We start from the raw sequence: 56,242 nt of genomic DNA on the forward strand, positions 1-56,242 counted from the left end.
GTTCGGGCTCGCGCTGTCCACCGGCACGAAGTACGGCGAGGTCCTCGGCGAGTAGACACTGCCTGCCGGACGTACGTCCAGTGAAATAGCCGCCTCCGTAGGCGACTTGGCGTGACTGTGCGCGGAAGGACTTTCTCGGTGGTGGCCCTGTGCGCCGCCACCGTCTCCCCCGGCCCGCGAACCGGACGCCGCTGGGGGTGTATCAGCGTTGTGGTGTGTCCGCCAGTGTTTCCACGTGGTTGCAGAGCGCGCGCACGCTACGGGAAAGCAGTTGAGCCGCTTTGATCTCGGCCTGAAGCGTCTGCCCCGGCGCCAGGCCCAGGCGCCGTCTTGCCTCGCCGATTCCAGCGAGTGCCGCAACTCGTTGGGGCGCCTTCTCCGGCAAGATCGAGGGAGTAGCGCGCGGGCCCGCGCCGCCCCATGGCCGAGCGCAGGGCCTCGAGCAGCGACGCGGCCGGGGTGAGGCCTGCGCTCAGAGGGATCAGCCAGTAAGGGCCGGTTCGGCTGCGGCGGGGTCGACGGAAACGGCTCCTCAGTCGACCGTGACCACGACCGAGTGCCGGCCGGAGGCTCCGTCGGGGACGGTCGGGGTGCGCTTGGCTGTCTGGCCGCGGCCGCAGCGGTGGCGGCCAGGATGAAGCCGCGCCGGTCCCAGTCGGACGGCTCGGACACCGCACCCGAGGTTCCGGCAGGGCGCCCGAGCCGTCCGACCAGCCAGTACAGCAGTGCGGCCCCGGCCACCCCACCGGCCGCGGAGGGCAGTGCGTCGGCCACACCCGTCGAGTCGGGCCGGCCGGTGGCGGCCAGCGCGCCCACGGCGCCGAAGGCCAGGACGCCGAGCGACCCGGCAAGGCGCCATCGGGTCGCGAGCATGCCCAGGGCCAGCGCCAGGAGCGACAGCACGGCGAGGATGCCGAGTTGCAGCACCAGTTTGTCGTTCGTGCCGAACTGGCGGATCGCCCAGTCCTTCACTGCGGGCGGGGTGCGGTCGATGGCCGCCGCGCCGACCGCGACGACCGGCCCTGATTCGGGCCGCACGGCCACGGAGACCAGTTCGGCGATCGCGAGGGCCGCGTATCCGGCGAGCAGGCCGCTCAGCGCGCCGAGGGACAGCCGTTTGATGCCTCGGGGCCGGGTGTGTGTCACGTCGTCGTCCATGCCCCGGAATACGTCCTGGAGCGGGGGCGGATTGGTCGGTGCCGCCATCGTGGGTGGATCTTCACTCGTTCGGGGAATCGACCAATCCGCATTCCCGTCCACCCCGGATTACAGGTGCCGGGAGCAAAGGTGCTCCCACTGATCCGATTGTGGAGGGATTGCCATGCGCACTCGAACCCGCCGTGCCGCCGTCGCCGTCGCTGCTGCGGCGATGCTGCCGATGGTGCTGTCCGCCTGTTCCGACAGCGGCTCCAAGGACTCCGGCTCCGACAGCTCTTCCGCCTCCGCGTCGAAGGGCACCGAAAAGGACAGTCCGTCGGACGGCGCGAAGACGATGAGCGAGCCGTTCGGTCCCGGCTGTGCGTCGGTGCCCAAGGACGGTGCCGGCTCGTTCGCGGGTATGGCGAAGGACCCGGTCGCCACCGCGGCGTCGAACAATCCGGACCTGTCCACCCTGGTGACCGCGGTAAAGAAGGCCGGCCTTGTCGACACGCTCAACAACGCCAAGGACGTCACCGTGTTCGCGCCGACCAACGACGCCTTCGCGAAGATCCCGAAGGCGGACCTGGACAAGGTCCTCAACGACAAGGCGCAGCTCACCAAGATCCTCACCTACCACGTGGTGGGCCAGAAGCTCGCGCCGAAGGACCTGGAGAAGGGGTCGTTCGAGACGCTGGAGAAGTCGAAGCTGACGACCTCCGGCTCGGGCGAGTCCTACAAGGTCAACGACACGGCGAACGTGGTCTGCGGCAACGTCAAGACCGCCAACGCCAACGTCTACATCATCGACAACGTCCTGATGCCGAAGGGCTGACCGGACATTCGGCGCCGACCACATGTCCCCCTCTCCAATCCGCTGCGTAGTCGGCGCCGGATTACCCGTGAGAAAGCTTTCGCAGGACTGAGAGGAGAGGCGATGTCGATGGCGCCAGGTGGCAGCTCGGGGGCTGCCACCGCGGGGACGGTGAGTCGGCGGCGCACTGCCGTGATCGGCAGTGGCATCGCCGGGCTCACCGCCGCGCACGTGCTCGCCCGGACACATCACGTCACGCTGTACGAGGCCGACGAACGGCTCGGCGGGCACGCGCACACCCACGAAGTGGCCTCTCCCGACGGGGCGAGACACCATGTCGACTCCGGCTTCATCGTGCACAACCGTCACACCTATCCGAATCTGCTGCGACTGTTCGCCGAACTCGGCGTCGCCACGCAGGAGTCGGAGATGAGCATGTCGGTGCGGTGCGACGGCTGCGGCCTGGAGTACGCCGGTGCGCGCGGTCCCGGCGGACTGTTCGCGCGGCCCCGCAATGCCCTGCGCGCGGACTATCTGCGTCTGCTGAGGCAGGTGCCCGCGTTCCACCGAGCCGCGCTGCACCTGCTGGAACAGGAGCCCGACCAGGCCCTCACGTTGGGCGAGTTCCTGGACCGCGAGGGCCTCTCCGGCTATTTCCGTACGCACTTCGTGACCCCGCTGGTGTCGGCCGTGTGGTCCTGTGACGCGGCGACGGCGCAGCGCTACCCGGCCACGTACCTGTTCCGGTTCCTGAAACACCACGGGATGCTGTCGGTGAGCGGTTCGCCGACCTGGCGCACCGTGACCGGCGGCTCCCGCAGCTACGTCGACCAGGTCGCCAAGGGGCTGGACGCAATACGTACCCGGGCTCCGGTCCGTGCTGTGCAGCGGCATCCGGACGGCGTCACCCTCACCGCAGCCGACGGCTTCACGCGCGCGTACGACTCGGTGGTCGTCGCCACCCACCCCGACCAGGCATTGAAGCTGCTGGCCGACGCGACGCCACAGGAGAAGGAGGTTCTTGGGGCGTTCCGGTACTCCCGCAACGTCACGCTTCTGCACACCGACACCCGCCTGCTGCCGCGCGCCCGGGGTGCCCGGGCGTCCTGGAACTATCTGATGCCGTCCTGCGCGGCCGACGCCGACCGGGTGCGGGTCAGCTACGACATGAACCGGCTCCAGCGCCTGGACGCACCGGAGACGTACGTCGTCACGCTCGGCGGCGAGGACCGCGTCGATCCGGCCCTGGTCCGTGCGCGCATGGTGTACGAACACCCGGTCTACACACCGGAGTCGGTGGCTGCTCAGCGACAGCTTCCCGAACTGAGCACCGCTGCCACGGCGTTCGCCGGGGCGTATCACGGGTGGGGCTTCCACGAGGACGGCTGCGCCTCCGGTGTCGCGGCCGCCGCGGCCCTGGGGGTGCGATGGTGAGCACCACCGCCCCGGCCCTGTACCGCGTAACGGTCGCCCACGTACGGACCGCGCCGCGACGGTACGCGTTGCGCCATCGCACGTACATGTGGCTCATCGACCCCGACCGTCCGCCGGAACTGCGGGCCGCACTACGGCCGTTGGCGGGCTTCGACGCCCGTGATCACTTCGACGGCGATCGGCCGTCCATCCGCGCCGGCCTCGACGCCTTCCTGGCCGAGCGCGGAGTGGACCTCCGGGGTGGCCCGGTCGTGATGCTCACTCACGCGCGCGTGCTCGGGTACGTGTTCAACCCGCTCACCCTGTACTGGTGTCACGGGCCCGACGGCGCGCTGCGGTGTGTCGTCGCCGAGGTGCACAACACGTACGGGGGACGCCACAGCTATCTGCTGCATCCCGACTCCTCGGGTCTGGCGGTGACCGACAAGGAGTTCTACGTCTCGCCGTTCTTCCCCGTCGACGGCCGCTACCGCATGCGGCTGCCCGCCCCCGGGGACCGGGTCGACCTCACCGTGCACCTGGAGCGGGACGGCGGCAGGCCGTTCACCGCGACCGTGCGCGGCACCCGGCACGAAGTACGTACACGCACCCTGCTGGGACTGGCCCTGCGCAGGCCGTGGTCCACGCTCGCCGTGTCCGTGGCCATCCGCCTGCACGGCATCCGGCTGTATCTGCGGGGCCTGCCCGTCCAGCCCCGCCCCGACCCGCACGAACACACCACTCCGGAGCACACCTCATGAGAACCGGCGCCACCCATCCCACCACGGCGCCCCCGGCCGGGTCCTCGCACTTCCCGGTGGACCCGGTCCGGTGGCCCGATGTCGCCGCGCCACCGGCCGCCTCGCCGCCCCGGACCGCTGTCGCCGCGGCCGTCGTCCGCCGCGCCCTGCGTCAACTGCCGCTGCGCGTGCGGCTCGCTGACGGAACCGAGCTGGGCAAGGGCGGACCGGTCCTGGACATCCACCGGCCGGACGCGTTTCACCGCCGCATAGGCAAGCAGGGACTGATCGGGTTCGGTGAGGCGTACATGGCCGGTGAGTGGGACGCCCCCGATCTCGTGGCGACCCTCACCGTCCTCGCCTCCCACGCCGCCGAGCTGGTGCCCGCGTCCCTCCAGCGGCTGCGCGGTCTGTGGGCGCTGCGTCAGCCTTCGTCCCGGCGCAACACCCCGCTCGGCTCCCGGAGCAACATCAGCCACCACTACGACCTGTCCAACGACTTGTTCGCGCTCTTCCTCGACGAGACCCTCAGTTACTCCTCGGCCGTCTTCCGTGGCCTGCCCGCCGACTGGGGTCTGCTCGCCGACGCCCAGCGCCGCAAGACCGACCGGCTGCTCGACCTCGCCGAGGTGCGCGCGGACAGCCGGGTGCTGGAGATCGGCACCGGCTGGGGCGAACTCGCCATCCGCGCCGCTGCGCGCGGCGCCCGGGTCACCTCGCTCACACTCTCCAGAGAACAGCGCGACCTCGCGCTCGAACGCGTCGCGGCAGCCGGGCTCGCCGACCGTGTCACCGTCGAACTGTGCGACTACCGCGAGGCACGCGGCACCTACGACGCCGTCGTCAGCGTCGAGATGATCGAGGCGGTCGGCGCCGAGTTCTGGCCCACCTACTTCCGTACCCTCGACGAACGCCTGGCGCCGGGCGGCCGGGTCGCACTACAGGCCATCACCATGCCGCACGAGCGGATGCTGGCCAGCCGGTCCACGTACACCTGGATCCAGAAGTACATCTTCCCCGGTGGGCTGCTGCCCTCCGTCGAGGCGATCGCCGGGACCGTACGCGACCACACGCGCCTCGCGATCGCCCGCCGCGACAGTTACGGCGCGCACTACGCCGAGACGCTACGGCTGTGGCGGGAACGGTTCACCGAGCGGGCCGACGAGGTCGCCGCACTCGGCTTCGACGAGACGTTCCGCCGCATGTGGACGTTCTATCTCGCCTACTCCGAGGCCGGATTCCGCTCCGGATACCTCGACGTCCAGCAGTACTCGCTCACCAAGGAGGAGATCCCCCGATGACCGGCGCCGCCCACCGCCTCGCCGCACTCGCCGAGACCACGCTCGGCGGATCGCTTCCGGTCCGCCTGCGCACCTGGGACGGCGCCGAGACGGGCCCGGCCGACGGGCCCGTGGCCGTCGTACGGTCCCGTCGGGCGCTGCGCCGACTGCTGTGGCAGCCCGGCGAGTTGGGGCTCGCGCAGGCGTACGTGACCGGCGAGATCGACGTGGAAGGGGATCTCGCGGCCGGGCTGCGCGCCATGTGGTCGGCGACCCGCGAACGGAACCTGCACGCACCCCGCCTCTCCCTCGCCGGCCGCGCCCGTGCCGCGGGAACGGCCGCCCGGCTCGGCGCGGTGGGCCCTCCCCCGGCACCGCCCGCGTCCCAGGCACGGCTGCGCGGCGCCCTGCACACCAAGTCCCGCGACCGCGCCGCGATCAGCCACCACTACGACCTGTCCAACGACTTCTACCGGCTGCTCCTCGACGAGACGATGGCGTACTCGTGCGGCTACTGGGCGGGCGGCGGACCGGAGTTCACCGCGGCCGACGCGCAGCGCGCCAAGCTGGAGCTGATCTGCCGCAAGCTCGGCCTGGCACCCGGGGCCCGGCTGCTCGACATCGGCTGCGGCTGGGGTTCCCTGACGCTGTACGCGGCGGAGCGGTACCAGGCACGGGTCACCGCGGTGACGTTGGCGCGCGAGCAGGCGGCGTACGTGGATGAGCAGGTGCGCGAACGCGGCCTGACGGACCGGGTGAACGTGGTGTGCCAGGACTACCGGGACATCACCGGCGGCGACTTCGACGCGGTCGCCACGGTCGAGATGGGTGAGCACGTCGGGGATGCCGAGTACCCGGCGTTCGCCTCGGCGCTGCACCGGATGGTCCGGCCGTCGGGGCGGGTTCTGGTGCAGCAGATGTCACGCGGTTCGGTGGCTCCGGGCGGCGGCGCGTTCATCGAGGCGTACATCGCCCCGGACATGCACATGCGTCCGCTGGGCGAGACGGTCGGCCTGCTGGAGACGGCTGGTCTTGAGGTGCGGTCGGTGGAGTCGATGCGCGAGCACTACGTGCGTACGGTCGCGGCGTGGCATCGCACGCTGGAGGAACGCTGGTCCGACTTCGTGGCGCTCGTCGGTGAGGAGACGGCACGCGTGTGGCGCCTGTACCTGGTGGGCGGCGCCCTTGCCTTCGAGGAGCGGCGCATGGGCGTCGACCAGATCCTCGCCGTCCGCCCGACGGCCACCGGGCACAGCGGTGCGCCCGCGACGCCGCGGGACTGGTATCCCGGTCTGGACCGGCTGTGAACGGCTTCGCCTGGGGCGACTTCGCGGTGGGCCTTGCGTGGTCGGCCGCCGCCTCGCTCGCCGTCATGCTCGGCACCTTCGCCGTGGCCGTGCGCAAGGGCGTGCACCGGATCGTCGACGTGGCATGGGGGTTGGGGTTCGCCGCGGTCGCCGGGGTGAGCCTCCTGGCGTCCACGGGCGCCGGCGATCCGGGACGGCGGGCCCTGGTGACCGTACTGACGGCCGTGTGGGGGCTGCGGCTTGCCGGGCACATCGCGCGGCGCGGACGCGGGCACGGCGAGGACCCGCGCTACGAGCGGATGCTGGCCAAGGCTCGCGGGGACCGGAACCTGTACGCGCTGCGCATGGTGTACCTGCTCCAGGGTGCGCTCGTCTGGCTCGTTTCGCTGCCCGTGCAGGCGGCGCAGTACGTGCCGGGCCCGATGTCCGGCCTCGCCTGGGCCGGTACCGCACTGTGGGCCGTCGGCATGTTCTTCGAAGCCGTGGGTGACGCCCAACTGGCCCGGTTCAAGGGGGACCCGGCGAGCAAGGGCCGGATCATGGACCGGGGGCTGTGGCGCTATACCCGCCATCCCAATTACTTCGGGGACTTCTGTGTCTGGTGGGGCCTGTTCCTGATCGTGTGCGAATCGCCGGCCGCGGCGGCCGTCAGCGTCCTCTCACCACTCGTCATGAGCTTGCTGCTCACGAAGGGCAGCGGCAAACGGCTGCTGGAGCAGCACATGGCCGAGCGTGCGGGCTACGCCGAATACGCGAGCCGTACCAGCGGATTCTTCCCGCTTCCGCCCCGCCGTTGAAGCGTGTGGAGACCCCGTATGCCACCCGTACGCAGATGCGGGGCCTCCACACTCACCAAGTCCGGGCCCGCTCAGGCCGGGAAGGGCATCAACGCCACGGGCTCAGTGGTCGGCTGGTCCGAGCCGCCGCCCGGCTCGACGGTGATGCCCATGCCCGACGCCCCGTCCACGGCACCGCTCAGCAGTACGGCCTGGTCGCTGCGGGCGGTGTCCATGAGACCTGCCGAGCGCATGGTTCCGCCGTCGTCGTACCAGAGTTGGTAGACCTTGCCCTGCGGTGGGTGAGCCATCCCCGAGGCGATGAACACGGCCCGGTCCTCGCTCTTGGAGACGACGACGGTGCCGCTGGCGCCGTCCCCCAGTTTCGCCGAACCGGTCTTGGCGTCCGGTGCGGCGAGCACCGCGGCGATCCGGTCGTTGCCCTGTTCCAGCTGCCGGGCCTGTTCCTGGGCGTCCTCGGCTCGCTGGTGCTGCCACACCGCGGTGCCCCCGAGCGCGGCGGCGGCCGCGAAGCAGGCGGCGAGTGCCCACCGCGACAGCAGTCGCCGCCTGGCGCCCGCCGCGCGTCCGGCCCGGGACTGGACCGGCTCACGGGGCGCGTCCTGGCGGACCGTGGTGATCCGGCGCAGGACCGGCTCGCGCAGCTCGGGGCGGGGTGTGACGGTGGCGGCCAGGCCCAGCCGGGCCGCGGTCGCGGTCAGTTCGGCACTCTCCTGGGCGCAGGCCTCGCAGTCCGCGAGGTGCCGTTCGAAGTCGGCCCGCTCCTCGTCGGAAAGCGCGTGCAGCACATAGGCACCGGTCAGGGTATGCAGATCGGCGGCGGTCATGCGGTCACCCCCAGGCAGTCACGAAGCCGGATGAGACCGTCCCGCAGCCGGGTCTTGACCGTGCCCAGGGGCAGGGTCAGTGCCTCTGCCACCTGGCGATAGGTCAGTCCGCGGTAGTAGGCGAGTGTGACGGCCTGGCGCTGGATCTCGGTCAGGGTGCGCAGACAGCGCCGCACCTGCTCGCGTTCCAGACGCGCCTCCACCTGCTCGGTCACCTCGTCGAATTCCGGCGTGTGGTCGAGGAGTGCGGCCTTGTGGTCACGCGCCGAGGCGGCCTCAACGGAGCGGACCCGGTCGATGGCGCGCCGGTGGGCGAGGGTGAGGATCCAGTTGATCGCCGTTCCGCGGTCGGTGCGGTAGCGGGGAGCGGTACGCCACACCTCCACCATGATCTCCTGCGCGACCTCCTCCGACTGCGCCAGATCGCGCAGGACGGCACGCACGGTGCCGAGGACAGGGCCCATCACCGTGTCGTACACCGACGCGAACGCATCCTCGTCGCCGAGGGCCACGCGCCCCACCAGCGTCTCCAGGTCCGGACCGGCTGATGGATTTCTGCCGATGTGTACGGCTTCTTGCACGGGACCCTCCGTGGTCGGGAACTGTCACAGGTAATCCGGACTCCGCGAGCCCGTGGATTGGCCTGATCGACCAAACCGTGACACGTAGCGTGTCGAATGATCAGTAACGGGTGTTCCCCGTCGCGTCATGGAGCAGAGGGGGAAGGATGACCGGTCCTGAGCAGCACGCCACCGGGGCAGACACGGGTGGTGCGCTGATCGCGCGCCGCGTTCCGCCCGGAGCGCGTTCCGCGGTGCTGTTCCTGCACGGCGGGCGCGCGGACGGCCGTTCCCCGTCACGGCCCTGGCATCTCGCGGCACTGCGCATGCGGCCCTTCGTGCGCGCGGTCTCCTCGGCCCTGGCGGACGACCCGGTCCTCCTGGCGCAGGTGCGATACCGCGTGCGCGGCTGGAACGGGCCCGATGCCGACGCCCTGCACGACACCGAGCAGGCGCTCCAGGAACTGACGCGACTCGTCGGCGACGTACCGGTGGTGCTCGTGGGCCACTCGATGGGCGGCCGCGCCGCCCTGCGCGCCGCCCGAGCGCCCCAGGTCAAGGCCGTCGTGGCGCTGGCCCCCTGGTGCCCGGAGGATGAACCCGTCGCGCACCTGCGAGGCAAGGACGTCATGGTGCTCCACGGCGACCACGACCGGGTCACCGATCCGCAGGCCTCGGTGGCATTCGTCCGACGGGCGCGTGCGGCCGGCGCCAGGGCGGACGTGTCCCTCGTGCCCGGTGGCGACCATGCGATGCTGCGCCGCAGTGCGCGCTGGCATCGCACCACAGCCTCGAAGGTGGCGAACTGGGCTCTCCGCACGTACTCGCCGTAGTGGTGTATTAACGGCCACACAGTGACCTCGTCCTGAGGCTATGGCCTTCTCTCCCGGCGCCGGTGGTTCACGTTTCGCCCTCACGCTGGGCAGCGCGGACGTGTTCTCGGGTGCGCTGTCGCAGGACACCGACCTCCCTCCGGGCTCCTACCGCTTCACCACCGTCGTGCGCACGCAGGGCGGGCTGGAGTACGCCCGGGTCCGCATCACCGGCGCGGGCCGGGAGTCGTACGTCCTCGACCTCAACAACCCCACTCAGGGCTGGGAAGAGCTGTCCCTCGGCCGCCTGCGGCTGGCCTCCGGACACGCCGCTGTCAGCATCGAGGTACGCGGCCGTGGCGGCCAGTCGGTCTCGATCGACTCACTGTCCCTCATTCGCGAGACCGTCTGAGCGTTTCCCGAATGCCGCAGCGGCTCGGCCCGCAGTCTCCGCTCAAGCCTCGCGCTCCCGGCCGTACGCACCGCCACAGGTACCGCACCGGGCGCCCCGGCCCGTGCCGGCGATTCGCATGGCACCCTGCACGAACGCTGGCCGGGGTTCGACGCTGTCTCGGGGGAGCGTGGCCCGCCGGGTCTCGGCCTCGACTGATGTGCTGCCTGCCGCGGCGCCGCCCAGCAGTGCGGTGACGGTAGGTGCCGGGGGGGGACACGTGGGCCGACCACCCACGATTCCCGCGCCCCCGGACCATCGCCCGCCGCCACACATCTCGCCCCTGGAGAGCCATGGCACTGGACCCCTTTCTCGCAGCGAAGCTGCACCTGCTCGACGGCCTCGACCTGGCCGATCGGGCGACCAGCCCCGAGACGGCGCTCCGGTTCGCGGAGTTCGAGCGGGACCCCGCCGACTGGAAGATGCCCGACATCGACACCGAGGACCGCTCGATCCCCGGCCCGCACGGCCGAATCCCGCTCCGGGTGTACACGCCCAAGGTGCAGCCTCGGGGAGCAGTGATGTGGCTCCACGGGGGTGGCTTCGCCGCCGGGGATCTCGACATGCCCGAGGCGCACACCGTGGCCGCCGAACTGTGCGTACGTGCACAGCGGTTGGTGGTCTCCGTCGACTACCGCCTGGCGGCCCACGGGACCCGCTACCCCGTTCCCGTCGACGACGCCCACGCCGCCTGGCAGTGGCTCGTCCGGCAGAGCTCCGGCCCTATCGCCCTTGGTGGCGCGAGCGCCGGAGCTGCCATCGCCCTGTCCACCGCGCTCAGGCTCCGCGACCGGAAGGGCCCTCTACCGACCGCGCTGCTCCTGGCCTACCCGCTGGGACGACGAGAGCGCAGCCGCGATGCGTGAGCTGCCGCCCGCTCTGCGCTGCCGTCCCGATGCCATCGAGGCCATGGTCCGCACCTACACGGGCCGCGTGTCGCATGTGCCGCAGCAGGCCCTGCCGGGCGCCGCAGATCTCACCGACCTTCCCCCGGCCGGCATCGTGCTCTCCGAGTTCGACGACCTGCGCCCCTCTGGCGAACTACTCGCCAGGCAACTCCAGGAATCCAACGTAACGGTGAGCATCCACCTGGCCGCCGGCATGCCGCACGGACACCTCAACCGAACTCCCACACTGAAGGCGGTCGACGCCTCCCTCAGCTTTCTCGCCGGACGGGTCTGACCGACCGCGCTCGGGACGGAGGCCTCCGCGATGATCGCTCCGGCGTTCAGGCCTGGCCCTCCGGCGGAGGCTGCACAGCGCCGCCCCCCCTTGGCATACCTCAATAATTAATATTTAATGTCTATGTCGTTGCTGCCACTGGTCCCAGGAGCCCCTCATGCATCCGCACGGCCCCTCCCGCACGGGTCGCCTCAGCGGCCGGTGCGCGCTCGTCACCGGCGCCGCCTCCGGTATCGGCGCCGCTACGGCCCACCGGCTCGCCGCCGAGGGAGCACACGTCGTGCTCGCCGACATCGACGAGGAAGCCGGCGCCACCGTGGTGGCCGCCATCCGGGATGCCGGGGGCAAGGCCCTCTTCCAGTATTGCGACGTGGCCGACGAATCGTCCTGGGACCAGGCCGTGGCAGTGGCACGCGACGCCTTCGGCCCCGTGAACGTACTGGTCAGCAACGCCTACACGGTTCGTGTCGCCGCGGCCCACGAGACCAGTGCCGCCCAGTGGAACCAGCAGCTGGCCGTGAGCCTGAGCGGATCGTTCCTCGGCGTACGTGCCTGCCTGGACGATCTTGTCGCCACGCAGGGGAGCGTGGTCCTGGTCTCCTCCGTGCATGCGCTGGTGGGACTGCCGGGGCGGCCCGCCTATGCCGCGGCCAAGGCGGGGCTGACCGGCCTGGCGCGACAGTTGGCCGTCGAATACGGCGGGCAGGTCCGTGTGAACAGTGTGCTGCCCGGGCCCGTTCTGACCCGCGCGTGGGAGGACATCGACGAGGACGACCGGCGGGCCAGTGCCGCCGAGACCGCCGCCGGGCGCCTGGGCCGCCCCGAAGAAGTCGCTTCCGTCATCGCCTTCCTCGCCGGTGACGACGCCTCGTTCGTCACCGGCGCGACCCTCGTGGTCGACGGCGGGTGGAGCGTGATGAAGAACTCCTCATGACCGACACGCCGAGCCCCTCTCCGTCTCCGCAGCTTCCCTGGAGCGACACCCTTGAAAATCACCCGCGTTGAAACGTTCGCCGTCCCGCCCCGCTGGCTGTTCTGCCGCATCGAAACCGACGAAGGCGTGGTCGGCTGGGGCGAGCCTGTCGTCGAAGGACGCGCCGCCACCGTGCGCACCGCGGTGCACGAACTGGCCGAGTACCTCGTCGGCCAGGACCCCCTGCGCATCGAGGACCACTGGCAGGTGATGACGAAGGGCACCTTCTACCGAGGTGGTCCGATTCTCTCCAGCGCCGTCGCCGGCATCGACCAAGCCCTGTGGGACATCGCCGGCAAGACCCTCGGCGCTCCGGTCCACGTCCTGCTGGGCGGCCCGGTGCGGGAGCAGGTACGCGCCTACAGCTGGGTCGGGGGCGACGACCCCACCGAAATAGCCGAGGCCGTCCAGGCCCAGGTGGAAGCCGGGTTCACCGCCGTCAAGATGAACGCCAGCGGCCGGATGAACAAGATGGCCACCGCCGCCGACGTCGCCGCGGTCGTCGAGCGGGCGGCCACCGCCCGCGAGGTCCTGGGCCCCGACCGCGATTTCGCGGTCGACTTCCACGGCCGGTTCAGCGCCGCGAACGCCCGTCGGGTCCTGCCCGAACTGGCCCCGCTGCACCCGCTGTTCATCGAAGAGCCCGTGCTGCCCGAGTACGCCCACCGCCTCGACGAGATCGTCGCGGCCTCGCCGGTTCCGATCGCCACCGGCGAGCGCATCTACAACCGCACCCAGGCTCTCCCCGCACTGCAAGCCGGCATCGCCGTACTGCAGCCCGACCTCTCCCATGCGGGCGGCATCTCCGAGGTGCGACGCCTGGGCTCACTGGCCGAGACCTTCGATGTGCTGCTCGCACCGCACTGCCCGCTGGGCCCGATCTCGCTGGCCGCCAGCCTTCAAGTCGCCTTCAGCACACCGAACTTCCTCATCCAGGAACAGAGCATCGGGATCCACTACAACAAGGGCGCCGAGGTCCTGGACTACCTGGTCGATCCGACCGTGTTCCGCTTCGATCAGGGTCACATCTCTCGCCCTCTCGGCCCCGGCCTGGGCATCGAGGTCGACGAGCAGGCCGTCCGGCGCGCCGACAACAGCGCCCCGGACTGGCGCGGCCCCATTTGGCGGCACAACGACGGCTCGTTCGCCGAATGGTGACACGCCACCCATCGCCCACTTCGACGGAGAACACTCCCGTGCCGACTCACCCCGAATTCACCCAAGACCTGCACCGTCAGCGCCTGGTGGCCATCGTGCGGGGCTCCGACCCCGAGGCCGCGCTGCGCAGCGTCCTCACCCTGGCCGAAGAGGGGGTGCGGCTCATCGAGATCTCCCTGAACACTCCTGGAGCCGAAACCGTCATCGCCCGGGCAGTCGAAGAGGCGGGCGCCGACGCGGTCATCGGGGCCGGCACCGTCATCACCCGCGAGGACGCCCTGCGCGCCCGGGATGCGGGAGCCCAGTGGATGGTGACTCCGGCGTTGGACAAGGGGTTCGACCATGCCATCGCCCTCGGTGTGCCGGTCCTGGCAGGAGCGCTGACCCCGACCGAGGCCGTGGCCGCCATGCGGGCGGGCGCAGTGGCAGTGAAGCTGTTCCCCGCGTCACTGGGTGGCCCGGCATACCTGCGAGCCCTGCGTGACCCCATGCCCGATGTACCGTTCGTGCCCGTCGGCGGCGTGGACGCCGAGGCGGCGGACGCCTACTTCCGCGCCGGCGCGATCGCCGTCGGCGTGGGCTCGCCACTGCTCGGCGACGCCCCCAGCGGTGGGGACCTCGCACAGCTGCGCCGGCGGGCCAAGGCCTTCCAGACCGTGTGCGCCGTGGGAGCCGACGTATGAGCACTCCTGTGGACGCCCTGACCTTCGGTGAAGCCATGCTCTCCGTGCAGGTCGACGGCCCTCTGACGGCAGGCGGCCAGGCCCGCACCGCGGTGGCCGGAGCCGAATCCAACGTGGCCGTGGGGCTGGCCCGGCTGGGCCACCACGTGGCCTGGGCCGGCCGCGTCGGCACCGATGAACCCGGGCGCATGGTGCTGCGGGCGCTGCGCGGTGAAGGTGTGCGCGTGGACTGCGCCACGAGCGACGACCAGGCGCCCACCGGAGCGATGCTGCGCGAGCGCCGCGTCGCCGATCTGGCCCGCGTCCACTACTGGCGCACCGGGTCGGCGGCGTCCCGCCTGCGGCCCCAGCACGTGAAATCCGCCCTGGACGCCGGAGCCCGCGTCCTGCATCTGACCGGCATCACCTGCGCCCTGGGCGAAGGCCCGCTGGCCACTGTGCGGGCGGCAGCCGAGCACGCCGCCCACAACGGCTGGACCGTCTCGCTCGATGTCAACCACCGCAACCGGCTGTGGGACGCGACGGCAGCCACCACGGCGCTACGACCACTTCTGGAACTCGTCGACATCCTCATCGCCTCCGACGACGAACTGCCCCTGGTCGCCGCGAATCCTGCGGCCACCCCTGCCGAGCAGGCCGCCCAGCTACTCGCCGACGGGGCACGCGAAGTCGTGGTCAAACGGGGCAGTGACGGCGCCGACCTCTACCTCCCGGGCCGCGCTCCGCTGCACGCCGATGCCCACACCGTGCCGCTCGTCGACACCGTCGGCGCCGGGGACGCGTTCAGCGCGGGCTACCTCTCCGCCGTGCTCGACGGCCTGGCCGCCCCCGAGCGGCTCCATCGCGCCACCCGCACCGCCGCGTTCTCCGTGGCCGGCGCCGGTGACTGGGAGGGCCTGCCGCACCGGGACGAACTCCCGCTCCTCGACACGGCGCCCGGCGGCGCACTGCGCTGACGGACCACGCCCGCACAGCACCGCTTTGGACCTCGACGAAAGGCTCTGCCTGATGGCCTCGTACGCCCCACTGGAGTACGCCCCACTGGAGATCGGCTCCTTCACCGCCGTCACGGCCGACCGCCTGGAACTCGGCGAGGGCCCCCGTCTGCTGGCCGACGGCACGGTGGTGTGCGTGGACATCCTCACCGGCAGGCTGCTGCGCGTGCCCGACACCGACGGCGGCACACTGAGCGAACTGGCGCGCCTGCACGACCCGTTGGGAGCCGTCGCACCTGTGTCGCCCGTGGAAGGCAGCCGCTCTCGGTGGGCCGCGGCCACCGGCATGGCCTTCGCCGCCCTCGACTCGGACGGGCAGGTCGTCCACACGGCCGACCTGCTGGCCCGGCCAGGTGGCGCCCAGCGCACGAACGATGCGGCCTGCGATGCGACGGGCCGCATGTGGGCGGGCACCATGGCCTACGACGCCACCCCCGGCGAGGGCGCATTGCACCGGTGGGACACCGACGGATCGGTGACGTGTGTGCTCGACGGCCTCACCATCCCCAACGGCCCCGTCTTCAGCCCGGACGGTCGCACCCTCTACCTCGCCGACAGCGCCCAGGGCGTCGTCGAGGCCTTCACCGTCGACACGTCCAGTGGTGAACTGTCCGAACGGCGAGTGGTGTTCCGTGTCGACGCGGCCGAAGGCAGCCCGGACGGCATGACCGTGGACAGCGAAGGCTGCATCTGGTCAGCGATCTGGGGTGGCGGTCACATCCGCCGCTACACACCCGATGGCGAGCTGTTGCAGCGCATCGACGTGCCTGCTCGGCAGCCGTCCGCAGTGTGTCTGACCGGTCGCCACCTCATCGTGACGACCGCTGCGCACGGGATGACGACGCCTGGGCCATGGGACGGGGCCGTACTGCGGGCCACTTGCCGCACCGCGGCTCCCTCCGCAGCCCCCTACTCGCCCACGGCCTCCGAACTGCGGCACTGACCCACGTAGCCGGCATCAGCGCACCCGGAAGCCGCAGTCGTCGAACAAGGCACCCACATACGGGAGTTACTCGGCCGCGTTGAGCCGAATCGGCGGATGAGGCATGCCTGCGGTGGAGTCATTGGAGCGCTCAGAAGCCGCGATCCGGGGAGCCGCACGCTCCAGGAGAATTCCCGGCAGGTTGTCCTCGGTGGCGACGACGACCGCGGCGGAGATGGCCCCGACGAGCCGCAGCGCCTCGGGGGTGGAGAGCGGCATCCAGCATCGTCGTCGGGTGCGTCATCGGCGTGGTGATCGCCGGACGGCTCAGCGACGTGGTGGGCCGCAAGAAGGTCATGCTCGGCACGGCCCTCGTGTTCGTCGTCGGCGCCTGCGGCGAGGCCCTCGCCCCGTCCCCCGGCTGGCTGGTGTTCTTCCGCATCCTGGTCGGCATCGGGATCGGCACCGAGACCACGGTGGCCCCGCTCTACATCGCCGAGGTCGCCCCGGCCGCCGTCCGTGGACGCCTCGTCTCGTTCAACCAGCTCTTCAACACCATCGGCAACCTGGTGGTCTTCGCCGTCAGCGCGGTCATCGCGCACGTCAACAGCGAGGCGTGGAACATCGATCAGGGCTGGCGCTGGATCTTCGCCCTCGGTGTGATCCCCGCCGTCGCCTTCTTCCTCCTGCTCTTCCTGGTGCCCGAAAGCCCGCGGTGGCTGGTCCGCAAGGGCCGCAGTGACGAGGCACTGACAGTCCTGAAGCATGTCAACGCCACACCGGAGGCGGCCCGTCGCGAACTGACGGCCATCGAGGGCGTGTTGGGGCAGGAACACGGCGGGCTGCGCGAGCTGCTGGCGCCGGCGCTGCGCCGCATGCTCGTCGTCGGCGTCGGAGTGGCACTCTTCCAGCAGATCACCGGCATCAACGCGATCTTCTACTACGCCCCAGAGGTGTTCCGCACCGCCGGCTTCGGCTCCGACGGCGCCATGACCAGCACCGTGCTCATCGGTGTCGTTCTCGTCGTGGCGACCCTCGTGTCCATGCGCCTCATCGACCGCGTGGGCCGCCGCGCCCTGCTCCTGGTCGGCTCCACCGCGATGACCGTGCTCCTGGCCGGAATCGGGCTGGTCTTCCGTGCCTCCCACCCGAACGCGGCCCTCCTTCTCGTACTGATCCTCGCCTACGTCGGGTTCTTCGCCGTCTCCTTCGGCACCGTGGCCTACGTGATCATCTCGGAGATCTTCCCCACGCGGGTTCGCGGCGTCGCCGCATCCGTGGCGACCTTCGCGCTCTGGGGCGGCAACTACCTGGTCTCACAGTTCTTTCCCGTCCTCGTCGACGGCATTGGCTCCTCCGGTACCTTCTTCCTCTTCTCCGGGATCTGCCTGATCGCCCTGGTCTTCACGGCGACCCTCGTCCCCGAAACCCGGGGCCGGAGCCTGGAGGACCTGGCGCAGGCCGGGTGACTGCCTGCGGATAGGGAACCGACATCAATTCGCGCCCCGTGCCCCGACCTTGGTCGGGGCACGGGGCGCGAGTTCTCCGTGTGGGGCGTGGTCCGCGAGTTCAGGAGCAGCGCACGGATCCCACGACTGGGGCGTCGGCTCCCTCGCCGATCAGCACATCCATCTGTGTCCCCGCTTCCACTCCGGGGAGCGGTGGCAACTCGCCAAGGTCGAGGGCGGCCCCCGCGAGGACGGCCAAGTCAGTACGGTGCAGACGTTCCGGGCGGCTGCCATCCTCCGATCCGATCCGAAGGGTGAGCGTGCCGCCGCTGTCGAGGCAGGGCACGAACCGGCCACTGAGCCGAGCGCCGCCGCCGGAGCGCGGTACCTCGGCGGCCAGCGCTTGGTTCCACCACCCCCACGGGCCGACGTCGGTCACGGCTCCGCCGTGCGGGCCCAGGAGTACGGAGGTGTCCAGGTGCATGGTCTCGCCCGGGGCCACCTCGACGTAGGGGCCCAGGACTTCGCATTCCACGATGCGCTGGGTCGGCCGCAGTCCGCCCAGATGGGCGAGTGGCTCGTCCAGTGGGTACTCCAGCCAGACCTCGGCGCGTGCGCCCTCGTCGGGATAACCGGCACCCGGCGTCACGGGGAAGCGGTGTGCCCAGGTGCCGGCCGGACCTACGTGCGCGATCCAACCGGAGGCGGCGGGGAAGCCCGCCTTGCCGACCACGTCCTGGGCCGGCACATGAGCCAGGTGCGGCCCGAACTGCTCAACACCTGGGTTGCCGGTGCCTGCCACCAGGTGTGTCGCCGCCGGCCCGGAACCGTCGAGGCCGACCCACACACCGTCGCCCTCCTCGCGTGCGGGGTGTCCCGGCAGCTGCGTAACGTTCCACAACGCCCAACGCACCGGCCGGTCGCTGGTGTTGACGCCCGTCAAGCGCAGCTCGAAGTCGGTGCGCCCGGCCCCCAGGCGGATCTCCCGGCCGAGCCTCAGCCCGGTGCGCGGGTCGTCGGCACTGGTGAGCGTGACGACGGCCCACTGCCCGTCGGGGTCCGCTTCGATGTGCGGGGTGTAGGGGCCGGAGTCGAGGACAGGGTCGGGCGGCCCGGCCCACTCGTCGGGGCCCGACCAGCCCTGCGGGGCGGGCCAGGTCTTGTCGCCGCCCCAGTTGCGCCAGTTCGCCATCTCACCGTCGTGCGGGCCGACCAGCGAGGGGTCCCGGGCGCCGCACTCCTCGTCGAGGAGCGCGGCGGAGCGGTAGAGGAACTCGCGGCCGTCGAGTGTCAGGGACAGGATGCGTCCGCCGAGTTCGGGGGCGAGCACGAGGGCGAGGCGGTCGTTCGAGAGGTCGACGACAGTGTGGCCGCTGACCCTTCTGCTGTGCGCGTGGACCCGCGTTTCGTCCAGCGACGGGTTGTCGTTCATTGCGGGCGCCATCAGTTGTCGAAGACCAGGCAGACCTTGCCGGCGGCGCGGCCGGCGGCGGCCTTGTACGCGTCCTCGGCCTCGGCCTGCGGGTAGCGGTCGCTGACCAGCCGCTCGGGGTGGAGTTCCTGGCGGGCGAGCAGTTCGGCGAGCCGGGTCATGCCGGGAACGGAGGTGACCCAGGAGCCCGAGATGGTGACCTGCTTGTGCAGGACGTCGTCGGAGACATCGAGGGTCATCTGCCCGCCCTCGCCGACGAGCGCGAGGCGTCCGCGGACGCGCAGCGCCTTCAGAGCGAGGGAGCGGGCGGCCGGGTGTCCGGAGCAGTCCACGGCCGCCTCCACCCCGGTGCCGCCGGTCAGCGCGTGGATCTCCTCCAGCGGCTGGGCCGAGGAGTCGAGGACCTCGTCGAAGAGACCGAGGCCGCGGGCCCACTCCATACGCTCGGGGACCACCTCGGCGCCATACACGGTCCGCACGCCCAGCGCACGGGCCACCATGGCCGCTGCGGCGCCCACCGGGCCCAGACCAGTGACCAGGAGCCGGTCGGCGCCGCTCAGCGCGATCCGGGTCAGGGCCTCGTACACGGTGCCGATGCCGCAGGCGATGAACGCGCCGTCGACGTAGGTGAGCGGCTCGGGCAGCGGGATGCAGGTGTTCTCGTCGGCGACGAGGTAGGGCGCATGACCGCCGTCGCGTTGCCAGCCGTAGGCGGCGCGCAGCTCGGAGGTGCAGCCGATGAAGTAGCCGCGCGAGCACTCGTCGCACTGGCCGCAGCCGGAGATGTGGTAGATCGCGACGCGGTCGCCGGGGCGCAGGCGCTTGCAGCCGGGCCCGGTCGCGATGACCTCGCCGGCGGGTTCATGACCGGCCACGACGTTGCGGTAGGCGGCACCGCCCTCGCCGATGTGGCCGTTGTAGATGTAGTGGATGTCGCTGCCGCAGATGCCGGACGCCCGGGTGCGGATGAGGACTTGGCCTTCGCCGGGCTGTCCGACCGGGGTCTCGCGCAGGTCGACGGTGCCGTCGCCAGGGAGGAACGCGCCGGTCATGGTGGCGGGTACGGAGGCTGAGGTGGTGCTGGACATGGGCTTCCTTGCGCGGTTGTGCCGATGAGACGGGAGGCTGTTGAGGGGTCAGGCGACGGAGTGGGGAGCCGTGCCGGTGACTGCCGTGGTGTGTGGTGTGGCCCGGCGCTGCTCGCCGGGGTCCTCGTCGACGCGGAGGTACTTCCAGGTGAGCACGGCGCCGGCGGCGTACATGGCGGCGTAGATCAGGACCACGCCGGTGTGGCCGACCAGGGGGTCCATCACGGCGTAGGTGAGTGGGCCGACGAACGTGGACAGGCCCGCGGCGAGGCTGTAGATGCCCATGGCGTTGCCCTTGTCCTCTTCCGGGACGAGGGAGGGCAGCAGTGCGGACAGCGGGATGTAACCGGCCAGCATGATCCCGTAGAGCACGGTGGCCCCGAGCGCCACCACGTAGTTGCCGGGCGCGAGTTGGGGCAGCCAGTACAGGACGAGCACGCCGAGCGCACAGCCGATGCCTCCGGCCCAGGCGATGATGTGCCGCCAGCCGAACCGGTCGCTGAGCCGGCCGAAGACCGGGTCGGCGAGGATCCCGATGACACCCATGAAGGTCACGAGCGCCAGGTACTTCGACGTGCTGATGCCGATCTCGTCGTGGAAGAACGAGGGCAGGAAGACGAAGAAGCCGAAGTACGGCGTCGTATTGATCATGCGAACCAGGGCGGCGACACCAATGCGCGGATAGCGGCGCAGCACGCTGACGCCGCGCAGGAGTTCGGTGCGGGCGCTGCGCCCGGGGGCGCTGGTGTCCACCATCGGCTGGGCGCCGCGTGCCTCGCGCACGGCGAACGAGCCGATCAGGGCGCCGACGGCGACCAGGGCGAAGGAGAGCCAGAAGGTGGCGTACGACCCCATCAGCGGGATGCTGACGGCGGCGATCGCCGAACCGATGGTGGGAAGTCCGGCGCTGTAGGCGAACCAGAACCAGCCGGCGGCGGAGCCGCGCAGCTCCTTGCGGGTGGTCAACTGCACCCACAGCAGGAACGCGTAGGCGAACAGCGGGTAGGCGATGCCGCGCAGCCCGTAGAACACGTACACCAGAGTCTGGTTGCCGCTGGGAAGTGCGACACCGAGGAAGAGGATCTCGAAGGCCAGCCAGAGCACGGCGCCGAGGCGCATCACGCGTCGGGGGCCCCAGAGGTTGGACAGGGACCCGGAGAGCCATGAGCCGAGTGCGACGAAGGCGCCGTAGACGCTGATGACCAGGCCGGCGGAGTGCGAGCTGAAGCCCCAGTCGGTGAGGTACGGCTCGAGGTAGTTCGACTCGACACCGTCGCCAATCATGAAGATCAGGACGGCGACGTAGCCCCACATCAGAGGCCTGGGGATGCCCATGCGCTCCATCCAGGGCAGCGGGGTGCTTGTGCTCATCCGAGATCCTTCCGACCAGGACGTGTTTCACCATTGAACGCGGCTATTAAATATGAATTAACGAATGGCATCAATGGGGATGTGACTCACGCCACTGCGATCCGACCCGTGCGCAACCCACCCGACCCCCGCCATGTATTCATATTTAATCTCCGCGGCTAAGGTGGGGGCACGTGATCACCAGACCGAAGGAGTACCGCATGGCGTCCTACGCCGGCAGAGGTGTGCACGGGCAAATCGTGCACACCCTTGGCGTCCGCATCATCAGCGGCGCCCTGCCCCAGGGCGCCACCATCGACCCGCGGGCCCTCGGTGAGGAGTTGGACGTCAGCATGACCGTCGTGCGCGAGTCCTTGAAGGTCCTGGCCGGCAAAGGGCTCATCGACGCGCGGCAGAAGCGCGGCACGTTCGTGCGGGAACGCAAGTTCTGGAACCTGCTCGACGCGGACCTCATTCACTGGCAGGCCGAAGGCGGCGACGGCCGGCGACTCATGCGCGACCTGGCCGACGTGCGCTCCATCGTGGAGCCGGCGGCCGCCCATCGCGCAGCGATCCACCGCACCGATGACGACCTGCTGGCCATGCAGGCAGCTCTAGAGGCGATGGCGAACGACACGCAGTTCCCGGCTGCCGCCGCCGAGGCCGACGCGGCTTTTCACCGAGCCCTGCTCAACGCCACAGGCAACGAGATGCTGGCCCGCATGGACATGCTTTTGGAGCCGGGACTGCGCGAACGCGATCGTGTCGTGCACGCGCACGATCAGGCGGCCGACCCCGTACCGAGCCACAAGGCGGTACTCGATGCGGTCCGCGACCAGGACCCTGCCCGCGCCGAGCTGGCCATGCTCGAACTCCTCGCCCAGGCTGTGCACGACCTCGACCAGGCAACCGGCACCGTTCAACAGCAGGCGTAGCCGCGCTGACGCCGCGGCCCTTGGTGTGGAGCCCTGCTGTCCGCACATCCCTACTTCCCGTCGGGGATCAGCAGACGTCCTTCGTGGTGTTCACCAGCTCGACATTCTTGATGACGGTGTTCTCGGCGCACGGACTCTCCTTGATGGACGAGTCGGTCACGGCCGATGACCGCGCCCCACTCTCGAAGACGCAGAAGATTCCACGGCCGCCTCCCCGAGCGATGACCTTCTTCACGTGGATGTTGGTCTCGTAGCTGTCGCCGATCCGGCCCCTCCGATTGGCCATTCGGAAGGCTGCGTAGCCGGTTCCGGCGCCGACGTTCTCGGCGTCCACGGTGCCCACCTCGGCATTCGTGGTGGTGTTGACCAGCGGTCTCGACAGCATGCGAACTGGCGCCCGAGACATAGACGTTGTCGATCCGGGTGTTGGTCGCCGGGACGGAACTGCTGCCGTTGTCGATCCTTCGACGTCATGCGTGCCGGGAGTAGATGGGCCCGGAGCCGCGGACGACTAGGCACTCCTTGGCTGTGCGGCCTGGAGTCAGGCTGCTCAGGCCGGCGTTCATGGCGGCGAACATGTCGTCGCCCGTGTAGACGACGGTGTCGCCGTCGCGGGCTGTCCAGGTGTCTTCCGACTTGGCGACCTCCGCACGTCGTGCCATCGCCGAACGTCACACCGCCGGCGATGCCCGTCGAAGTCGACAGTGATGTGGCGGGTCCGGCACCTGGACAGAACGAAGTGCGTATTAATTACGAATACATCTTGACGGGCTGAGTGGCGGCGCCGACTATGAACACATTCGCTGAGCCGCCTACGCAGGAGCCACCTGCCATGTTGCCGTTGGATACCTGGACGTCCACCGCCCCTCGGGCCCTGTTCGCCATGAGTGCCGCGGCACTGCAACACGCCTTCCCGGCCGGCGTGACATACGGGAGGCCCTGGGTGTTCGACGACGTGAACTGCACGGCCAGGACGGCCTGTTCGCCACCAGTGATCTCGCCACCGCGCATGCCCCGGCGATCCGCTCTACGACCTGCCGAACGTGTATCTCACCCCACACCTCACCGTGGTCGTCGAGGAGTTGAAACGTCTGCGCACAGGAGCGCCGTTGGCCCACGCGGTGGACCGCGCGACCTTGCGGCGAGCCACATAGAGACCTCGTCCCGTTGCGGCGCAGCACCACTACTTGGACGGATGCGATGAACGAACGAGCACACGCCGAAGCACCCCGGCCGGGCCACGACAAGTTCGACTACACGCCCTGGAACTACTGGACCGAGGCCGACGACGACGATCGCGACCGACAACGCCAGGTCCAACAGGCTCTGAAGAAGGACAACGAGTCCTACCGGTTCGGCGAGAACAGCTTCGTGTCCCCGTTGGCCGCGGTGCAGAACGAGCACTTGGTTCTCGGAGCGCACAGTTACATCGCTGCCGGCGCCTATGTCACCGGAACTCTGAACACCGGTCGGGACTGCACGATCAATCCGTACACAACAGTGCGGGGAGACATCGAACTCGGCAACGCGGTCCGCATCGGCGCACACACCTCGCTCCTCGCCTTCAATCACGGATTCGAGGACCTGCACACCGAGGTGTTCCGTCAGCCGATCACTTCGCAGGGCATCCGGATCGGCAACGACGTGTGGATCGGCTCGCACGTGGTCGTCCTGGACGGGATCGCCATCGGTGACGGAGCCGTGATCGGCGCCGGCAGTGTCGTGACCAAGGACGTGCCGCCTGCTGCCATCGTCGGAGGCAACCCCGCGCGGATCCTGCGCCGGCGTGGCACGAGCCCCGCTGCGCCGACGGCAGGGCGGGCCGACCTCGCCGAGGCACTGGCCTCGTTCGCCGACACGGCCCGCGCGCAGGCTGGAGACATCCTCGACCGGTGCTTCGTACCTGACGTGGAGGGTGGACTCTTCGTCGACGCACCAGGCGCCGACCCCACGGTGCGCGCCCAGTGTGACGCGATCGAGATCGCGGACCTCCTGCTGGGACGCGCGCCCGACCCGATGCCCGCCGAGAGCCAACTCGAACGTCTACGGTCGTGGCAGGACCCGGACACCGGCCTGGTCGCCGCGTTGGGACCCGACGGTCGTCAGGTCACGCTCCCCGTCACGGACGGGCCCTTCAGCGGTGACACGGAGTACCACATCTTGTGCGTGGGCTACGCTCTGGACATCCTCGGCAGCCGCTTCCCGCACCCGATTCGCGGCGTCGACACGATGGACGCCGCGGACGTCATCGCCGCGCTCGACACACTCCCCTGGCGCGAAGACCCCTGGCACTGCGGCGCTTGGATCGATTCGCTCGGCACCGCCTTCCTGTGGAACCGCGGCCACGGCCGGTCAGGACAGAGCGGGGCCCTTGAGGCGCTCCTCGGCCGAATCCTCACACTGACCGACCCCCGCACCGGCCTGTGGGCTCAGCCGAACGCGGTCGACGGTCTCCTCCTGCCGGTCAACGGCTTCTACCGCGGAAGCCGGGGCACCCTCGCCCAGTTCGGCCTCCCCGTGCCCTACGCGGAGCGTGTCATCGACTCCGTTCTGGCACACGCGCGCGATGTGCGCTACACGCGCCCGGATCGCCAGACGGCCTGCAACATCCTCGACATCGCCCACCCGCTGTGGCTGACACGCACCACCGGCTACCGCACCGACGAAACCGTCGCTCTGGCCAGGCGCCTGCTGACCGACGCCCTCGGCAACTGGGTCGACGGCCGGGGGTTCGCCTTCAAGGCGCCGCACCCTACGACCAAGAGCGCCCGGGAATCCCAACCGGGCCTGCAAGGCACCGAGATGTGGTTGTCCATCGTCTGGTATCTGTCCGATCTCGCGGGCATCTCCGAGACGCTGGGGTATCGCCCCCGCGGTGTGCACCGGCCCGAGCCGGCCACATCACTGCATTGATGCGTCCACCCCTGCTTGCACGGTTCACAGGCCGTGCGCGGCCCGGAAGAACTGGTCGACCTCGCGGCGGCCGGGCGCCGGCTCCGTCAGTGGTTCACGGCCGGGGGCCCGCAGGCCGTCGAGGAGTACGCCGATGTGCCGGTCGGCCAGGTCCGCGACGGCTTCGCCGCTGTCGGGGTCGGGCAGGTGGCGAGGGGGGATGGAGTTCAGCATCAGTACGACGTCGTAGGCGTTGATGTCACCGCGCAGCACCCCCGCCTGCTGCGCTCCGGCCACCAAGTCCTCCAGCGCGCGCAGCAGTTCGGTGCGGATCGCGGCGAGTTCGGCGCCCGGCTCCTTGGCCCGTCCGCGGCTCACGGGGAAGAGCTGGCTGCTGCGCAGGCCCGTCATGTGGCGGACCACGTTCGCGAACGCGGGCCAGGAGAGGGGCTGTCCGGCCAGCGCATCGCGCACTTCGGTCAGGCTCTCCCGCATCACTTTGATCGCGATGCGCTCGACCAGGGCGGTCTTGTTGGGGAAGTGCCGGTAGATCGTGCCCATGCCCAGCCCTGAACGGCGGGCGACCTCCGCGATGGACGCCTGGTAGCCCAGGTCCGCGAAGACGGCCTGGGCGACATCGAGGATCTGCTCGACGTTCTGACGGGCGTCGGCGCGCAACGGACGGTCACCAGCGGGTCGCGGCTGGTCACTGGGGGGCATTGATGGGCTCATTTGGCTCCGATGCTAGCCTCCCCGTCACATAACCGGAAATTGAATTTCCGGTTAGCTTCACACCCCTCGACCAGGAGCCCTCATGACCGACTCGGCGGACACCCGTCCCCACCCCGACTTCCCTGCCGACTTCCGTGGCGTCGCGCTGCGGCCCGGCGACGACCGGTACGACGCGGCCCGCGTGCTGTACCAGGGCCGCGCCGCCGACGAAGGGCCTGCCCTCATCGCGCGGTGCACCGACCAGGGCGACGTGGCGGCCGCCCTGCGCTACGCCAGTGAGCAGCGCATTCCCGTCGCCGTGCGCGGCGGCGGCCACGGCTCCGACGGGCACGCCATGCCCGGCGGCGCGCTCGTCCTCGACCTGTCACCGATGAAGGCGATCACCGTCGATCCCCAGGCCCGGGTGGTGCGGGCCGAACCAGGCGTACTGCTCGGCGAGTTGGACGCGGCCGCCCAGGAACACGGCCTCACCGTGCCCGCCGGAACCGTCAGCTCGACAGGAGTCGCGGGGCTGACGCTCGGCGGCGGCATCGGTCATCTGATGCGACGCTTCGGCGCCACCGTCGACAACCTCCTGGCCTGCGAGATGGTCACCGTGGACGGGCGCAAGGTGCGTGCCGACGAGGCCGAGAACCCCGAGTTGTTCTGGGCGCTGCGCGGGGGCGGCGGCAACTTCGGGGTCGTCACCGCCTTCGAGTACCGCGCCCATCCGGTCGGCCCGGAGGTCGTGGCCGGACAGCTGATCTTCCCGTTCGAGCAGGCCGCCGACGTTCTGGCCGGGCTGCCCGGAGTCATGGCCGCGGCCCCACGCGAACTGGGTCTCCTTGCGGCGATCGCCCCGGCCCCCGCGCTGCCGATGCTGCCCGAAGAGGCCCACGGCCGACCGGTGTTGGTGCTCGTCCCGGTCTACACGGGTGAGCCCGCCACCGGCACCGAGGTCATCGCGCCGCTCGCCGCGCTGGGCCGGCCGCTGGCCGACCTCGTCACGAAGATGCCCTGGCTGCAGGCCAACAGCATGCTCGACGCCGTCGCCCCCTACGGCAAGCGCATGAACCTGCGGGGTGGTTACCTCCCCGCCCTGTCGCCCGAAGCCATCGATGCCTTGCTCTCCAGCGCCGCCTCCGCGCCCGCACACCCCGGTGGCGCCACCACGATCAACCTGTGGTGCATGGGTGGTGCGATCTCCGAGGACACCAGCGAGGACGCCATGGCCTTCTCCCGCGAGGGAGCGGCCTGGCTGTGGGAGGCGGTCGGCATGTGGGACGCGCCCGAGCAGGACGCACCGTACACACGGTGGGCGACCGACCTCGACGCGCTGGTCCGGCCCCTCTCACTGACCAACGGATACACCAACCTCACCGAGGACCTGGGCGCCCATTGGCGCCGTGGTGTGCACGGCAGCGAGGCCAAGTTCCGCCGGCTGCGTGCGGTCAAGACGGCCTGGGACCCGTACAACCTGCTCCGCTTCAACAAGAACATCGCACCCGAGCCCACTCCGTGACGCAGCTCTCCACTCCGAGCGGGGCGACCGGCCTCAGCCGGCCGACCCGCTCCGTGAACGGTCAGGTGTGCGCCTTCTCGACCATGAACAGTGCGTTGCACTCGATCTGGAGCGCGATGTCGTTCCACATCGGGTGGTGAGGGGCAGCATTGGAGCATACGAGGGTGCCCCACGCCCCGGCCTTCGCGCTGCGGGCGACGGCGTACCGGCAGAACTCCGCGCCGATGGGCCCTTCCTCGAATGAGCCGCTCAAGGGTGTGTATCCGATCCAGCCCTCGCCGAACACGAGCGGAATCCCGCGAGCTGCGCACAAGTCGGCTGCCGCGGCGATCCATGTGTCCAGCGTCCGCAGCATGGCGATGCGGTGTGCGCCGTACCCCTCGTACAGTCGCCGGTCCCACGCCTCCGCGTCGCACCAGTCGTGCACGTAGATCTCCGGCTTACCGACGATCGTGGCTTCCTGACGCCATCGCTCACTGGCCGGCGGTCGCCATTCGTCGAACGACGGAGCACCGGGCCGGAGCAGATCGGTTCGGGCGCGTTCCTCGTCAAAGCCTCCATCGGTGGAGCGCAGGCCGTATCCGACGACGATGTCGTCGAGCACGCCGTAGACGTAGGGGTGGAAGATTCCGACGTCGATGTTCTCGGGGATGCCGCGGAACGCCTCCAACGGGACGCGCGCGTAGTTCACCGTGACCGGGACGGCAGGGCAGCGCTCGTGGAAGCGGGCGAGGCCGCGTTCGAGCCGTTCGCGGAGCTCCACCACGGCCGGCTCGCGGCCTGGCAGGCCGTCGGTGAGGTAGCCGCCCTGGACCTCGTTGTGCAGCTCGACGAACGCGATGACGTCCGCCAGGCCCTCGGCTTCGGCCAGGTCACAGCAGTCGGCCAGCGCCTCGGCCAGGCGCGTCGGACGGTCCTCCGGCTCCACTGCCATCAACGCGTCGAACCACTGCCGGTCCCCCGCGAACGAGCTGCTCTGCTGGTACTCCCAGCTGGAGAGGACCACGACGACGCCGTGACGCCGGGCAGCTCGCAGGAGGTCCAGCAGATGTTGCCTGGGGTCGAGTCGGGTCCGGTGCTTCACGTCGTACCACCGCGTGCCCTGCCCGTACTCCCCGCCGAGAGGGCCGAACTCCATCTCACCGGACAGCCCGGAGCCGAAGATCAGGAACGGCATGGCGCAGATCCGGATGGTGTTGTAGCCGCGGTCGACCGCTTCGGTGAAGGCCCGGTCGAGGTCCTCGAAGGGCTCGCCCGGCCCGGTACGCGTGTACCAGGTGAAGTCCCACAAGGTGATAGTGAGTCGTTCGGGTAGATGATCGGGCAACGGAACGGGGGTGTAGGCCATCTCGCCCTCTTTCCAAGGGTGTTGGCGCCAGGAGTGTCGCGAGTCGGCGCGGGAGTCTGTCGGGATTACGGGCCGAGGGAGGTCTCTACGACCGCGTGAGGGCAAGGCCGTCCACCGACACGGTTCCGCCGTCCGCTGCCGCTGCTGCCTCGATCGTGATCGTGGCGGATCCCGACGGAAGTTTGACCCCCTCCAGCGAGGTCTTCGTCCAGCTGGAGCCGACATCACGGAGATCGAGCGTCGTCTCCCGTCCGCGCGAGTCGGTGATGCGCACGCGGGCCTTGTCCAGGCCGGTCGTCGTCTTCGCCGACAGTGTCAGTGTGTAGGTACCGCGGGGAACGGTGTTCTCCTGGGAGACACCACCGGCGAAGCCTGCGGGGTCGCCGAGCGTCAGTGCGTGACGTGTGCCGTTGCCTGCCGGCGTCGGGTTGGACACGAACCGGGTCGAGGGCGAGTCGTCATCCACGGTCGTGTTCCATCCGGTGACAGTGGTCACCGGTACGCGATCGGCCTCGAACTCCGGGTTCAGGATGAAGTTGTTGTCGATGCCCGTGGCCCAGCGACCGGAGCGGGCGTCGAGTCGCCAGGAGCTGAGGGAGTTGAAGACCGGGTCATCCTCGTCGAACGACATTGGGACCCACTGGTTGTATCCCGTTCCGTTCCACGCGAACTCTGCCCACCGGTCACCCGCGTACACCACCGTGTCGGTCTTCTTGCCCCGCACTGTGAAGAAGAATCCGGACTGAGAGACGTGACTGTAGTCCGCCTCCGTACCCTTCATGACGGTCTCCGGGCCGTAAGGGCCTTGCGGATCGTCTCCGACGGATCTGATGACGTGTGTCGCCGACGCGTTCCATCCATGCAGGTCGGAACTGGCTATGTAGTAATGGTCGTTGGCCTTGAACATCGCGTTGCCCTCGCGGCCGGCCTCGTTGTGAGCCACCTCGACAGCGGGCTCGACGCTCAGTGAGTCGGAGGGGGCGAGGCGCGATACGTAGGTGTGAGCACGGCCGCTCTGGTTGGAGAAGACGAGGTAGTCGCTGCCGTCGTCGTCGGTGAACACGGTCTGGTCGCCTGTGCCCTGGTAGAGCACGCCGGGGAGCTGTGTCTCCAGGTTGGCGTAGCTGAAGTCACCCGTGGGCGAATCGCTCTCGAGGAAGAGGACTCCCCCGTTCGTCTTTCCGTCCGTGTCCAACTTGGTGGACATCTGCGTCACGAGCACGTACTTACGTGTGGCCTCGTTGTACACCACCCCCATGCGGCCCACCCAGCTGGCATCGTCGAGGGAGCGCATACGCGAGAAGGCGTCTCCCTTCACGTCCTTCGACGGAGGAATGTTCAACTCCGTGGACCGGTTGGCGACTTCGTTCTTGAAGTCCCAGTTCACCAGGTCCTTGGAGGTGTAGACCTTGATCGAGGCGAAGGTCGACTTCGGGTGCTTCCGGGTGGGGGACTCCGCGTACGGGGCCGCCTCCTGGTACTGGACGCCGTACCAGTAGTAGGTGTCCCCGAACGTGAACACCCCGCCACCCTGGGAAGTGATCAGGTTCCCGTCGGTGTCCTTCCAGAAAGAGTCGTTCTGGATCGTCGGAACGTGACGAGACTCCCCCGGGGCCGCTGCGGCCACCGGCGAGGCCGAAGCCGAGCTGCCAGGTTCTGCCGCGACGAGCGCTGTCGCGGCGATCGCGACGACAGCCACGGCGTGAACGAGTTTTCGGATGAGATGCATTGATTCCGTCCCGTAGTTGAGGCGGGTCAGCTCTTGACCGCGCCGGCGGCCAGGCCTTCCAGGAGCTGCTTGCGCAGCAGGAAGAAGACCAGAAGGCTGGGGATGGCCGCGAGGATCGAGCCGGCCAGTACCAGGTCGTACTGTCGATTGGTCGCGCCGAACAGGGCCTGGATGCCCAGCGGGAGGGTGTAGTCGCCCGGGTCGCTCACGACCACCAGCGGCCAGATGAGGCTGTTGTAGCTGTTGAGGAACGACCACACACCCAAGGCGCCGAGGGCAGGCCGGAGCAGGGGCAGGACGATCCGACGGAACAGTCCGAACTCGGTGCAGCCATCGACACGGGCCGCGTCCAACAGCGCGTCCGGGATGGACTGTTCAGTGAACTGCCGCATCATGAAGATGCCGAATGCGGGTGCGACCCAGGGCACGACCAGCGCGAAGTAGGGCGTGGTCAGATGGGCTTTGGCGATCATGACGAACAGCGGGACGACGATCACCGCGAACGGTACGGCCAACGAGCTGAACATGATGTTGAACAGCACATTCTTGCCGCGGAAGCGGTACTTGGCGAAGGCGAACCCCGCAAGCGCACAGAGCAGTACGGCCGCGATGGTGGAGATGCCGGCCACCACCGTGCTGGTCAGCAGCCAGCTCCAGAAGGGATGGGCAGCGAGCAGCCCTCGGTAGTTGGCGAGTGTGCCGGGCGACGGCAGCAGGTCGGGCGGATAGCCGAAGATGTCACCACGGGACTTGAACGAGGAGGACAAGGCCCACAGCAGCGGGAGGGCGAACACCAGCAGCAGAGAGATCAGGAACATGTAGAGCAGAACTCGGCTCGCCCTTCGGCGGCCTTCCCGGGCAACGCGTATGCGCCGGTCGCCGGCCGTGATGTCACGTGTGGTCATCGGTCATCCCTTCCGACCCCCAGCAGGCGCATGGCCAGCTGACCGAGGGCGAACACGGCGACGAAGAGCAGCACGCCGGCAGCCGCCGCGTAGCCGAGCTGCTGGCGCTGGAATCCGGCGCGGAAGATGAACTGGGCCACGGACAGGGTGGATTCACCCGGCCCGCCCTGGGTGAGCAGGAACGGCTCCTCGAAGATCTGCACCGAACTGACGAGCACGGTGACCGCCACGAAGGCGGTGACGGGGCGCAGGCAGGGCAGAGTGACATTGCGGAATCGGCTGACCGGCCCGGCGCCGTCGATGGCCGCGGCCTCGTAGAGCTCCCTCGGGACGTTCTGCAGTCCGGCCAGGAAGAAGATGGTCAGGTAGCCGGTCCAGCGCCACAGCACGAGGATCACGACGGTGACTCGGGCCCAGCCCGGCGTACCCAGCCAGTCGATTCCCCCGAAGCCGAACACGGACTTCCCCACCGCGTTCAGTAGGCCGAACTCGTTGTCGAAGAACAGGCCGAACACCAAGGTGATGACGATCGGCGAGATGACCACCGGCATGAAGTACGTCAGCCGGAACAGATCCCGGCCGCGCAGGCCTCGGGCGTTCAGGGCTTGGGCGATGAGCAGCGCCCCGGGCATCACGACGCACATGGTGAAGACCACATACAAGGACGTGTTGCCGACGGCCGTCCAGAAACTGTGGTCGCCCAGCAGGTCCTGATAGTTGCGCAGGCCCACCCAGTGGGGTGTGCCCAGGCCTGCCCACTCGGTACAGCTGAGATACAGGCCCACCAGGACCGGGACCAGGAGGAACAGTCCGTACAGCAGGTAGAAGGGCGAGATGAACACGTAGGGAGCGAGGGCCCGTTGGTGGCGCATCCACCACGAGCGACGCTGCGTGCCACCGTTCGACGGCTCCACGGGACGGGATGTTCCGCGGGGCGCGGATCGGGTCTCGGGCGGTGCGGTCATCGCTTCACCTGCTGTCGGTAGGCTTTCAGACCGGCCCGGAGGGCTGCGGAGGGCGTGGTACGGCCCTTCAGCGCATCCAGGATCGGGCCACCCAGCACGTCGGTGAGAATGTGCATGCCTGCGGCCTGGTGGAAGACGGGGAGGTCGGCGGCTGCTGGGCCGTAGACGTCGAACGTCCGCTGCCCGCCGAGGTATTCGTCCTTGGAGGCGACGAGCTCGGGGTCCTTGTACAGCGGCTGGAGCGTGGGGAGGTAGCCGCCCACGCGGTAGCGGAGGATCTGCCCCTCCCTGCTCAGGTAGACGCGACGCAGAAGTTCCAGCGCGGCGACACTGTTGACCTTGTCCTTCAGTACGGCGAAGCCGGTGCCGCCCATGGTGGAGGCGATGTGCCCACCGCCGGCGAATCGGGGCAGGTTCGCGATCCGCCAACGTCCCTTCTGTTCGGGGACGTTGGTCTGCAACCCCGCCGAGTTGTACCAGTCGGGCATGGCGGTGGCAGCGAGCCGTCCGGACTTGAGGGCGGCGGCGCACGCACTGCTGTAGGGGTCCGGCAGGGCCAGAAGGGCACCGGAGCGCGCGCCGCGGGCCATGAACTCAAGGACATCGAGCGCCTCTGGCGAGTCCAGCGTCAGGTCGCCTTCGGCGTTGAACAGACCTCCGCCGCGCTGCAGCAGGAACTGCAGGAAGCCGTTGACGATCGAGCCGTTGTCACCGGTGGCGATCATGCCGACGCTCACCTGGTGATCGGTGTTCAACCGCTCGCCGTGCTCGAGGAACTCCTCCCAGGTGTCGACCTTCTCGGGAACCCGGTACTTCTCGAACAAGTCCTGCCGGTAGTAGAGCACTGTGATCGCGGCGCCGGATTCCAGGCCGTAGGGCACACCGTCAACGGTGTACGGATCCAGCTTGGACAAGTTGTCGCCGAACGGGCGAACCGTGTCGGTGAGGTCCACGAAGAGGTTCTGTGCGATGGACGCGTGCATCACACGGGGGAACTGGTCGACGTTCACGCCCACGAGATCCGGGGTGTTGCCGTCCGCGACGGCCTGGGCTATCAGCCGGGTGAGGATGTCGGCGGGAGCCGAACTGGTGACATCCAGACCGAAGTTGAAGCGGCTCCCGCGCATCAGGGTGTCGTCCTTGACGGCGGACTGAAAGGTCTTGATGTAGTCGGGGTCGTGTGTCCAGAACTTGATCCGCGCTCTTCCCGAACGCATCGGGGTGGCCGATGAAGTGCCGCACGCCGCGAGGGCGGGTGCGGCGAGCAGCCCGATTCCCGCACCGCCCGCGGCACGCAGAAGCCTTCTGCGACTGAGCTCAGGCATGGCCGTTCTCCTGCTGTCGCAGGGTGGTGCGAGGTACGGACACCAGCTCGGCGGATTCCACCGCGGCGCGACTGTGCGCGGCAGTGAGTCCTTCACGTACTGAACCGTCGACGTAGACGCGGGCTGCGGGGTCCAGCGGGAGGACACGGATCTCCACACCATGCCGCATCGCGGCGTCGGCGAAGCGCCGCAGTCCTATCTCCCAGTCCGGCCCGTACCAGAAGTGATCGGCGACGAGGTGTCCGTCGATGTAGGCGCGTGCCGCATCCCCGGTGTAGCGAAGACGCAGGAGGACATCACCGTCTCCGTCCAAGGCATTGGGCGGAATGGTGATGTGGTGGACGCCGGCCTTCTCGAAGTCCTCGTCCCGCGGCGCGGAGGCCCGGCCATGCGAGCCTCCGGTGCGGGCCGGCGGGGTGACCGCCTGAGCCTGTGTCACTTCAAGCCTGGGCTGCGGAAGCCGTGGTGCGGGGCTCAACGGCCATCGCGTGAAGACCCCGTCACCGTCCGCTTCCCCAACTCCGCTGCCGTACAGGCCTGTTGGTGCGGGAAGCAGGGCGATGGAGGGTGCTGGGGAGTTGATGTGCAGGCGCAGTTCGTTTCCGTCGGCGATCACCAGATCGTCACTGAGCACCAGCCGGTCCCGGCCGAAGACGTGCAGCCGGTTCAGTCGGAGCGCGTCGCTCTGGGACAACACCAGGACACGTGCGCTTCCGGCCGGTCCGGTCAGGTTCAGCAGGGCCGCGGTACCCGGCTCGTCGACGGTGACGAGCGTGGCGTCCGTGCCGTGACCGACCCGGGCCGGCCCTGTCACCTCCACGTCCGCGGGCAGGGCGATGGTGGCCGGGATCCCGTCGGTGGCCGCCAGCACGGTGAGTGTGGTGCCGTCCACGTCCAGGCGGGTCACGGGCTGGGCGGTGGCCCAGTCCAGGCTCAGTCCGCCTCCGAGGTCCAGGCCGATCGGCCACACGAAGTGCGCGCCGGAGGGTACGCGGATCGGCTGCTCCGGCAGCGTGACGGTATGGCTGCCGCCCAAGTGGACCCGGAATTGGACGCCTTCATGCTCGGGCAGTGTCTCGTGCGGCTGGTGGTTGTTGACGAAGAGGAACCCCTGGCCACCTGCCGATCGGACGGACCAGCGGAGCGTGGTGCGGTCGTCGAGCGAGGCGGGTTCCGTGTCGGGAAGCGACAGCGGCATCCGCGCCAGGTCCTGACCGTACGTGTGCAGCAGCAGATGTTGCAGTCGCAGCGCGTGGAAGGCAGGTCGGACCTGACCGTACTCCCCGAGCGGCGCCTGGAAGTCATAGGTCACCGTCGGCAGGTCGTTGGGGTAACCGGTGTCGTGGCTCTCCTGGTTGGGTTCCCTGAGGTCCAGGCGCTGTGAGGAGCCGTGGTACAGGTAGTAGCCCTGCCAGACCGATCCGCTGCCGAGCTTGGCCAGCGCCAACGAGGTGATGTCCTCGCCGGGCACGATCGGGCGGCGATGGTAGGCGATGGCCATGCCTCCGCCCACTTCGCAGGTGGCATACGGATAGCGGCGATCGTCCGGGCCGCTGCCGGTCGGCGCCGAGGAGCGCAGGTCGGCGCCGATGGCGTGATCGTCGCGGATCGGCGTGAAGAAGTAGTGGCGCCGCATCTCCCGGGTCCAGCCCTCGGACGCCTCTTCCCAGAACGCCTCCGGGTACCCGCCGTACAAGGGAAGCAGCACATCGCGAGGCAGATCGGCGGCGCCCCAGCCGGTCGCTGTCCACAACGGAGCTCGTATGCCGGCAACCTCGGCCATGCGCCGCAGGGTTGCGAGGTGTGCGGGCTGGTCGTAGAGCTCGTTCTCCACCTGGACCGCCACGATCGGCCCGCCGTCGTCGTGGAAGAGACCGCGCAATTCGTTGGAGATACGGCGGTAGTAGGGCTCGACCAATGCGAGGTAGGCCGGATCGTCGGTACGGGGCGTGCAGTCCACCCCGTCCAGCCAGTCCGGGAATCCTCCGTTGCGACACTCCCCGTGCGACCACGGGCCGATCCGCATCGCGACGGCCAGACCGACCTCACCGCACAATTTCACGAAACGACGCACGTCCAAGTCGCCGTCGAAACGGAATGTGCCCTGCTCATTCTCGTGCTGATTCCAGAACAGATAGGTGGCCAGCAGGTCGACGCCGCCTGCCTTGATCTTGAGTAGCTCCTCGCGCCACTCCCCAGCCGGGTAGCGACTGAAGTGGAATTCCCCCATCACCGGAATCCACGGTCGCCCGTTCCTGATCAGGCTCTGGCTGTCGACGGTCAACGAGGGCGGCGGAGCGGCCGGACTCCCCATGGGCAGGTGCCCCGACAGAATCACAGGAAGTTCTTGGGCATGCAGAGACAACATGACAGGCGGCTCCTGCGGCTGCGGCTCAATGAAGTGGGTTCATCGTGGGTGCACCCTGAAACCCTGTCAAGATGTATTGATAATTAATACGTGGCGCTAAAGTAGCCACCCTGGCACCTTCGTTGCTCAATCCGAGGAGAACCTGCATGGCGTCCTACACCGGCCGAGGAGTGCACGGACAGGTCGTCCACGCCCTCGGTTCCCGCATCGTCGGCGGCGACCTTTCCGAAGGCACCACTCTGGACTTGCGTGCTCTGGGCGACGAGCTCGAAGTCAGCATCACCGTCATGCGCGAGTCCATGAAGGTCCTCGCCGGAAAAGGGCTCATAGACGCACGTCAGAAGCGCGGCACCTTCGTAACGGAACGCAGGAACTGGAACCTTCTCGACCCGGACATCATCCGGTGGCAGGTCAACAGCGACGCCGGCCACCGACTCATGGGTGACCTCGCCGATGTCCGCTCCATCGTCGAGCCCGCCGCGGCCCACCGGGCAGCGCTCCACCGCACCGACGACGACCTCGACGCCCTGCAGGCCGCGCTCGACGCGATGGCCGAGGCCCACGCGCACTCCCCCGCGGACGCGGCCGCCGCCGACACGGCGTTCCACCGGGCCCTCCTCAATGCCACCGGCAATGAACTGCTTGCCCGTATGGACCTGCTCCTGGAGCCCGGACTGCGCGAACGCGATCGCGTCGTGCACTCACACCATGTCGATGACCCGGTCCCCAGCCATGGCGCCGTCCTGGACGCTGTCCGTGACCAGGACCCGGCCCGCGCCGAACTCGCCATGCTCGACCTCCTGGCGAAGGCCGTGCAGGACCTCGATCAGGTCACCCGCCACACCCCCGCACCCGGCGGAAAGTCTTGACGTAGCAGGGCGTCGCGCATCCAGGCACGCCTCAACAGAGCGCCGTACAGGCACTGTTGGGGCTCTGCGCGCTGAACCCGCGGACCGCGTCGAACGCTATGAAGCAGTCAGCCGGGTGTCAACCGATGCGGCCCGACTTCTGCGACTTGCTGAGCCAATTTGAACCGGGACATTGACGACTGCTCAGTTCTGAACCAAAGTGCATGCGCTGAGTGGAGAAGCCCCTACTCCGCCATCCCGCGCGATCCGTTGCTCGCACAGTGCACGTGAACATCGCATTCATGCAGGTCACTTGAGTCACCTCATGCATTCGAAGGGACCAGCCATGTCCGCAACACCTTCAATCCGCCGAGGCCTCCATGCCACGGCCTTGGTCAGCGTTGTCGTTGGACTGTCCACCCTTCTCACCGGCCCTGCCCATGCGGTGTCCGGCAACGGGCGGGCCCATGCCTTGCCGGACGGGTGCTCGGGCACGTCGCCCGTCGTCTGCCACTTCGACGTGCCTCCGGGCACGTACACCGTCTCCGCCCTGCTGGGCGGCAGCCAGGCGGGCAGCACGAGCGTCTCGGCGGAGACGCGGCGCAACATGCTCGCCGAGACCGCGACCGAGGCCGGCCACCCGGTGCGGCGCAGCTTCACGGTGGACGTACGCGAGCCCGAGGGCGAACCGACCGGAGCGTCCGGAAGCCCCGGCCTCGACCTGCGCTTCGAGGGAACGGCGCCACAGCTGTCCGCGCTGCAGGTCACCCCGGCCAGACGCACCCCGCAGATCCTGCTCGCCGGCGACTCCACCGTCTGCGACCAGAGCCTGTGGCCGTACACGGGCTGGGGCCAGGAGATTCCGCAGTTCCTGCGGAGCGGTGTCTCGGTGGCCAACTACGCCGATTCGGGCGAGTCTTCGCAGTCGTTCCTCGACAACCCGGTGCTCTTCGACGCGCTCGAGTCCCGCATCCGCCGGGGTGACCTCGTCCTGATCCAGCTCGCGCACAACGACAAGACCACGACCGCCGACGTGTACCGGGCCAACCTGACGGCGATGGCCAAGCGTGTCATCGCCCGGGGTGGAGAGCCGGTCTTCGTCACCCCGATCGTGCGTCGGCGCTTCAACAGCGACGGCACGCTGAACTCCGTGGCGCTCCATGTCATGACTGCGAACCTGCCGGTCGAAATGCGGGCCCTGGCCAAGGAGTTGGGCGTCCCGCTGGTGGATCTGACGGCGATGTCGAAGGACTTGGTGGAGGGGCTCGGCCCCGAGGGCTCCGCCGATCTCTACCTGACGAACGTCAACGGCGACAACACCCACACGTCCGAGTACGGCGCGACGCGCTTCGCTCGCTTGGTGCTGGACGGGTTGACCGCGCAGGGACTGGTGCCCGACCGGCTCGTACGGTGAGCGGCTGAGCGCGGGGCCGTTGGCCGGTGCGGAGAGGTTCAGCCCTCCCGCGGTGTGCCGCAGGAGGACCGGACGGTCAGTCGGGGCTGCATGAACAACTGCCGCACCGGCACCGCCGTCGGGTCCAGTGCCTCCAGGCGGTCGAGGAGCAGCCGTGCGGCCTGCTGCCCGATCTCGTGCTTGGGCGGCGCCACCGCGGTCAGCGGCACGTCGGCGAGGGCGGCGATCTCGTCGTCGTACGCGATGAGTGCCAGGTCACGCGGAGCCTCAAGGTGCTTCGACCGCATGCGCCGCATCAATTCGATCGCGTCATGGTCGGAGTGCACCAGAGCGGCTCGCACCCCGCCGACCACGCACTCCTCGATGAACCGGTCGTAGTGGCGCGCCGCCTCGTCCGAGCCGAGCGTGGGCCGCCCGCTGTCGACCACGGGCGCACCGGATTCGAGCCGCAGCCGGTCGACAGCCGCCGCATGCCCGTCGCGGATCAGGGCGGCGGTGGGACTGCCGTTGGTGAACAGACCCACCTTCGTGTGCCCGAGGTCGACGAGGTGCCGCACGGCGGTGAACGCACCCTGCCGGTGGTCCGTGGCCACGAACTCGCAGGCGGCGAAGGGGTCTTGGGGCTGCCGCTCGAGAAGGACGAACGGCAGCCCCGTGTCCTGAAGTTGGTCGAGTGTCTTCTCCGGGAGGTCGTGGCCACCCGGAGAGGCCACCAGCAGACCGGACGCACCGGAGTCGGCCAACTCCGCTATCCGCTGGGCGTCGCTCTCGCGCGTGTAGTCGGTGAGGCTGATCACGACCCGGGCGCCGCGCTCTGCTGCCACGGCCTGCACTCCGGCCACCACTCGCGGGTAGTAGTACGTCGCCGATGGGACGAGGAGACCGAGGGTCCGCTCCGGCGGGGGTTCCGCCGCGCGCGGCGCGGGCAACCGCCCTGCGCCGGCCTCGGGTTCCGGCGTGGCCAGCATCGCGCCGCCGCGCACCCGGCTCAGCTCACCCTCGTTCTCCAGGTCCAGGAGGTCCCGGCGCACCGTGGCCCGAGACACTCCGAGCCGCACGGCGAGCTCGACGACCTTCAGGCCGCCGGACGCACGCAGCTCGGTGAGAAGTCGCTCGCGTCGCTGGGCGACGAGCATGTCGGTCATGAGGTCCCCTCCGATGAACAGATCTTAACGATCCTAGAGGAGCGTGCTTCATGCTGCTCCGAGCTGGGACGTTCCGGCTGTACAACCAGCTCGTCGTCGTCCAGCTGCCGGGCCGCGTTCTCGTCGTCGACCAGGGGCACGCACTCCGTCATGACCTCGATGAGGCCGAAGACGGAGCTCAACGAGCCGACGTACAGGCTCGGTTCGGTCGGCCCCGTGAACTTTCCGTCGGCGAGGTTGTACGTGATCGATCCGCTCCGCACCCAGCCGTTGGGCAGGGCGGCGATGGTCTGGGCGCCATTGACCAGCTTCGTCCGGGCAATGGCCGCGCCGGTGGCGGCTGCTGACGTCAGCACGGATCTTCGACTGATCTGAACCACAGTTGTTCAACTCCCTTGCGACAGCGCCGAAGCGCCCAGCGAGTGACGACATGGGAAGCGTGGCGGCAGAACCGAACGGGTGGGGGCGTGCGCAACTGCGCGCGTACGTCGCCTACTTGACCGAGCAACGGTCGTCTCCCCCGACCATGCGGCCCCATGCTTACACCACGTGAAGCACCGAGACCAGAATTGAAGCAAAAGGCCGCGAACGCCGCCACCTGGCCACACTCTCCGGACCTTCAATGAATCAACTTGCTTGCCTGTGAAGAATATTGTCCAAACCGCAGGAGCCGTGCACAATGCAGATCGCCGCACAGCGGCCGCCTGAATCGTTCCACTCTCTGCTCGGACGTTCGGCCCCTCACTCGCGCACCGCGCCCCACGTACACGTCCTCCAAGAGGAGCAAAGTTGCCCGCCATACGATCCCCCCGCCCCCGTGCCGCGGTGGTGCTGGACCCCGCGCTCAAGCACGACGTCTTCGGCGCGACGACCTGGGCCGAGCTGACCGAGGCTGTCGACGTGGTGGCCGACTGCGCGGACGGACACGCGCTGAGCGTGCACCCTCGCCGCGGCGAGGTGGAGGTCCTGGTCAGTTCCTGGGGTATGCCACGCCTCACGGAAGACGTGCTGGCGGAACTTCCGGCTCTGCGCGTGGTCGCCCATGCCGCCGGGTCCATCCGCAAGCTGGTCAGCGACGCCGTCTGGTCCCGGGGCATCGTGGTCGTCTCGGCGGCCGAGGCGAACAACGAGCCGGTCGCCGAGTACGTCTACGCCCAGACCGTCCTCGCGCTCAAGAACGTCCACCGCCGCGCCCAGCGCATCAAGGCCGAGCTGGGGCTCCCTCCGCTCGACGACACCCCCGGCATCTACGGGCAGACGATCGGGCTGGTCTCCTTCGGCTCCACCGGCCGCAAGGTGGCCGAGCGCCTGCACCGCATCTCGGCAGATGTGGTGGCGTGGGACCCGCATGTGTCGGCCGAGACCTTTGCCCGGTCGAACGTCGCGATGGCCACGGACCTGAAGGACTTGTTCGCACGCTCCACCGTCCTGAGCGTCCACACGCCTTTGATACCGGGCCAGACGGAACGCCTGATCACGGGCGACCTCCTCCGACTCCTGCCGCAGGGCGCGACGCTCATCAACACGGCCCGCGGCGCCATCATCGACGAGGACGCCCTCGTGGACGTGCTGCGGGAGCGTCCGGACATGTACGCCGTGCTCGACGTGACCACCCACGAGCCGCTGCCCGCGTCCTCACCGCTGTACCCCCTCGCGAACGTCATGCTGACCGGACACGTCGCCGGGACCGTGAGCAGCGAGCGCCGCGCCATGGGGCGGCTCGTCGTCGAGGAGCTCCGCCGCGTCTCGCGAGGAGCCGCGCCCCTGCACGCCGTGTCGGCCAACGCCGCACTGCTGCGCGCCTGACCTCTGCCCCCTCAACTGCCCGCCCTGCCAGACCCATTGGCCCGTTGAAAACGTTTTAACCACCCGTTCACTCCACCCTCAGCCGAGGAGGCTCCGTGGCAGCACTGCTACGTGAGCGCCCCGGGAAAACGGCGCAACGGCGCCCTTCCCGCCAGCCGTCGGGCGCTCGGATCAAGCGAAAAGGTTTCCAGAGAAGGCGCACGTTCGCGCTGTCCCTGCTCATGTTCGTGGGCTTCTCCTACTTCCTGGTCTTCCACTACGGGGCCCTCGCCGGCAACCTCATCGCCTTCAAGGACTACGTGCCGTTCGACGGCATCTGGGGAAGCGCCTGGGTGGGCGGCGACAACTTCCAACGGATGTTCCAGGACAGCGAGTTCTGGCACGCCGTCGTCAACACCGTGGTCATCGCCGTCCTGCAGCTCGTCTTCTACTTCCCGGTGCCGCTCGCGCTGGCGCTGCTCCTGCACAGCCTGACGTCGAGTTCGATCCGCCGCTTCGTGCAGTCCGTCGCCTATCTGCCGCACTTCGTGTCGTGGGTGATCGTCGTCGCGCTGTTCCAGCAAGTCCTGGGCGACACCGGCATGTTGAACGGCTATCTGGGCGACATGGGCCTGCACACGGTCGACATCATCGGCAATCCCGAAGCCTTCAAGCCGCTCGTCGTGGCCGAGGTGATCTGGAAGGACGCGGGCTGGGGCACGATCATCTTCCTCGCCGCTCTCTCTCAGGTCGACGAGCAGCAGTACGAGGCCGCCGCCATCGACGGTGCGGGCCCCTGGCGCCGCTTCTGGCATGTCACGCTGCCCGCGATCCGTCCGGTCGTCATCCTCCTGCTGATCATGCGGCTCGGTGACATCCTCTCGGTCGGCTTCGAGCAGATGCTGCTGCAGCGTGACGCGGTCGGCCCGCAGGCCGCCGAGATCATCGACACGTTCGTCTACTTCCAGGGCATCGTCGGCGGCGACTACGGCTATGCCGCGGCGGCCGGCCTGTTCAAGGGCGTCATCGGTGCCGTGCTCGTGTACGCGGCCAACAAGGTGGCGCACCGTCTCGGCGAGCAGGGGGTCTACAAGTGAGTACGAGTACGCAGGCACGCCCGGGGTGGATGGAGAAGCCCAAGCCCCTCACCCAGGCCGGCAAGGCTGTCGCACTCGTCGTCGTAGTGGCGTTGGTGTGTGTCCCGTTCCTGACGATCCTGTCGACATCACTCGCCTCGCAACGCGAGGTGGTCGACAACGGCGGCTGGGTGCTGTGGCCGCAGCACCCGACCCTCGACGCCTACCGCGACATCCTGGACGGCGGCATCGTCACGCACGCGCTGGGGGTGAGCATCGGTGTCACCCTCGTCGGCACCCTGCTCAGTCTCGCCTGCACCATCTTCCTCGCGTACGCGCTCTCGCGTCCTCAGGTGTACGGAAGCAAGCCCGTCCTGCTCCTGGTGCTGTTCACGTTCCTGTTTCCGCCGGGCATGATCCCCAGCTTCCTCGTGGTGAAGGAACTCGGCCTGCTCGACAGCTACGCCTCGTTGGTCCTGCCCGTCCTGGTGAACGTCTTCAATCTCGTCGTCCTGCGCGGCTTCTTCCAGGGCATCCCCGAGGAACTGTTCGAGGCCGCCCGTCTCGACGGCGCCGGTGACATGCGCGTCCTGTGGTCCATCGTGCTGCCGCTGTCCAAGGCCGCGCTCGCTGTCGTCGGACTGTTCTACGCGGTGGCGTACTGGAACTCCTGGTTCTACGCCTCGCTGTACATGGAGAACGACCACTGGCCGCTCCAACAGGTGCTGCGCACCTACGTGGTGGCAGGTGAGGGCCTGACCGACACGACCACGGGCGAGGGGAACGTCACCGCGCCGCAGACGGTGCAGATGGCCGTCCTGGTGATCGCCACCGTGCCGATCCTGATCGTCTACCCCTTCCTTCAGAAGTACTTCACCAAGGGCGTCCTCACCGGCGCCATCAAGAGCTGAGCTCCGCTCCCGTTCACACGCCCGCACTCGAAAGGTCGATCAGCCATGTCCAGAGTCTCCAGGCGCACCGTGCTGCGCACCATTGCCGTGGCAGGTGCAGCCACGGCCGCCTCGCCCCTGCTGTCCGCCTGCTCCGACTCATCCGGCGGCAGCGATGTCTCCAACGCGGGCAAGAAGCTCGCCCCGTGGCCCGCCTACAAGGCGGCGTCCGGCGCCAAGCCGGACCTCGCCCCGACCGAGGCGGGCGTCCAGGCCGGCTACACCCGCTACCCCTCCGACCTGACCTCGTCGGTCAAGCGGACACCGGGGGACGGCAGCACCATCAAGGTCATGTCCGTCACCTTCGGTACGCCCCCGAAGGCAGCCGCGCAGAACCAGTACTGGCGCGCGGTGGAGAAGGCGCTCGGAATCAAGATCGAGTACACGGTCATTCCGCAGGCCGACTACCAGAAGAAGATGGCCACGGTCATGGCCGGCGAAGCCGAGGCTCTGCCGGACATCATCAACATCTTCTCCGGCTATGTCCTGCCCCGCGAGGCCCAGTTCGTGCAGAAGCGGGCCCAGGACCTCACCCCGTACCTGTCCGGGGACTCGATTCACGACTACCCGAACCTGGCGGGAATCCCCGAGCACGCCTGGCGCGACATGGGCCGCATCGGCGGGCAGATCTACGGCATCCCGCTGGAGCGTCCGCTGACCGGTTCGACCCTCTGGCTGAACCAGAGCGTCTTCGACGACGCCGGGATGAAGGCGGGCTGGTCGTCCGACGACTTCGCCGCCGTCGCCAAGAAGGCCACGCAAGGCAAGAAGTACGCGCTGGGCGCCGCCATCGGCTCGAACTTCTGCAACGCCGTCCACTCCGCGGCGCACAACGCCCCACAGGGCTGGGCCGCCGACAAGAGCGGTGACTTCCGCTCCAACTACGCCGACGACCGGTTCCGCCAGGCGATCGCCTACCAGGCGCAGCTCCGCAAGGCCGGTTCGTACCACCCGGACGCGACGTCCCTGTCCTCGCCCGACCTCAACACGCTGTTCCTCAACGGGACCGTCGCCTCCATGCAGAACGGCTTCGGGGCGTACACCACCCTGTACCCGGACTCCAAGGGACTGCTCACGCCGACTCCGGCGCTGCCCTACACCGTGGACGGCGAGCCCGGTGGCCAGGTGGCCGCCCGGCGCTCCTTCGGCTACACGATCCTCAAGAAGGCCAAGAAGGAGCGCATCCAGATGCTGCTCCGCGTCCTCGACTACCTGGCGTCGCCCTTCGGTACGAAGGAGTGGGAGCTGCTGCAGTTCGGCGTCGAGGGAGTGCACTTCGAGCGGGCGAAGGACGGCACGCCGCAGCGCAACAAGCTCGGCGAGGTGGAGAACATCACCAACCTGCCGCTGCGTTACCTGGCCGAGGGCCCGCAGGTGTTGTTCGTGCCCGGCCGCCCCGAGGCGGTCCGCGCCCTGCACGCCTGGCAGGAGAAGGTCGTCCCGGTCACCATCCGCAACGCGTCCTTCGGGCTCGTCTCCCGCACGGACGTGGCCCAGGGCGCCACGCTGCGCGCGCTGATGGACGACACCATCACCGCGGTCATCGCGGGCCGCTCTTCCCTGTCCGACTACGACGCCGCGGTGAAGAAGTGGCGCGGTCGCGGGGGCGACCGGATCGCGGAGGAGTTCGCGAAGGAACAGGCCGCCAACAGCTGAGGCGGCGTGACAACGAACCATCGAGCAAAGGGAGTCGGGCATGGCGGCAAGGGGACGGGTCACCATCCGAGAGGTGGCACAACGGGCAGGAGTGTCGCCCGCGACCGTCTCGCGGGTCCTCAGTGGCAACTACCCGGTGCCGCCTGGCACGCGCACCCGGGTGCTGCGGGCCGCGCAGTCCCTGGACTATGTCGCCGCCGCCCACGCACGCGCTCTCGTGGGCGGCGGCCGCAACACGGTCGCCGTCATCCTGCGCCAGGTGACCAACCCGTTCTACGCGCAGGTAGCCGAGGGCGTCGAGGCCGAGGCCGCGGACCACGGCCGGCTGTGCCTGGTCAGCAGCACCGGCGGGAGTGCGCACCGGGAGATGGAGCTCGTGCAGTTGATGCGCGAGGAGGGCGCGGGCCTGGTGATCCTCGTGGGCGGCATCATCGAGGACGACGCGTACCGGAAGCGGGTCGCGCGCTACGCCCAGGCGCTCGACGCGGCAGGCTCACGTCTCGCCCTGTGCGGACGCCCCTCCCCGGACCCCGAACTCCCCCTGTTTGCTGTGGAGTTCGACAACGAGGCCGGCGCCCGCGCCATCACCAGCCACCTGATATCGGCGGGCCACCGGCGGATCGTGTTCCTGGGCGGGCTGCCCGGGAACACCGCGCTCGACGCCCGGGTGGCCGGATACCGCGCCGCGCTGGCCGCACACGGCCTGGAACCCGAAGCAGCCGATGTCATCGACTGCGGTCTGGGCCGCAGCCGCGGCTATCACGCCATGTCCCAACTTCTGGGCGAGCGCGCGGACTTCACCGCCGTCGTCGCAGGAGACGACATGGTCGCCGCGGGCGCGCTGCGCGCCGTCACCGACGCGGGCCTGCGCGTGCCGGACGACCTCTCCGTCGTCGGCTACAACGACATCCCGCTCGCCCAGGACTTCAACCCGCCCCTGACCACCGTGCGCACCCCCGCGGAGGAACTGGGCCGCGCCGCCGTGCGGCTGGCCCTGCGCGCCGAGGACGACCCGGCCACCGCCACCCGCCACGTCCTGGGCACGCACATCGTCGTACGGCACAGCGTGGGTGCCCCGACACCCCACCGGTCGCCGCGCATCCCTGGAGGTCTCACCCCAGCATGACCGCACCCCAACTCCCCCTCACACGCGCGGCGTTGCTCGCGCCGGACGCAGTCCTCTCGCCGTACACGGGCTATACCCGCTCGCACTGGGAGGCCGCCGCCGACCGACTGCTCGCCGGTCTTCTCCCTTACGCCACACCGCACTTCGCCCAGTTCCGGCTGCCCGGCCGCACGGGCCACGCGGGGGCGTGGTCGGACGGTCTGGAGGGCTACGCCCGATCGTTCCTCCTGGCCGCGTGCCGCATCGCGGGTGCCGCAGGGCGCGACGCCCCCGGCAGCAGCCTGATCAGTGACCTGCTCGAACGGTACGCGTCAGGCCTGGCGGCGGGCACCGACCCGCACCACCCCGAGCACTGGCCACCGATCGCCGACGGCTCGCAGTCCATGGTCGAGGCCGCGTCCATCGCCATCGCGTTGCACGAGACCCGGCCGTGGCTGTGGGAGCACCTCGACGAACGCGTACGGCACAACACCGCGGTGTGGCTGGGCGGTTTCGTCGGTGCCAGAGCCAACGACTCCAACTGGCGACTCTTCCAGGTCGTGGTGGAGGAGTTCCTCGCCTCGGTCGACGCCCCGCACAGCCGGGCCGAGATCGACGCAGGGCTGGCGCGCCTGGAGGACTGGTACCGGGGAGACGGCTGGTACACGGACGGCGCCGGCCGGAAGTTCGACTACTACAACGCCCTGGCGCTGCACCTGTATCCGGCCCTGTGGGCGCGGATCGCCGGACCGCGCGCGGATGCCGGGCTGGTGGCCGTGCACCGTGAGCGTCTGCGCGCGTTCGTCGGCGTACACCAGCACTTCTTCGGTGCCGACGGCGCGCCGGTCCACCAGGGCAGGTCCCTGACGTACCGATATGCCACCGCGGCACCCTTGTGGGTGGCTGCCCTGGCCGACGCCAATCCCCTGTCTCCGGGCCGTACTCGACGTCTGGCGTCCGGGGCGCTCAAACACTTCGCCGACCGTGGGGTTCCTGGCGAGGACGGCCTGCTCACGTTGGGGTGGTACGGGCCCTATCTGCCTGTCACTCAGGCCTATTCGGGGCCGGCGTCCCCGTACTGGGCGAGCAAGGCCTTCCTGGGGCTGCTGTTGGCGGCCGACCACCCGGTGTGGACGGCGGAGGAGGAACCGGGACCGGTCGACAGCGAAGACCAAGTGGTGTCGCTGCCCGCCCCGGGCTGGCTGCTGCACTCCACGGCCGCCGACGGAATCGTGCGCCTGGTCAACCACGGAAGCGACCGGCAGCCGCCGCCTCCTTCGACGCTCCCCGAAAGCCCGCACTACACGCGGTTCGCCTACTCCAGCGCCACCGCCCCGCAGACCCCGCCCGACGATGTGCCCGCGGTCGCGGACAACCACATCTGGGCCGAGTCGGCCGCCGACACCGCGACGCGCCGTCGCCGGATCCACCCGCTGCACTGCCAGGGCGATCGCGCCGCATCGTGGCACAGCGCCGCCACGCTCGCCGATGACACCGATGCGGTCATCAGCACGGTCAGCGTGGTCCATGGCCCCTGGGAAATGCGCCTGCACCGCGTCGAGACCGAGCACCCTGTCACGATCCGCGAGAGCGGGTGGGCGGTGGCCGACGACCATCCCGTGGTGGCCGGAGAGACCGGTGACGGTTGGGCGCTGGCCCGCCGCTCCGACGGCCTGACCACGGTCGTAGCCGGGCTGTTGGGCTGGGAGAGCGCAGGACGGCCGGACGCGGCAGGCATCGTTCGCGGCGAGGGGCTCAACGCCTTCGGGCGGCATTCGGCAGTCCCGCTGCTCACCACGTCCGCAGTGGGCGTACGGATGCTGGTCACGCTGGTCGTCCTCACCAGTGATCCCGCCGTCCGCGACGACCCGCAGGCCCTTCACCGCGGCGCACGTGCCGAGACCGGAGAGGGGCAGGAACTGGTGCTGACGTTTCCCGACGGCGCCCAGCGTCATGTCACGCCGGACCTGCTGGTGCTCTCCGAGGGCGGCAACGCACCGCCCGCGTAAGCGGAACACCCTGACAGCGACTCCCTGACCGCGCTTCGTCCGGCAGACGGCCGGCTCCGCCCTCGCTTCGCCGGAGCCTGCTGTCGGCATGCGCGCGTCCCGGCTCTCGCCGTTCGCTCCCCCGCCCTCACCCACGTAGATCAGAACCCACCGGAGGCCGCTCATGTCCGAGGCATCCCCGCTCAACCGCCGCACCTTCCTCAGCGGCGCCTCGATCGCCGCGACCGCTCTCGCCCTCGGCCCAGGCGGCCGGGCGTCGGCAGCCGACACACCACGTTCCGCATCAGCCGCGTCGTCGAGCGATGCCGCTCAGGGGGTGGACCTGCACTGGCTGGACGGCCGGCCCGCCGCCACCACCGGTACTGCCTGGGGCGTCCCCTGGCCCCAGGGCAAGGTCGCGGCCGACACCAGGTTCGCGCTCCAGGACGACGACAACGACCAGGTGCCGGTGCAGTCCTGGCCGCTGGCGTATTGGCCGGACGGCACGCTGAAGTGGACCGGCCACGCCGTGTCCTCCACCGCCCTCGCCGACGGCTGCCACCTGGCCCCGGGGACACCGGCCGCCCCGAAGCAGCCGGTGACGGCGAAGCGCAGCGGGGACGAGATCCGGCTGGCCAACGGTGTCGTGGACATCCGCATCGCGCGCGGCGGCCCCGTGGCCATCCGGTCGATCGCCCGCGGCGGCCGGGCCACCGCGCACGACGGCCGCTTGATACTGATGTTGCAGGACGGTCCTGAGGACACGGCCAACCCACGGCACACCGCGTGGAGCGGCGTCGTCGAGGAGGCCGAGATCGAGCAGTCAGGGCCGGTGCGTGCCGTGGTCAGACTGACCGGCCGGTACCGGAAGGACTCGTCTTCGCGCCACGGCAGTGGCAGCCGGGCGATCCTGCCCTGGACGCTGCGCGTGTACCTGGGTGCCGGGGACGAGTCGCTGCGGGTGATGCACCAGTTCGTCTGGGACGGGAAGGCGTCGAGCGACTTCATCCGGGGTCTTGGGCTCCAGCTGTCCGTGCCGATGAGTGACCAGCCGTACAACCGGCACATCCGCTTCGCCGGTCCGGACAAGGGTGTGTGGAGCGAGGCGGTCCTCGGGCTGACCGGGCTGCGCCGTGACCCGGGCGAGGCGGTGCGGTCGGCCCAGATCGCGGGCACCGAGACACCGCCGGTGTCGGAATGGGCATCCACCGTGCAGGCGGGCTGGAAGGACCTTCCTCAGTGGGGCGACTTCAGTCTGGTGCAGCACTCGGCCACGCAGTGCGCGGTGTGGAAGCGCACATCGCGGAAGGCCGCCTGGCTGAAGCACGCGGGCTTCGCCGACCGCGCGCCCGGGTTCGGGTACGTCGGCGGGGTCAGCGGCGGTCTTGGCTTCGGGCTGCGGGACTTCTGGCAGCAGTTTCCGCGCGCCTTCGACATCCGTGACGCGGCCAAGGACACGGCGACGGTCACCCTGTGGTCCTGGTCGCCGCACGCCGAGCCGATGGACCTTCGTGCCTACGACGAGGCCAGCCATGGACTCGATCTCGCCTACGAGGACGACCGCTACGGCTTCGGCATGTCCACCGGTATGGCCCGCTCCACGGACATGCAGCTGTGGGCGCTCGACTCCACGCCGTCCCGCGACGACGTGGCGACCCTCGCCACCACTCTCGCCCGCCCCCAGCTGGTCGCCGACCCGAAGACGTACCACGGTGTCGACGTGTTCGGCCGGTGGAGCCTGCCCGACCGCAGCACCCCGGCCCGCAAGCAGCTAGAGGACTCGATCGCCGGCAGCGTCGAGTTCTACACCGAGCAGGTCAAGCAGCGTCAGTGGTACGGGTTCTGGGACTACGGCGACATCATGCACACCTACGACAGCGACCGGCACACCTGGCGTTACGACGTCGGCGGTTTCGCCTGGGACAACGCCGAACTCGGCTCGGACGCGGCGCTGTGGTACCAGTTCCTGAGAACGGGAGACCCGCAGACGTTCCACCTCGCGCGGGCGATGACCCGGCATGTGACCGAGACGGACACCATCCACACCGGACCGTTCGCCGGGCTCGGTTCTCGACACGACGTGCAGCACTTCGCCGACGGCGGCAAGGAACCCCGCGTCTCCGAGGCCTACACCAAGCGCTTCATGTACTACCTCACCGCCGACGAGTTCGTAGGCGACGCCATGCGCGTACCGCTGAAACTGGACTCGACCCTGCTGAAGTACCCGCCGCTGCGCGACTACCTCGACGCTCCCGCAGGTGTTCCGACCGTGATTCGGCTCGGCCCCGACTGGTACGCCCTCGTCAGCAACTGGCTCACCGAATGGGAGCGCACCGGCGACAACAAGTGGCGCGACCGCATCGTCACCGGCATGCGGGACATCGCCAAGCTCCCGGCCGGCCTGTTCACCGGCCAGCAAGGGGGCGCCGTCGGCTACGACCCCGCCACCGGCCACATCAGCGATCTCAAGCTCGGCGGCGACTGGGGCAAGGTGAACCTGTCCATGGTCTTCTGCGGCGAACAGATCATGTGGGAGACCACGGACCTGATCGACGTACCCGAGTTCCGGGCGAAGCTGGTCGAGTTCTGCCGCTACGTGCAGGCGCCGGCCTCCGAGATCACCGACCACTTCGGCTTCAAGTTCAGCACCGGCGCCCCCGGGGTCTTCTACTCGCGGATGACGGCCTGGGCGGGCGAGCAGACCAAGGAACCGGCCGTGCAGCAGCGCGGTTGGGACACGTTCCGCAACGACGGCGGGGGCAAGGCCTGGCCCGACCCCGTACACGTCGACGGGTCCGCGGTGTTCAGCAAGGTCGACGAGCTGCCCCAGGCCGACTTCGGCACCAACGGCGTCGCGCAGAACATCCTGGCGACCATCGCCCTGCTCGCCGTCGCCCCGGACCAGGCTCCGTGACCGCACACCGACAGCTCTCCGCGACACCGGGTGACCGCTGCATCACCCGGGCTTCCCTGCAACTCATCCGTACGACCAACTCATCGGTACGACCGGACGATTCGGAGTGGGCGAATGACAACATCCCATCGCGCGACGCAGGCTCTGCTCAGCACGGCCGCGATCGTGAGCGTCCTCGCGGCCGCCACCAACTCGGCTGCGGCGCAGGGAACAACGACCAATGAACCGCAATCGCAGGCCGCCGCGGTGTACTACGTCGCGCCTGGCGGCAGCGACAGCGCGACCGGCACCAAGGACGCCCCCTGGGCCTCGATCGCCCATGCCCAGAGCATCGCCGAGCCGGGCGACACCGTCTACTTCCGCGGCGGCACGTACACCTACAGCCACGCGAGCACCAGTTGCGCGAGCCAGACCGCCCGGGTCGACGCCGTCACGCTGAACAAGAGCGGCGCCTCGGGCAGTCCGATCCGCTACTGGGCCTATCCCGGAGAGAATCCGGTCTTCGACTTCTCGGACATGACCGACGACTGCCGGATCAAGGGTTTCGACGTCACCGGCAGCTGGATCCACCTCAAGGGCCTGGAAATCGCCGGGGTTCCGCAGAACAACACCCTCAACCACGAGTCCTGGGGCGTCTGGAACTCCGGAAGCAACAACACCTACGAGCACCTCGACATCCACGACATCACGGGACCGGGCCTGTTCCTGCAGGACGGCGGCGACAACCTCGTCCTCAACACGGACTCACACGACAACTACGACGCGAAGAGCTCCAGTGGCGCAGGCACCAACGCCGACGGCTTCGGGGCACACATCCCCGCGGACAATCCCGGCAACGTCTTCCGAGGAAACAGGGCCTGGAACAACTCGGACGACGGGTTCGATCTCATCAGCGCCCGCTCCTCGGTGACCATCGAGTCGTCATGGGCCTGGTCCAGCGGATACGTCCCGGGGACCGACACACGGGCCGGGGACGGCAACGGCTTCAAGGCGGGCGGCTACGGCGGCGAGTACGTCGACTACGGGGTCAAGCACACCGTGCGCCAGTCCGTCGCCTTCAACAACGGGGCAGCGGGCTTCTACGCGAACCACCACCCTGTGGCGAACGACTTCTTCAACAACACCGGATACGACAACCACCCCGACTTCAACATGCTCGGCGTCTCGCCCAGCGGCGAGTCCACCGGTCTGGGAAACCTCCGCAACAACATCGCCTACGGCGGCACCCTGACCTCGAACATGACGGGCACCGACTCCTCGCACAACACGTGGGACCTCGGTACACCGCTGTCCGACGGGCAGTTCCAGAGCACGTCGAGCACCGGGTGGGACGCCCCCCGGCAAGCAGACGGCAGCCTTCCGTCCCTACCGAACCTGCGCCCCACATCGACGGGCGACCTCATTGACGAGGGCACCGACGTCGACCTGCCCTACAAGGGCGAAGCACCCGACCTCGGTGCCTTCGAGGTCCGCTGATCCTGCCGGCTCCCCGATCGATGCCGGCGCCGGCATCGATCGGGGAGCCTCCGTCATGCGGATTCACGCCACAGCGGCTGTGGTGTGACGGTACGGATGATCGAATCGCGCGGCCCGGCATCCGGTGCCTCCAGGAGTGCGTCCACGATGTCTGCCGCGGCTTTCGCCACCGCGAGACGGTCGATGGACAGCGTGGAGAGCGAGGGAGTGGTGACGCTGCCGAGTGAGAGCCCGTCGATACCGACGACGCGCACGTCGTCGGGGATGGACACGCCGAGCGTGTGGGCACCGTGCACGGCCCCCATGGCCATCAGGTCGTTGAACACGAGCACCGCGTCCAGACCCGGGGTGGAGTCCCACAGTCGCTGGAACCCATCGGCGCCGCCTCGCATCGACTCCTCGGCGATGACGATCGCGTCGAGGGAACCGGGTCCCGCGAGCTTCTCGTACGCGCGTCGGCGCTGGGTGGGTTGATACGGATTGGGGTCGCTCGCGGCATCGGACTCGATGAGGCCGAAGCGGGAGGCGCCGCGGTCTCTGAGTTCAGCCAGGAGTGCCTCGATGCCGCGCTCGAAGTCGAGGTCGACCGAGTGAAGTCCGGGCACAGCGGCCGTCCGTTCAAACATCACCACGGGGACCCCCTGCGCAGCGGCGGCAAGGGCTGCCTGGTCAGGGGCGACGAAGTAGCCGAAGATGGCGTCGACCTGACCCGCCAGCGTCGCGATCAGTTCGAGGTCTGTGCCCTGCTCGCGCGAACACACGACGACCTGCCAGCCGCGTGCCGTGGCGACGTCCAGGACCTCCGCGGCCAGTTCGGTGTAGTACGGGTTGCGGAACGACGCGATCACCAGCCCGATCGCATGACTCCGCTGACTCGAGGCGAGGTTGCTGGCGAACCGACTCGGGCGATATCCGAGCGTCTTCGCCGCCTCAAGGACGCGCTCCCGGGTCTTGGGGCTGATCTCCGCCATGTCCTTCATGGCGCGCGTGACCGTCTGCCGGGAGACACCCGCCTCCCGGGCAACGTCCTCGATCGTGATCCGCTGCTTGGCCACTTTCTCTCCCCGCTCGTGGACGACGTTCATTATGCGGGCGCCCGGTTCGATGTCCTAGCGCCACGTATTGACGCCACCGAAGCACCGTCGTAACGTCTCCGCCATCCTACCGTGAACGTTCACGTGAGCGTTCACGGAACTGAGGAACAGGCACACGATGCCGTTGAGCTCCCTCGGTGGACAGGACATGAGCACCACGCACGGTTCCTGGAACCCCCACTCATGGAACCGATCCACCCTCGAATCGACAAAGGGACTCCCATGAGAGGTCGCATCCCCCGTCCGGCCCGCGTGAGCGTGTGGACCGCAGCCGCCGTCGCGTTCACGCTGACCGGGACACTCACCGCATGCTCATCGTCCTCGGACAACGTGGGCAGCGATGCAAAGCAGACGATCCGCTTCGTCTGGTGGGGCAACGAGGACCGCGCCGAAGCCACTGAGAAGGCGGTGGCGCTGTTCGAGAAGAAGCATCCGAACATCAAGGTCAACACCGAATTCAGCGGCTACCCCGCGTACGTTCAGAAGCTGACCACGCAGATCGCCGGCGGAGCCGCGCCCGACCTGCTGCAGCTCGACCGCCCCACCTTCGGCGAGTACCAGCAGAAGCACCAACTGGCCGACCTGTCGACGTACATGGGCAAGTCACTGAAGACCGACAAGATTCCCGCCAACCTGCTCGCAGGCGGCAAGTCCGACAAGGGTCAGTACGCGATGCCCGCCGGCCTCACCACCGAACTCGTCGTCTACGACAAGGAGTTGTTCTCCAAGGCCGGTGTCACCGTGCCGGAGAACGGGTGGACCTGGAAGCAGTTCGAAGCCGACATGGTCAAGGTGAAGAAGAAGACCGGCCGGGCCGGCATGTCCGACTTCGGCTGGTCGGCCGACCTGTTCGAGACATGGCTGCACCAGCGCGGCAAGGCGCTCTACGCCAGCAAGACAAAGCTCGGCTTCACCAAGGACGACCTCGCCGAGTACTGGAACATGCTGGGGTCCCTGCGCCAGAAGAAGGCCGTCACCTCACCCCAGGTCACCACCAAGTCGGACGGCTCGGTCCAGAACTCTCCCCTGGTCGCCAAGGAGTCCGCCTCGGAGACCTCCTACGACTCGGGTGTCACCAGCTACGCCACCACCTACCAGGGCGGCACGATCGGACTCGCCCCGCTCCCGACGGACAGCAAGACCGCGTCCGGCATGCCCGCTCTGCCGCCGGTGTACTACGGGGTCAGTCAGCACTCGTCCCACAAGGATGCCGCCGCCCTCCTGATGAACTTCCTGGTCAACGACCCGGAAGCCGGCAAGGTGTTGGGCACGACCCGCGGCACACCTGCCAACTCCGACAACATGGACGCGATCTGCGCCGACTCCACCGGCCCTGACAAGCAGACATGCGACTTCCAGAAGAAGATGGCCGACCGGCTCATGCCGTCGGACACCTGGTTCTGGCCCAGTGGCAGTGCGGCCCTCAAGTCCGACTTCCAGCGCGTCTTCGACGAAGTGATCTTCGGCAAGACCAGCGTGTCCGAGGGCGCGGCGAAGGTCGTGGAGAACGCCGAGCAGGGTCTGAGCTAGTACGGCCTGTCCCCGCGGCCCACCGTGGCCGCGGGGAGCCGCAGAAAGGATGACGCGATGCCGACCATCGCACAGGCTCGCCCAGCGGGAGAGCAAGCGGAAAAGGTGGGTCCCGAAACCGTGCGAGAGCCGCCCCCACGAGGGCGCTGGAAGCGGACCGGGGCAGCCTATGTATTCCTGTCCCCCTGGGTCATCGGTGCCTCACTGCTGACCATCGGCCCGATGTTGGCCTCGCTCTACCTGGCCTTCACCGACTACGACCTCTTCAACACGCCCAAGTGGGTGGGGCTGCAGAACTTCGAGCGGATGTTCACGGAGGACGACCGCTACTGGAACGCCGTGTGGGTGACGATCAGGTTCGCCTTCATCTCCGTTCCGCTCAAGCTCGCCGTGGCACTCGGTATCGCAATCCTTCTCAACAAGCAGCGCCGCGGCACAGGGTTCTACCGCTCGGCCTTCTACGCCCCCTCGCTGCTGGGCGCGAGTGTCAGCGTGGCGCTGGTATGGCGCTCCCTGTTCGGCGCCAACGGAACCGTCGACAGCGCACTGGGCGTCTTCGGCATCCACGTGGGCAGCATGGTCGACCAGCCGCGGTACGCCTTGCTGACCGTGATCGCCCTGGCCGTCTGGCAGTTCGGCGCCCCGATGGTCATCTTCCTGGCGGGCCTGAAGCAGGTGCCCAAGGACCTGTATGAGGCAGCCGAACTCGACGGTGCCGGCCCCATCCGCCGCTTCTTGTCCGTCACACTCCCGATGATCACACCCGTGGTGCTGTTCAACCTCGTGCTGGAGGTCATCCAGGCATTCCAGTCCTTCACGGGGGCGTTCGTCATCGGCAGCGGCCGCGGAGGTCCCAGCGACTCCACGCTTCTGTACACGCTGTACCTCTACCAACGAGGCTTCACCAACTTCGAGATGGGATACGCCTCGGCCATGGCCTGGGTCCTGCTGCTCACGATCGCCGTCATCACCGTCCTGCTCTTCCGCAGCTCGCGCAGGTGGGTCTTCTACGCCGGGGAGGGCAACCGATGAGCACTCAAGTCGCAACAACGCCCCACCTGGCCGGGAGGGGGAACCGGCCGAAGCACGGCGGTACCGCGCGCAGCGCCATCTGGTACGTGGGTGTCACCGCGCTGGTCGTGGTCCTGATGTACCCCGTGGTGTGGCTGATTTCCAGCTCGTTCAAGCCTGC

At 69.0% G+C, this 56,242-nt stretch carries 49 protein-coding genes and 3 pseudogenes (2 of these 52 cut by a window edge); 32 read left to right on the forward strand and 20 right to left on the reverse strand.

Annotation, left to right across the window (positions count from 1 at the left end):
• On the forward strand, positions 1–55 hold the 3' end of the coding sequence (locus ACFYWS_RS25360; protein WP_389280396.1) for an FG-GAP-like repeat-containing protein. It extends 1,400 nt beyond the left edge of the window; only the last 55 of its 1,455 coding nucleotides appear in the window; its start codon lies off the left edge, out of view; the stop codon is at positions 53–55.
• Positions 56–202: 147 nt separating this feature from the next.
• On the opposite strand, the gene ACFYWS_RS25365 is transcribed toward ACFYWS_RS25360, so the two are convergent.
• Together ACFYWS_RS25365 and ACFYWS_RS25370 are read right to left on the reverse strand one after the other, a co-directional pair.
• Positions 203–385: a DUF6415 family natural product biosynthesis protein gene (locus ACFYWS_RS25365; protein ID WP_389280551.1), complete on the reverse strand. Its 183-nt coding sequence runs from the start codon at positions 383–385 to the stop codon at positions 203–205.
• A gap of 221 nt (positions 386–606) precedes the next feature.
• Positions 607–1,158: pseudogene (locus ACFYWS_RS25370) on the reverse strand (molybdopterin-binding oxidoreductase); the annotation flags it as partial.
• A 163-nt stretch (positions 1,159–1,321) separates the two neighbouring features.
• On the opposite strand from ACFYWS_RS25370, the gene ACFYWS_RS25375 reads away from it, so the two are divergent.
• The 6 genes from ACFYWS_RS25375 to ACFYWS_RS25400 all read left to right on the forward strand — a co-directional run bounded on the left by ACFYWS_RS25375 (position 1,322) and on the right by ACFYWS_RS25400 (position 7,488).
• On the forward strand, positions 1,322–1,972 hold the full coding sequence (locus ACFYWS_RS25375) for a fasciclin domain-containing protein (protein WP_389280397.1): 651 nt from the start codon (positions 1,322–1,324) through the stop codon (positions 1,970–1,972).
• A 108-nt stretch (positions 1,973–2,080) separates the two neighbouring features.
• Positions 2,081–3,385, forward strand: a complete 1,305-nt coding sequence (locus tag ACFYWS_RS25380) for an NAD(P)/FAD-dependent oxidoreductase (protein ID WP_389280552.1) — start codon at positions 2,081–2,083, stop codon at positions 3,383–3,385.
• Positions 3,379–4,125: a DUF1365 domain-containing protein gene (locus tag ACFYWS_RS25385; protein WP_389280398.1), complete on the forward strand. Its 747-nt coding sequence runs from the start codon at positions 3,379–3,381 to the stop codon at positions 4,123–4,125. The genes ACFYWS_RS25380 and ACFYWS_RS25385 overlap by 7 nt, the downstream gene beginning before the upstream one ends.
• Positions 4,122–5,405: a class I SAM-dependent methyltransferase gene (locus tag ACFYWS_RS25390; RefSeq protein WP_389280399.1), complete on the forward strand. Its 1,284-nt coding sequence runs from the start codon at positions 4,122–4,124 to the stop codon at positions 5,403–5,405. Before ACFYWS_RS25385 ends, ACFYWS_RS25390 begins: the two co-directional genes overlap by 4 nt.
• Positions 5,402–6,691: a class I SAM-dependent methyltransferase gene (locus tag ACFYWS_RS25395; RefSeq protein ID WP_389280400.1), complete on the forward strand. Its 1,290-nt coding sequence runs from the start codon at positions 5,402–5,404 to the stop codon at positions 6,689–6,691. The genes ACFYWS_RS25390 and ACFYWS_RS25395 overlap by 4 nt, the downstream gene beginning before the upstream one ends.
• Positions 6,688–7,488 carry a DUF1295 domain-containing protein gene (locus ACFYWS_RS25400; protein WP_389280401.1) on the forward strand — a complete coding sequence of 267 codons (801 nt, stop codon included), beginning with the start codon at positions 6,688–6,690 and terminating at the stop codon, positions 7,486–7,488. Before ACFYWS_RS25395 ends, ACFYWS_RS25400 begins: the two co-directional genes overlap by 4 nt.
• A 71-nt stretch (positions 7,489–7,559) precedes the next feature.
• Here the strand turns inward: ACFYWS_RS25400 and ACFYWS_RS25405 are convergent, their stop codons facing one another.
• Both ACFYWS_RS25405 and ACFYWS_RS25410 read right to left on the reverse strand, forming a co-directional pair.
• Positions 7,560–8,315 carry an anti-sigma factor domain-containing protein gene (locus ACFYWS_RS25405; protein ID WP_389280402.1) on the reverse strand — a complete coding sequence of 252 codons (756 nt, stop codon included), beginning with the start codon at positions 8,313–8,315 and terminating at the stop codon, positions 7,560–7,562.
• Complete coding sequence (locus tag ACFYWS_RS25410; RefSeq protein ID WP_389280403.1) at positions 8,312–8,896, reverse strand: sigma-70 family RNA polymerase sigma factor; 585 nt, start codon at positions 8,894–8,896, stop codon at positions 8,312–8,314. The genes ACFYWS_RS25405 and ACFYWS_RS25410 overlap by 4 nt, the downstream gene beginning before the upstream one ends.
• A gap of 146 nt (positions 8,897–9,042) precedes the next feature.
• Here ACFYWS_RS25410 and ACFYWS_RS25415 point away from each other — a divergent pair, with 146 nt between their 5' ends.
• The 8 genes and pseudogenes from ACFYWS_RS25415 to ACFYWS_RS25450 all read left to right on the forward strand — a co-directional run bounded on the left by ACFYWS_RS25415 (position 9,043) and on the right by ACFYWS_RS25450 (position 16,072).
• A complete protein-coding gene (locus tag ACFYWS_RS25415; RefSeq protein WP_389280404.1) occupies positions 9,043–9,708 on the forward strand; it encodes an alpha/beta hydrolase in 666 nt (221 codons plus the stop codon).
• A gap of 40 nt (positions 9,709–9,748) precedes the next feature.
• Positions 9,749–10,099: a hypothetical protein gene (locus ACFYWS_RS25420; protein ID WP_389280405.1), complete on the forward strand. Its 351-nt coding sequence runs from the start codon at positions 9,749–9,751 to the stop codon at positions 10,097–10,099.
• 560 nt (positions 10,100–10,659) lie between these two features.
• A pseudogene (locus ACFYWS_RS25425) lies at positions 10,660–11,320 on the forward strand (alpha/beta hydrolase fold domain-containing protein).
• Positions 11,321–11,477: 157 nt separating this feature from the next.
• Positions 11,478–12,254 carry an SDR family NAD(P)-dependent oxidoreductase gene (locus tag ACFYWS_RS25430; protein ID WP_389280406.1) on the forward strand — a complete coding sequence of 259 codons (777 nt, stop codon included), beginning with the start codon at positions 11,478–11,480 and terminating at the stop codon, positions 12,252–12,254.
• A gap of 51 nt (positions 12,255–12,305) precedes the next feature.
• Positions 12,306–13,451, forward strand: a complete 1,146-nt coding sequence (gene dgoD / locus ACFYWS_RS25435; RefSeq protein WP_389280407.1) for a galactonate dehydratase — start codon at positions 12,306–12,308, stop codon at positions 13,449–13,451.
• 38 nt (positions 13,452–13,489) lie between these two features.
• Positions 13,490–14,134, forward strand: a complete 645-nt coding sequence (locus ACFYWS_RS25440) for a bifunctional 4-hydroxy-2-oxoglutarate aldolase/2-dehydro-3-deoxy-phosphogluconate aldolase (RefSeq protein ID WP_389280408.1) — start codon at positions 13,490–13,492, stop codon at positions 14,132–14,134.
• Positions 14,131–15,090, forward strand: a complete 960-nt coding sequence (locus tag ACFYWS_RS25445; RefSeq protein WP_389280409.1) for a sugar kinase — start codon at positions 14,131–14,133, stop codon at positions 15,088–15,090. The genes ACFYWS_RS25440 and ACFYWS_RS25445 overlap by 4 nt, the downstream gene beginning before the upstream one ends.
• A 52-nt stretch (positions 15,091–15,142) precedes the next feature.
• Complete coding sequence (locus ACFYWS_RS25450; RefSeq protein WP_389280410.1) at positions 15,143–16,072, forward strand: SMP-30/gluconolactonase/LRE family protein; 930 nt, start codon at positions 15,143–15,145, stop codon at positions 16,070–16,072.
• Between the two features lie 66 nt (positions 16,073–16,138).
• Here ACFYWS_RS25450 and ACFYWS_RS25455 read toward each other — a convergent pair whose 3' ends face one another.
• Positions 16,139–16,330 (reverse strand): hypothetical protein, encoded by a 192-nt coding sequence (locus ACFYWS_RS25455; protein WP_389280411.1) that lies wholly within the window; start codon positions 16,328–16,330, stop codon positions 16,139–16,141.
• A gap of 29 nt (positions 16,331–16,359) precedes the next feature.
• Here ACFYWS_RS25455 and ACFYWS_RS25460 point away from each other — a divergent pair, with 29 nt between their 5' ends.
• Entirely contained in the window at positions 16,360–17,520 is a 1,161-nt protein-coding gene (locus ACFYWS_RS25460) for a sugar porter family MFS transporter (RefSeq protein ID WP_389280412.1), read from the forward strand.
• 100 nt (positions 17,521–17,620) lie between these two features.
• Here ACFYWS_RS25460 and ACFYWS_RS25465 read toward each other — a convergent pair whose 3' ends face one another.
• From ACFYWS_RS25465 to ACFYWS_RS25475, 3 genes are read right to left on the reverse strand one after another with little or no spacing between them, the layout of a single operon-like run.
• Positions 17,621–18,931: a DUF4380 domain-containing protein gene (locus ACFYWS_RS25465; RefSeq protein ID WP_389280413.1), complete on the reverse strand. Its 1,311-nt coding sequence runs from the start codon at positions 18,929–18,931 to the stop codon at positions 17,621–17,623.
• An 11-nt stretch (positions 18,932–18,942) separates the two neighbouring features.
• A complete protein-coding gene (locus tag ACFYWS_RS25470; protein WP_389280414.1) occupies positions 18,943–20,019 on the reverse strand; it encodes a zinc-binding dehydrogenase in 1,077 nt (358 codons plus the stop codon).
• 48 nt (positions 20,020–20,067) lie between these two features.
• Positions 20,068–21,390 (reverse strand): MFS transporter, encoded by a 1,323-nt coding sequence (locus ACFYWS_RS25475; RefSeq protein ID WP_389280415.1) that lies wholly within the window; start codon positions 21,388–21,390, stop codon positions 20,068–20,070.
• Between the two features lie 200 nt (positions 21,391–21,590).
• Here ACFYWS_RS25475 and ACFYWS_RS25480 point away from each other — a divergent pair, with 200 nt between their 5' ends.
• Positions 21,591–22,304, forward strand: a complete 714-nt coding sequence (locus tag ACFYWS_RS25480) for a FadR/GntR family transcriptional regulator (protein WP_389280416.1) — start codon at positions 21,591–21,593, stop codon at positions 22,302–22,304.
• A 67-nt stretch (positions 22,305–22,371) separates the two neighbouring features.
• Here the strand turns inward: ACFYWS_RS25480 and ACFYWS_RS25485 are convergent, their stop codons facing one another.
• The gene (locus ACFYWS_RS25485; protein WP_389280417.1) at positions 22,372–22,689 is read right to left on the reverse strand and encodes a hypothetical protein; all 318 of its coding nucleotides are present in this window, start codon (positions 22,687–22,689) and stop codon (positions 22,372–22,374) included.
• An 85-nt stretch (positions 22,690–22,774) separates the two neighbouring features.
• Positions 22,775–22,966, reverse strand: coding sequence for a hypothetical protein (locus ACFYWS_RS25490; RefSeq protein WP_389280418.1), 192 nt, complete (start codon positions 22,964–22,966; stop codon positions 22,775–22,777).
• A 970-nt stretch (positions 22,967–23,936) separates the two neighbouring features.
• Here ACFYWS_RS25490 and ACFYWS_RS25495 point away from each other — a divergent pair.
• A pseudogene (locus ACFYWS_RS25495) lies at positions 23,937–24,092 on the forward strand (DapH/DapD/GlmU-related protein); the annotation flags it as partial.
• Between the two features lie 1,149 nt (positions 24,093–25,241).
• On the opposite strand, the gene ACFYWS_RS25500 reads toward ACFYWS_RS25495, so the two are convergent.
• Positions 25,242–25,916 carry a TetR/AcrR family transcriptional regulator gene (locus ACFYWS_RS25500; RefSeq protein ID WP_389280419.1) on the reverse strand — a complete coding sequence of 225 codons (675 nt, stop codon included), beginning with the start codon at positions 25,914–25,916 and terminating at the stop codon, positions 25,242–25,244.
• Positions 25,917–26,010: 94 nt separating this feature from the next.
• Between ACFYWS_RS25500 and ACFYWS_RS25505 the strand changes: the two genes are divergently transcribed.
• On the forward strand, positions 26,011–27,429 hold the full coding sequence (locus ACFYWS_RS25505; protein ID WP_389280420.1) for an FAD-binding oxidoreductase: 1,419 nt from the start codon (positions 26,011–26,013) through the stop codon (positions 27,427–27,429).
• 61 nt (positions 27,430–27,490) lie between these two features.
• Here the strand turns inward: ACFYWS_RS25505 and ACFYWS_RS25510 are convergent, their stop codons facing one another.
• From ACFYWS_RS25510 to ACFYWS_RS25535, 6 genes are all read right to left on the reverse strand, one after another.
• Positions 27,491–28,777, reverse strand: coding sequence for a cellulase-like family protein (locus ACFYWS_RS25510; protein WP_389280421.1), 1,287 nt, complete (start codon positions 28,775–28,777; stop codon positions 27,491–27,493).
• 85 nt (positions 28,778–28,862) lie between these two features.
• A complete protein-coding gene (locus tag ACFYWS_RS25515; RefSeq protein ID WP_389280422.1) occupies positions 28,863–30,476 on the reverse strand; it encodes a family 43 glycosylhydrolase in 1,614 nt (537 codons plus the stop codon).
• Positions 30,477–30,532: 56 nt separating this feature from the next.
• On the reverse strand, positions 30,533–31,411 hold the full coding sequence (locus ACFYWS_RS25520) for a carbohydrate ABC transporter permease (protein WP_389280423.1): 879 nt from the start codon (positions 31,409–31,411) through the stop codon (positions 30,533–30,535).
• On the reverse strand, positions 31,408–32,376 hold the full coding sequence (locus ACFYWS_RS25525; RefSeq protein ID WP_389280424.1) for a carbohydrate ABC transporter permease: 969 nt from the start codon (positions 32,374–32,376) through the stop codon (positions 31,408–31,410). Before ACFYWS_RS25525 ends, ACFYWS_RS25520 begins: the two co-directional genes overlap by 4 nt.
• Positions 32,373–33,701, reverse strand: a complete 1,329-nt coding sequence (locus ACFYWS_RS25530) for an ABC transporter substrate-binding protein (protein WP_389280425.1) — start codon at positions 33,699–33,701, stop codon at positions 32,373–32,375. The genes ACFYWS_RS25525 and ACFYWS_RS25530 overlap by 4 nt, the downstream gene beginning before the upstream one ends.
• Positions 33,694–36,069: a beta-galactosidase gene (locus ACFYWS_RS25535; protein WP_389280426.1), complete on the reverse strand. Its 2,376-nt coding sequence runs from the start codon at positions 36,067–36,069 to the stop codon at positions 33,694–33,696. Before ACFYWS_RS25535 ends, ACFYWS_RS25530 begins: the two co-directional genes overlap by 8 nt.
• 146 nt (positions 36,070–36,215) lie before the next feature.
• Between ACFYWS_RS25535 and ACFYWS_RS25540 the strand changes: the two genes are divergently transcribed.
• Both ACFYWS_RS25540 and ACFYWS_RS25545 read left to right on the forward strand, forming a co-directional pair.
• Positions 36,216–36,938 (forward strand): FadR/GntR family transcriptional regulator, encoded by a 723-nt coding sequence (locus ACFYWS_RS25540; protein ID WP_389280427.1) that lies wholly within the window; start codon positions 36,216–36,218, stop codon positions 36,936–36,938.
• Between the two features lie 325 nt (positions 36,939–37,263).
• Positions 37,264–38,331, forward strand: coding sequence for a rhamnogalacturonan acetylesterase (locus tag ACFYWS_RS25545; RefSeq protein ID WP_389280428.1), 1,068 nt, complete (start codon positions 37,264–37,266; stop codon positions 38,329–38,331).
• A 38-nt stretch (positions 38,332–38,369) separates the two neighbouring features.
• On the opposite strand, the gene ACFYWS_RS25550 is transcribed toward ACFYWS_RS25545, so the two are convergent.
• Together ACFYWS_RS25550 and ACFYWS_RS25555 are read right to left on the reverse strand one after the other, a co-directional pair.
• On the reverse strand, positions 38,370–39,476 hold the full coding sequence (locus tag ACFYWS_RS25550; protein ID WP_389280429.1) for a substrate-binding domain-containing protein: 1,107 nt from the start codon (positions 39,474–39,476) through the stop codon (positions 38,370–38,372).
• Entirely contained in the window at positions 39,473–39,832 is a 360-nt protein-coding gene (locus ACFYWS_RS25555) for a hypothetical protein (RefSeq protein ID WP_389280430.1), read from the reverse strand. Before ACFYWS_RS25555 ends, ACFYWS_RS25550 begins: the two co-directional genes overlap by 4 nt.
• Before the next feature lie 433 nt (positions 39,833–40,265).
• Here ACFYWS_RS25555 and ACFYWS_RS25560 point away from each other — a divergent pair, with 433 nt between their 5' ends.
• From ACFYWS_RS25560 to ACFYWS_RS25595, 8 genes are all read left to right on the forward strand, one after another.
• The gene (locus ACFYWS_RS25560; RefSeq protein ID WP_389280431.1) at positions 40,266–41,282 is read left to right on the forward strand and encodes a hydroxyacid dehydrogenase; all 1,017 of its coding nucleotides are present in this window, start codon (positions 40,266–40,268) and stop codon (positions 41,280–41,282) included.
• Positions 41,283–41,503: 221 nt separating this feature from the next.
• Positions 41,504–42,358, forward strand: coding sequence for an ABC transporter permease (locus ACFYWS_RS25565; protein ID WP_389280553.1), 855 nt, complete (start codon positions 41,504–41,506; stop codon positions 42,356–42,358).
• Positions 42,359–42,387: 29 nt separating this feature from the next.
• Positions 42,388–43,248, forward strand: a complete 861-nt coding sequence (locus ACFYWS_RS25570; protein ID WP_389280554.1) for a carbohydrate ABC transporter permease — start codon at positions 42,388–42,390, stop codon at positions 43,246–43,248.
• 45 nt (positions 43,249–43,293) lie between these two features.
• Positions 43,294–44,943 (forward strand): extracellular solute-binding protein, encoded by a 1,650-nt coding sequence (locus tag ACFYWS_RS25575; protein ID WP_389280432.1) that lies wholly within the window; start codon positions 43,294–43,296, stop codon positions 44,941–44,943.
• 40 nt (positions 44,944–44,983) lie between these two features.
• On the forward strand, positions 44,984–46,069 hold the full coding sequence (locus ACFYWS_RS25580) for a LacI family DNA-binding transcriptional regulator (RefSeq protein ID WP_389280433.1): 1,086 nt from the start codon (positions 44,984–44,986) through the stop codon (positions 46,067–46,069).
• Positions 46,066–48,057 (forward strand): DUF2264 domain-containing protein, encoded by a 1,992-nt coding sequence (locus tag ACFYWS_RS25585; protein WP_389280434.1) that lies wholly within the window; start codon positions 46,066–46,068, stop codon positions 48,055–48,057. The genes ACFYWS_RS25580 and ACFYWS_RS25585 overlap by 4 nt, the downstream gene beginning before the upstream one ends.
• Before the next feature lie 163 nt (positions 48,058–48,220).
• On the forward strand, positions 48,221–50,950 hold the full coding sequence (locus tag ACFYWS_RS25590; RefSeq protein ID WP_389280435.1) for a hypothetical protein: 2,730 nt from the start codon (positions 48,221–48,223) through the stop codon (positions 50,948–50,950).
• Positions 50,951–51,064: 114 nt separating this feature from the next.
• The gene (locus ACFYWS_RS25595; protein ID WP_389280436.1) at positions 51,065–52,426 is read left to right on the forward strand and encodes a right-handed parallel beta-helix repeat-containing protein; all 1,362 of its coding nucleotides are present in this window, start codon (positions 51,065–51,067) and stop codon (positions 52,424–52,426) included.
• 53 nt (positions 52,427–52,479) lie between these two features.
• Here the strand turns inward: ACFYWS_RS25595 and ACFYWS_RS25600 are convergent, their stop codons facing one another.
• Positions 52,480–53,481, reverse strand: coding sequence for a LacI family DNA-binding transcriptional regulator (locus ACFYWS_RS25600; protein WP_389280437.1), 1,002 nt, complete (start codon positions 53,479–53,481; stop codon positions 52,480–52,482).
• Between the two features lie 261 nt (positions 53,482–53,742).
• On the opposite strand from ACFYWS_RS25600, the gene ACFYWS_RS25605 reads away from it, so the two are divergent.
• The 3 genes in view from ACFYWS_RS25605 to ACFYWS_RS25615 are tightly spaced (at most 57 nt apart) and all read left to right on the forward strand, a layout consistent with a single transcriptional unit that may run on beyond the window.
• Positions 53,743–55,050, forward strand: coding sequence for an ABC transporter substrate-binding protein (locus ACFYWS_RS25605; RefSeq protein WP_389280438.1), 1,308 nt, complete (start codon positions 53,743–53,745; stop codon positions 55,048–55,050).
• Positions 55,051–55,107: 57 nt separating this feature from the next.
• On the forward strand, positions 55,108–56,082 hold the full coding sequence (locus ACFYWS_RS25610; protein WP_389280439.1) for a carbohydrate ABC transporter permease: 975 nt from the start codon (positions 55,108–55,110) through the stop codon (positions 56,080–56,082).
• Positions 56,079–56,242, forward strand: partial view of a carbohydrate ABC transporter permease gene (locus tag ACFYWS_RS25615; protein WP_389280440.1) — the start only. It continues 730 nt past the right edge of the window; only the first 164 of its 894 coding nucleotides appear in the window; it begins with the start codon at positions 56,079–56,081; the stop codon falls past the right edge of the window. The genes ACFYWS_RS25610 and ACFYWS_RS25615 overlap by 4 nt, the downstream gene beginning before the upstream one ends.

The organism is Streptomyces sp. NPDC002795 (assembly GCF_042888725.1).
GTDB lineage: Bacteria > Actinomycetota > Actinomycetes > Streptomycetales > Streptomycetaceae > Streptomyces.

What these genes read in the sequence shown, in the direction of transcription:
- ACFYWS_RS25375 (WP_389280397.1), top strand. Translation starts at nt 1,322, where the DNA reads ATGCGCACTCGAACCCGCCGTGCCGCCGTCGCCGTCGCTGCTGCGGCG.
- ACFYWS_RS25380 (WP_389280552.1), top strand. Translation starts at nt 2,081, where the DNA reads ATGGCGCCAGGTGGCAGCTCGGGGGCTGCCACCGCGGGGACGGTGAGT.
- ACFYWS_RS25385 (WP_389280398.1), top strand. Translation starts at nt 3,379, where the DNA reads ATGGTGAGCACCACCGCCCCGGCCCTGTACCGCGTAACGGTCGCCCAC.
- ACFYWS_RS25390 (WP_389280399.1), top strand. Translation starts at nt 4,122, where the DNA reads ATGAGAACCGGCGCCACCCATCCCACCACGGCGCCCCCGGCCGGGTCC.
- ACFYWS_RS25395 (WP_389280400.1), top strand. Translation starts at nt 5,402, where the DNA reads ATGACCGGCGCCGCCCACCGCCTCGCCGCACTCGCCGAGACCACGCTC.
- ACFYWS_RS25405 (WP_389280402.1), bottom strand. Translation starts at nt 8,315, where the DNA reads ATGACCGCCGCCGATCTGCATACCCTGACCGGTGCCTATGTGCTGCAC.
- ACFYWS_RS25415 (WP_389280404.1), top strand. Translation starts at nt 9,043, where the DNA reads ATGACCGGTCCTGAGCAGCACGCCACCGGGGCAGACACGGGTGGTGCG.
- ACFYWS_RS25420 (WP_389280405.1), top strand. Translation starts at nt 9,749, where the DNA reads ATGGCCTTCTCTCCCGGCGCCGGTGGTTCACGTTTCGCCCTCACGCTG.
- ACFYWS_RS25430 (WP_389280406.1), top strand. Translation starts at nt 11,478, where the DNA reads ATGCATCCGCACGGCCCCTCCCGCACGGGTCGCCTCAGCGGCCGGTGC.
- ACFYWS_RS25445 (WP_389280409.1), top strand. Translation starts at nt 14,131, where the DNA reads ATGAGCACTCCTGTGGACGCCCTGACCTTCGGTGAAGCCATGCTCTCC.
- ACFYWS_RS25450 (WP_389280410.1), top strand. Translation starts at nt 15,143, where the DNA reads ATGGCCTCGTACGCCCCACTGGAGTACGCCCCACTGGAGATCGGCTCC.
- ACFYWS_RS25455 (WP_389280411.1), bottom strand. Translation starts at nt 16,330, where the DNA reads ATGCCGCTCTCCACCCCCGAGGCGCTGCGGCTCGTCGGGGCCATCTCC.
- ACFYWS_RS25465 (WP_389280413.1), bottom strand. Translation starts at nt 18,931, where the DNA reads ATGAACGACAACCCGTCGCTGGACGAAACGCGGGTCCACGCGCACAGC.
- ACFYWS_RS25470 (WP_389280414.1), bottom strand. Translation starts at nt 20,019, where the DNA reads ATGTCCAGCACCACCTCAGCCTCCGTACCCGCCACCATGACCGGCGCG.
- ACFYWS_RS25475 (WP_389280415.1), bottom strand. Translation starts at nt 21,390, where the DNA reads ATGAGCACAAGCACCCCGCTGCCCTGGATGGAGCGCATGGGCATCCCC.
- ACFYWS_RS25480 (WP_389280416.1), top strand. Translation starts at nt 21,591, where the DNA reads ATGGCGTCCTACGCCGGCAGAGGTGTGCACGGGCAAATCGTGCACACC.
- ACFYWS_RS25485 (WP_389280417.1), bottom strand. Translation starts at nt 22,689, where the DNA reads ATGCTGTCGAGACCGCTGGTCAACACCACCACGAATGCCGAGGTGGGC.
- ACFYWS_RS25490 (WP_389280418.1), bottom strand. Translation starts at nt 22,966, where the DNA reads ATGGCACGACGTGCGGAGGTCGCCAAGTCGGAAGACACCTGGACAGCC.
- ACFYWS_RS25500 (WP_389280419.1), bottom strand. Translation starts at nt 25,916, where the DNA reads ATGCCCCCCAGTGACCAGCCGCGACCCGCTGGTGACCGTCCGTTGCGC.
- ACFYWS_RS25505 (WP_389280420.1), top strand. Translation starts at nt 26,011, where the DNA reads ATGACCGACTCGGCGGACACCCGTCCCCACCCCGACTTCCCTGCCGAC.
- ACFYWS_RS25510 (WP_389280421.1), bottom strand. Translation starts at nt 28,777, where the DNA reads ATGGCCTACACCCCCGTTCCGTTGCCCGATCATCTACCCGAACGACTC.
- ACFYWS_RS25520 (WP_389280423.1), bottom strand. Translation starts at nt 31,411, where the DNA reads ATGACCACACGTGACATCACGGCCGGCGACCGGCGCATACGCGTTGCC.
- ACFYWS_RS25525 (WP_389280424.1), bottom strand. Translation starts at nt 32,376, where the DNA reads ATGACCGCACCGCCCGAGACCCGATCCGCGCCCCGCGGAACATCCCGT.
- ACFYWS_RS25530 (WP_389280425.1), bottom strand. Translation starts at nt 33,701, where the DNA reads ATGCCTGAGCTCAGTCGCAGAAGGCTTCTGCGTGCCGCGGGCGGTGCG.
- ACFYWS_RS25535 (WP_389280426.1), bottom strand. Translation starts at nt 36,069, where the DNA reads ATGTTGTCTCTGCATGCCCAAGAACTTCCTGTGATTCTGTCGGGGCAC.
- ACFYWS_RS25540 (WP_389280427.1), top strand. Translation starts at nt 36,216, where the DNA reads ATGGCGTCCTACACCGGCCGAGGAGTGCACGGACAGGTCGTCCACGCC.
- ACFYWS_RS25545 (WP_389280428.1), top strand. Translation starts at nt 37,264, where the DNA reads ATGTCCGCAACACCTTCAATCCGCCGAGGCCTCCATGCCACGGCCTTG.
- ACFYWS_RS25550 (WP_389280429.1), bottom strand. Translation starts at nt 39,476, where the DNA reads ATGACCGACATGCTCGTCGCCCAGCGACGCGAGCGACTTCTCACCGAG.
- ACFYWS_RS25565 (WP_389280553.1), top strand. Translation starts at nt 41,504, where the DNA reads ATGTTCGTGGGCTTCTCCTACTTCCTGGTCTTCCACTACGGGGCCCTC.
- ACFYWS_RS25570 (WP_389280554.1), top strand. Translation starts at nt 42,388, where the DNA reads ATGGAGAAGCCCAAGCCCCTCACCCAGGCCGGCAAGGCTGTCGCACTC.
- ACFYWS_RS25575 (WP_389280432.1), top strand. Translation starts at nt 43,294, where the DNA reads ATGTCCAGAGTCTCCAGGCGCACCGTGCTGCGCACCATTGCCGTGGCA.
- ACFYWS_RS25580 (WP_389280433.1), top strand. Translation starts at nt 44,984, where the DNA reads ATGGCGGCAAGGGGACGGGTCACCATCCGAGAGGTGGCACAACGGGCA.
- ACFYWS_RS25585 (WP_389280434.1), top strand. Translation starts at nt 46,066, where the DNA reads ATGACCGCACCCCAACTCCCCCTCACACGCGCGGCGTTGCTCGCGCCG.
- ACFYWS_RS25590 (WP_389280435.1), top strand. Translation starts at nt 48,221, where the DNA reads ATGTCCGAGGCATCCCCGCTCAACCGCCGCACCTTCCTCAGCGGCGCC.
- ACFYWS_RS25595 (WP_389280436.1), top strand. Translation starts at nt 51,065, where the DNA reads ATGACAACATCCCATCGCGCGACGCAGGCTCTGCTCAGCACGGCCGCG.
- ACFYWS_RS25605 (WP_389280438.1), top strand. Translation starts at nt 53,743, where the DNA reads ATGAGAGGTCGCATCCCCCGTCCGGCCCGCGTGAGCGTGTGGACCGCA.
- ACFYWS_RS25610 (WP_389280439.1), top strand. Translation starts at nt 55,108, where the DNA reads ATGCCGACCATCGCACAGGCTCGCCCAGCGGGAGAGCAAGCGGAAAAG.